Origin of the sequence: Zhongshania sp. (genome assembly GCF_041584495.1) — a bacterium.
Classification (GTDB): domain Bacteria; phylum Pseudomonadota; class Gammaproteobacteria; order Pseudomonadales; family Spongiibacteraceae; genus Spongiibacter.
The window spans coordinates 1-57,471 of record NZ_JBFHDY010000003.1; the positions used below are offsets into that span (position 1 = coordinate 1).

60 protein-coding genes (1 of these 60 only partly in view) are annotated in these 57,471 nt (G+C 50.8%); 36 read left to right on the forward strand and 24 right to left on the reverse strand.

The features are described from left to right. The 12 genes from ABYP33_RS00830 to coq7 all read left to right on the forward strand — a co-directional run. Positions 1-1,112: protein-disulfide reductase DsbD family protein (locus tag ABYP33_RS00830; RefSeq protein ID WP_373087194.1), on the forward strand; the 1,112-nt coding region annotated here is incomplete at its 5' end. Positions 1,113-1,294: 182 nt separating this feature from the next. Beyond that, positions 1,295-1,735, forward strand: coding sequence for a type II 3-dehydroquinate dehydratase (gene aroQ / locus ABYP33_RS00835; RefSeq protein WP_373087197.1), 441 nt, complete (start codon positions 1,295-1,297; stop codon positions 1,733-1,735). A gap of 39 nt (positions 1,736-1,774) precedes the next feature. After that, positions 1,775-2,224, forward strand: a complete 450-nt coding sequence (accB, locus tag ABYP33_RS00840; RefSeq protein WP_373087200.1) for an acetyl-CoA carboxylase biotin carboxyl carrier protein — start codon at positions 1,775-1,777, stop codon at positions 2,222-2,224. Positions 2,225-2,271: 47 nt separating this feature from the next. After that, positions 2,272-3,612 carry an acetyl-CoA carboxylase biotin carboxylase subunit gene (gene accC / locus ABYP33_RS00845; RefSeq protein ID WP_373087204.1) on the forward strand — a complete coding sequence of 447 codons (1,341 nt, stop codon included), beginning with the start codon at positions 2,272-2,274 and terminating at the stop codon, positions 3,610-3,612. Between the two features lie 86 nt (positions 3,613-3,698). After that, positions 3,699-4,583, forward strand: a complete 885-nt coding sequence (prmA, locus tag ABYP33_RS00850; protein WP_373087207.1) for a 50S ribosomal protein L11 methyltransferase — start codon at positions 3,699-3,701, stop codon at positions 4,581-4,583. Positions 4,584-4,605: 22 nt separating this feature from the next. Beyond that, entirely contained in the window at positions 4,606-5,409 is an 804-nt protein-coding gene (locus ABYP33_RS00855) for a zinc-ribbon and DUF3426 domain-containing protein (protein WP_373087210.1), read from the forward strand. A gap of 130 nt (positions 5,410-5,539) precedes the next feature. Continuing rightward, a complete protein-coding gene (gene dusB / locus ABYP33_RS00860) occupies positions 5,540-6,535 on the forward strand; it encodes a tRNA dihydrouridine synthase DusB (RefSeq protein WP_373087212.1) in 996 nt (331 codons plus the stop codon). Next, positions 6,532-6,840: a DNA-binding transcriptional regulator Fis gene (gene fis / locus ABYP33_RS00865; protein WP_373087215.1), complete on the forward strand. Its 309-nt coding sequence runs from the start codon at positions 6,532-6,534 to the stop codon at positions 6,838-6,840. Before dusB ends, fis begins: the two co-directional genes overlap by 4 nt. A 60-nt stretch (positions 6,841-6,900) precedes the next feature. Next, a complete protein-coding gene (gene purH / locus ABYP33_RS00870) occupies positions 6,901-8,481 on the forward strand; it encodes a bifunctional phosphoribosylaminoimidazolecarboxamide formyltransferase/IMP cyclohydrolase (protein ID WP_373087218.1) in 1,581 nt (526 codons plus the stop codon). 168 nt (positions 8,482-8,649) lie between these two features. Next, positions 8,650-9,927: a phosphoribosylamine--glycine ligase gene (gene purD, locus ABYP33_RS00875; protein WP_373087221.1), complete on the forward strand. Its 1,278-nt coding sequence runs from the start codon at positions 8,650-8,652 to the stop codon at positions 9,925-9,927. Further along, positions 9,878-12,715: a response regulator gene (locus tag ABYP33_RS00880; protein ID WP_373087225.1), complete on the forward strand. Its 2,838-nt coding sequence runs from the start codon at positions 9,878-9,880 to the stop codon at positions 12,713-12,715. The genes purD and ABYP33_RS00880 overlap by 50 nt, the downstream gene beginning before the upstream one ends. 35 nt (positions 12,716-12,750) lie before the next feature. After that, entirely contained in the window at positions 12,751-13,392 is a 642-nt protein-coding gene (gene coq7 / locus ABYP33_RS00885; RefSeq protein WP_373087228.1) for a 2-polyprenyl-3-methyl-6-methoxy-1,4-benzoquinone monooxygenase, read from the forward strand. 68 nt (positions 13,393-13,460) lie between these two features. On the opposite strand, the gene ABYP33_RS00890 is transcribed toward coq7, so the two are convergent. Then, a complete protein-coding gene (locus tag ABYP33_RS00890) occupies positions 13,461-13,868 on the reverse strand; it encodes a VOC family protein (protein ID WP_373087231.1) in 408 nt (135 codons plus the stop codon). 2 nt (positions 13,869-13,870) lie between these two features. Next, positions 13,871-14,293 (reverse strand): OsmC family protein, encoded by a 423-nt coding sequence (locus tag ABYP33_RS00895; RefSeq protein ID WP_373087234.1) that lies wholly within the window; start codon positions 14,291-14,293, stop codon positions 13,871-13,873. A 145-nt stretch (positions 14,294-14,438) separates the two neighbouring features. On the opposite strand from ABYP33_RS00895, the gene crp reads away from it, so the two are divergent. Further along, positions 14,439-15,077, forward strand: coding sequence for a cAMP-activated global transcriptional regulator CRP (gene crp / locus ABYP33_RS00900; protein ID WP_373087243.1), 639 nt, complete (start codon positions 14,439-14,441; stop codon positions 15,075-15,077). Positions 15,078-15,206: 129 nt separating this feature from the next. On the opposite strand, the gene trpC is transcribed toward crp, so the two are convergent. From trpC to trpE, 4 genes are read right to left on the reverse strand one after another with little or no spacing between them, the layout of a single operon-like run. Beyond that, positions 15,207-16,013 carry an indole-3-glycerol phosphate synthase TrpC gene (gene trpC, locus ABYP33_RS00905; protein WP_373087246.1) on the reverse strand — a complete coding sequence of 269 codons (807 nt, stop codon included), beginning with the start codon at positions 16,011-16,013 and terminating at the stop codon, positions 15,207-15,209. Then, complete coding sequence (trpD, locus tag ABYP33_RS00910; protein ID WP_373087441.1) at positions 16,010-17,059, reverse strand: anthranilate phosphoribosyltransferase; 1,050 nt, start codon at positions 17,057-17,059, stop codon at positions 16,010-16,012. Before trpD ends, trpC begins: the two co-directional genes overlap by 4 nt. A gap of 5 nt (positions 17,060-17,064) precedes the next feature. Further along, positions 17,065-17,649, reverse strand: a complete 585-nt coding sequence (locus tag ABYP33_RS00915; protein ID WP_373087249.1) for an aminodeoxychorismate/anthranilate synthase component II — start codon at positions 17,647-17,649, stop codon at positions 17,065-17,067. Beyond that, complete coding sequence (gene trpE, locus ABYP33_RS00920; protein ID WP_373087252.1) at positions 17,649-19,145, reverse strand: anthranilate synthase component I; 1,497 nt, start codon at positions 19,143-19,145, stop codon at positions 17,649-17,651. Before trpE ends, ABYP33_RS00915 begins: the two co-directional genes overlap by 1 nt. Before the next feature lie 263 nt (positions 19,146-19,408). Here trpE and arfB point away from each other — a divergent pair, with 263 nt between their 5' ends. Continuing rightward, positions 19,409-19,831: an alternative ribosome rescue aminoacyl-tRNA hydrolase ArfB gene (gene arfB, locus ABYP33_RS00925; protein ID WP_373087255.1), complete on the forward strand. Its 423-nt coding sequence runs from the start codon at positions 19,409-19,411 to the stop codon at positions 19,829-19,831. On the opposite strand, the gene ABYP33_RS00930 is transcribed toward arfB, so the two are convergent. Next, on the reverse strand, positions 19,828-20,607 hold the full coding sequence (locus ABYP33_RS00930; RefSeq protein WP_373087258.1) for a sulfite exporter TauE/SafE family protein: 780 nt from the start codon (positions 20,605-20,607) through the stop codon (positions 19,828-19,830). The genes arfB and ABYP33_RS00930 overlap by 4 nt on opposite strands. Before the next feature lie 226 nt (positions 20,608-20,833). On the opposite strand from ABYP33_RS00930, the gene ABYP33_RS00935 reads away from it, so the two are divergent. The 4 genes from ABYP33_RS00935 (at position 20,834) to ABYP33_RS00950 (ending at position 25,918) form a co-directional block, all read left to right on the forward strand. Further along, positions 20,834-20,992, forward strand: coding sequence for a hypothetical protein (locus ABYP33_RS00935; protein WP_373087261.1), 159 nt, complete (start codon positions 20,834-20,836; stop codon positions 20,990-20,992). 177 nt (positions 20,993-21,169) lie between these two features. Beyond that, entirely contained in the window at positions 21,170-21,505 is a 336-nt protein-coding gene (locus ABYP33_RS00940; RefSeq protein ID WP_373087264.1) for an Hpt domain-containing protein, read from the forward strand. A gap of 6 nt (positions 21,506-21,511) precedes the next feature. After that, entirely contained in the window at positions 21,512-22,402 is an 891-nt protein-coding gene (locus ABYP33_RS00945; RefSeq protein ID WP_373087267.1) for a diguanylate cyclase, read from the forward strand. Positions 22,403-23,383: 981 nt separating this feature from the next. Then, complete coding sequence (locus ABYP33_RS00950) at positions 23,384-25,918, forward strand: TonB-dependent receptor (protein WP_373087270.1); 2,535 nt, start codon at positions 23,384-23,386, stop codon at positions 25,916-25,918. 65 nt (positions 25,919-25,983) lie between these two features. Here ABYP33_RS00950 and ABYP33_RS00955 read toward each other — a convergent pair whose 3' ends face one another. From ABYP33_RS00955 to ABYP33_RS00965, 3 genes are all read right to left on the reverse strand, one after another. Next, entirely contained in the window at positions 25,984-26,670 is a 687-nt protein-coding gene (locus ABYP33_RS00955; protein ID WP_373087273.1) for a ChrR family anti-sigma-E factor, read from the reverse strand. Then, entirely contained in the window at positions 26,667-27,230 is a 564-nt protein-coding gene (locus ABYP33_RS00960; protein ID WP_373087276.1) for a sigma-70 family RNA polymerase sigma factor, read from the reverse strand. Before ABYP33_RS00960 ends, ABYP33_RS00955 begins: the two co-directional genes overlap by 4 nt. A 93-nt stretch (positions 27,231-27,323) precedes the next feature. Beyond that, a complete protein-coding gene (locus ABYP33_RS00965) occupies positions 27,324-27,542 on the reverse strand; it encodes a hypothetical protein (protein WP_373087279.1) in 219 nt (72 codons plus the stop codon). A 130-nt stretch (positions 27,543-27,672) separates the two neighbouring features. On the opposite strand from ABYP33_RS00965, the gene ABYP33_RS00970 reads away from it, so the two are divergent. From ABYP33_RS00970 to ABYP33_RS00990, 5 genes are all read left to right on the forward strand, one after another. After that, positions 27,673-28,683 carry a cysteine synthase A gene (locus ABYP33_RS00970; RefSeq protein ID WP_373087282.1) on the forward strand — a complete coding sequence of 337 codons (1,011 nt, stop codon included), beginning with the start codon at positions 27,673-27,675 and terminating at the stop codon, positions 28,681-28,683. 71 nt (positions 28,684-28,754) lie between these two features. Beyond that, positions 28,755-29,993 carry a cytochrome P450 gene (locus ABYP33_RS00975; protein WP_373087285.1) on the forward strand — a complete coding sequence of 413 codons (1,239 nt, stop codon included), beginning with the start codon at positions 28,755-28,757 and terminating at the stop codon, positions 29,991-29,993. Between the two features lie 39 nt (positions 29,994-30,032). After that, positions 30,033-30,605 (forward strand): LemA family protein, encoded by a 573-nt coding sequence (locus ABYP33_RS00980; protein WP_184464193.1) that lies wholly within the window; start codon positions 30,033-30,035, stop codon positions 30,603-30,605. 1 nt (position 30,606) lies between these two features. Beyond that, entirely contained in the window at positions 30,607-31,479 is an 873-nt protein-coding gene (locus ABYP33_RS00985) for a GIDE domain-containing protein (protein WP_373087289.1), read from the forward strand. A gap of 39 nt (positions 31,480-31,518) precedes the next feature. Further along, positions 31,519-32,124 carry a TetR/AcrR family transcriptional regulator gene (locus ABYP33_RS00990; RefSeq protein ID WP_373087292.1) on the forward strand — a complete coding sequence of 202 codons (606 nt, stop codon included), beginning with the start codon at positions 31,519-31,521 and terminating at the stop codon, positions 32,122-32,124. On the opposite strand, the gene ABYP33_RS00995 is transcribed toward ABYP33_RS00990, so the two are convergent. Then, on the reverse strand, positions 32,117-32,575 hold the full coding sequence (locus ABYP33_RS00995) for a DUF2489 domain-containing protein (RefSeq protein WP_373087295.1): 459 nt from the start codon (positions 32,573-32,575) through the stop codon (positions 32,117-32,119). The genes ABYP33_RS00990 and ABYP33_RS00995 overlap by 8 nt on opposite strands. Positions 32,576-32,682: 107 nt before the next feature. On the opposite strand from ABYP33_RS00995, the gene mtnA reads away from it, so the two are divergent. From mtnA to mtnC, 4 genes are read left to right on the forward strand one after another with little or no spacing between them, the layout of a single operon-like run. Then, complete coding sequence (mtnA, locus tag ABYP33_RS01000) at positions 32,683-33,735, forward strand: S-methyl-5-thioribose-1-phosphate isomerase (RefSeq protein ID WP_373087298.1); 1,053 nt, start codon at positions 32,683-32,685, stop codon at positions 33,733-33,735. A 19-nt stretch (positions 33,736-33,754) separates the two neighbouring features. Further along, positions 33,755-34,378, forward strand: a complete 624-nt coding sequence (locus tag ABYP33_RS01005; RefSeq protein ID WP_373087301.1) for a methylthioribulose 1-phosphate dehydratase — start codon at positions 33,755-33,757, stop codon at positions 34,376-34,378. Between the two features lie 8 nt (positions 34,379-34,386). Continuing rightward, a complete protein-coding gene (locus tag ABYP33_RS01010) occupies positions 34,387-34,938 on the forward strand; it encodes an acireductone dioxygenase (RefSeq protein ID WP_373087304.1) in 552 nt (183 codons plus the stop codon). Between the two features lie 18 nt (positions 34,939-34,956). Further along, a complete protein-coding gene (gene mtnC / locus ABYP33_RS01015) occupies positions 34,957-35,649 on the forward strand; it encodes an acireductone synthase (protein ID WP_373087307.1) in 693 nt (230 codons plus the stop codon). A gap of 370 nt (positions 35,650-36,019) precedes the next feature. Here mtnC and ABYP33_RS01020 read toward each other — a convergent pair whose 3' ends face one another. Further along, entirely contained in the window at positions 36,020-36,409 is a 390-nt protein-coding gene (locus tag ABYP33_RS01020) for a DUF6491 family protein (protein WP_373087309.1), read from the reverse strand. 90 nt (positions 36,410-36,499) lie between these two features. Beyond that, positions 36,500-38,926 (reverse strand): ATP-dependent helicase, encoded by a 2,427-nt coding sequence (locus tag ABYP33_RS01025; protein WP_373087311.1) that lies wholly within the window; start codon positions 38,924-38,926, stop codon positions 36,500-36,502. 226 nt (positions 38,927-39,152) lie between these two features. Between ABYP33_RS01025 and ABYP33_RS01030 the strand changes: the two genes are divergently transcribed. The 4 genes from ABYP33_RS01030 (at position 39,153) to ABYP33_RS01045 (ending at position 42,426) form a co-directional block, all read left to right on the forward strand. Beyond that, a complete protein-coding gene (locus tag ABYP33_RS01030; RefSeq protein ID WP_373087314.1) occupies positions 39,153-39,734 on the forward strand; it encodes a TetR/AcrR family transcriptional regulator in 582 nt (193 codons plus the stop codon). Positions 39,735-39,987: 253 nt separating this feature from the next. Further along, on the forward strand, positions 39,988-40,785 hold the full coding sequence (locus tag ABYP33_RS01035; protein WP_373087317.1) for an enoyl-CoA hydratase-related protein: 798 nt from the start codon (positions 39,988-39,990) through the stop codon (positions 40,783-40,785). Between the two features lie 75 nt (positions 40,786-40,860). After that, the gene (locus ABYP33_RS01040; RefSeq protein WP_373087320.1) at positions 40,861-42,084 is read left to right on the forward strand and encodes an NAD(P)/FAD-dependent oxidoreductase; all 1,224 of its coding nucleotides are present in this window, start codon (positions 40,861-40,863) and stop codon (positions 42,082-42,084) included. A 21-nt stretch (positions 42,085-42,105) separates the two neighbouring features. Further along, complete coding sequence (locus ABYP33_RS01045) at positions 42,106-42,426, forward strand: 2Fe-2S iron-sulfur cluster-binding protein (RefSeq protein ID WP_373087323.1); 321 nt, start codon at positions 42,106-42,108, stop codon at positions 42,424-42,426. Between the two features lie 89 nt (positions 42,427-42,515). On the opposite strand, the gene ABYP33_RS01050 is transcribed toward ABYP33_RS01045, so the two are convergent. The 8 genes from ABYP33_RS01050 to ABYP33_RS01085 form a co-directional block, all read right to left on the reverse strand. Beyond that, positions 42,516-43,286, reverse strand: a complete 771-nt coding sequence (locus ABYP33_RS01050; protein WP_373087325.1) for an acetoacetate decarboxylase family protein — start codon at positions 43,284-43,286, stop codon at positions 42,516-42,518. Positions 43,287-43,325: 39 nt separating this feature from the next. Beyond that, entirely contained in the window at positions 43,326-43,724 is a 399-nt protein-coding gene (locus ABYP33_RS01055; protein WP_373087443.1) for a hypothetical protein, read from the reverse strand. Beyond that, positions 43,637-43,951 carry a hypothetical protein gene (locus ABYP33_RS01060; protein ID WP_373087328.1) on the reverse strand — a complete coding sequence of 105 codons (315 nt, stop codon included), beginning with the start codon at positions 43,949-43,951 and terminating at the stop codon, positions 43,637-43,639. The genes ABYP33_RS01055 and ABYP33_RS01060 overlap by 88 nt, the downstream gene beginning before the upstream one ends. After that, complete coding sequence (locus ABYP33_RS01065; RefSeq protein WP_373087331.1) at positions 43,948-44,184, reverse strand: Rieske 2Fe-2S domain-containing protein; 237 nt, start codon at positions 44,182-44,184, stop codon at positions 43,948-43,950. Before ABYP33_RS01065 ends, ABYP33_RS01060 begins: the two co-directional genes overlap by 4 nt. A gap of 270 nt (positions 44,185-44,454) precedes the next feature. Then, entirely contained in the window at positions 44,455-45,057 is a 603-nt protein-coding gene (locus tag ABYP33_RS01070; protein WP_373087334.1) for a TetR/AcrR family transcriptional regulator, read from the reverse strand. Positions 45,058-45,183: 126 nt separating this feature from the next. Further along, positions 45,184-45,564, reverse strand: coding sequence for a hypothetical protein (locus tag ABYP33_RS01075; protein ID WP_373087337.1), 381 nt, complete (start codon positions 45,562-45,564; stop codon positions 45,184-45,186). Beyond that, positions 45,557-45,952: a response regulator gene (locus ABYP33_RS01080; protein ID WP_373087340.1), complete on the reverse strand. Its 396-nt coding sequence runs from the start codon at positions 45,950-45,952 to the stop codon at positions 45,557-45,559. The genes ABYP33_RS01075 and ABYP33_RS01080 overlap by 8 nt, the downstream gene beginning before the upstream one ends. Further along, positions 45,949-47,475 (reverse strand): PAS domain S-box protein, encoded by a 1,527-nt coding sequence (locus ABYP33_RS01085; RefSeq protein WP_373087343.1) that lies wholly within the window; start codon positions 47,473-47,475, stop codon positions 45,949-45,951. The genes ABYP33_RS01080 and ABYP33_RS01085 overlap by 4 nt, the downstream gene beginning before the upstream one ends. A 314-nt stretch (positions 47,476-47,789) precedes the next feature. Between ABYP33_RS01085 and ABYP33_RS01090 the strand changes: the two genes are divergently transcribed. Both ABYP33_RS01090 and ABYP33_RS01095 read left to right on the forward strand, forming a co-directional pair. Beyond that, complete coding sequence (locus ABYP33_RS01090; RefSeq protein WP_373087346.1) at positions 47,790-48,740, forward strand: cytochrome P450; 951 nt, start codon at positions 47,790-47,792, stop codon at positions 48,738-48,740. Next, on the forward strand, positions 48,737-49,036 hold the full coding sequence (locus ABYP33_RS01095; protein ID WP_373087349.1) for a cytochrome P450: 300 nt from the start codon (positions 48,737-48,739) through the stop codon (positions 49,034-49,036). The genes ABYP33_RS01090 and ABYP33_RS01095 overlap by 4 nt, the downstream gene beginning before the upstream one ends. Before the next feature lie 64 nt (positions 49,037-49,100). Here ABYP33_RS01095 and ABYP33_RS01100 read toward each other — a convergent pair whose 3' ends face one another. Next, positions 49,101-49,640, reverse strand: coding sequence for an outer membrane beta-barrel protein (locus ABYP33_RS01100; protein WP_373087352.1), 540 nt, complete (start codon positions 49,638-49,640; stop codon positions 49,101-49,103). A gap of 348 nt (positions 49,641-49,988) precedes the next feature. Here ABYP33_RS01100 and ABYP33_RS01105 point away from each other — a divergent pair, with 348 nt between their 5' ends. Continuing rightward, positions 49,989-50,600, forward strand: coding sequence for a pseudouridine synthase (locus ABYP33_RS01105; protein ID WP_373087355.1), 612 nt, complete (start codon positions 49,989-49,991; stop codon positions 50,598-50,600). 117 nt (positions 50,601-50,717) lie between these two features. Beyond that, positions 50,718-51,803, forward strand: coding sequence for an EAL domain-containing protein (locus ABYP33_RS01110; protein ID WP_373087357.1), 1,086 nt, complete (start codon positions 50,718-50,720; stop codon positions 51,801-51,803). Positions 51,804-51,810: 7 nt separating this feature from the next. Here the strand turns inward: ABYP33_RS01110 and ABYP33_RS01115 are convergent, their stop codons facing one another. Both ABYP33_RS01115 and ABYP33_RS01120 read right to left on the reverse strand, forming a co-directional pair. Continuing rightward, positions 51,811-52,785 (reverse strand): diguanylate cyclase, encoded by a 975-nt coding sequence (locus tag ABYP33_RS01115; RefSeq protein ID WP_373087360.1) that lies wholly within the window; start codon positions 52,783-52,785, stop codon positions 51,811-51,813. Positions 52,786-52,839: 54 nt separating this feature from the next. After that, positions 52,840-57,000, reverse strand: coding sequence for a response regulator (locus ABYP33_RS01120; protein WP_373087363.1), 4,161 nt, complete (start codon positions 56,998-57,000; stop codon positions 52,840-52,842). Between the two features lie 311 nt (positions 57,001-57,311). Here ABYP33_RS01120 and ABYP33_RS01125 point away from each other — a divergent pair, with 311 nt between their 5' ends. Further along, positions 57,312-57,471 carry the beginning of a hypothetical protein gene (locus ABYP33_RS01125; RefSeq protein WP_373087366.1) on the forward strand. The gene runs 197 nt beyond the window's last position, so the window shows 160 of its 357 coding nt (coding positions 1-160); the start codon lies at positions 57,312-57,314; its stop codon lies beyond the right edge, outside the window.

A 57,471-nucleotide genomic window follows, 5' to 3' on the forward strand; every position in this document is an offset into this window, starting at 1 on the left:
CCTGCGTTTTCCCAGTTTTGGGTCTCAAGGTGCTGAGCTTCGCCAATGCCCGCAGCGGTAGCCCCGCCAGTCACGGTGTCGCGTACAGCGCTGGCGTAGTGTTGAGCTTTGTTGCGGTGGCCGGCGTATTAATCGCGCTGCAACAAGCTGGGCAAGCCATCGGCTGGGGCTTTCAACTGCAAACACCGTGGTTTGTCGCCCTACTCGCCAGCCTATTCTTTGTGCTGTCGTTGAACTTACTCGGCGTGTTTGAGATTGGCGGCAGCTGGATGAATATAGGTGGCGACCTTAGCCGGCAATCGGGTTATAGCGGCAGTTTTTTCACTGGTGTGCTCGCCACCGTGGTCGCCAGCCCCTGCACAGCGCCTTTTATGGGCACGGCCGTGGGCTTTGCCGCCAGCCAAACACCCGCCATTTCACTACTGGTGTTTGGCTTTATCGGTATCGGTATGGCCCTCCCTGTATTGTTGTTAACACTATTCCCCGCTGGCTTGCGTCGCCTTCCCACACCGGGGCAATGGATGATCACACTCCGCCAGCTACTCGCCTTCCCCCTGCTCGCCACCGCCGTGTGGTTAAGCTGGGTGGTTGGTCGGCAAACTGGCGCAAACGGCATGGCACTTATTTTATCGGCCTGGCTGCTAATTGGTTTTGGCCTCTGGCTCTACAATCAAGGCCCGACAACCAAAATACTGGCCATGATCTCTTATGTTGCCGCACTAAGCCTTATGCTGATTGGTCTCAACAAGCCGATTGAGAATAACGCTAATGTGACAGGGTTTGATAGCAGCCAAATTCAACGCCTGCGCCAAAGCGGCCAAAATGTGTTTTTAGATGTTACCGCCGACTGGTGCATAACCTGCGCCGCCAATGAAGCGCTGGTGTTACGCACCGATACGATTCGCGCCGCCTTTATTCTTCACAATGTTCACTATGTCACAGCCGATTGGACGCGCTACGACCCTGCCATCACCCAGCTGCTCGCCGATTATCAGCGCAACGGCATTCCACTCTACATATATTTCCCAGCCGATCTCACTGCCAGCCCCACCGTCTTGCCGCAGGTCTTAAGCAAATCGATGCTCCTTAGCTTGTTAGAGGAGTCAACGTAGGACGATACCGGCTGCCCGCAGTGTTAGCACCGAAAACACTGGGAAGCACAAAATTCCGGTCATCTTCTGCAAACTTGCGGCTAACTGCACGCTATCTTAAAAAATTCACGGGATGCGTTGGACTCATAAAACCAAATAAGGCACAATCTGCGCACAACCTGAATTAAGCAATATAGTGACCTATGGCATCGATACTCGTACTTCACGGTCCCAATCTCAATCTCCTTGGCAGTCGCGAACCAGGCGTTTACGGTAGCGCCACACTTGCCGACATTGACACTAGGTTACAGCTATCCGCCAAGACGGCCGGGCATCATTTGCAATCAATGCAAAGCAATGCCGAATACGAGTTAATTGATCGCATTCACTTGGCGCGCCCTGAAGGCATCAACTTTATTATTATCAATCCCGCAGCCTTTACTCATACCAGTATTGCCCTGCGCGATGCCCTGCTGGCGGTAGACATCCCCTTTATTGAAGTGCACTTGTCCAATGTGCACGCGCGGGACAGTTTTCGTCATCACTCTTATTTTTCAGATATTGCCCAAGGGGTCATCTGCGGCCTGGGCGCTGCGGGTTATGAATACGCCTTGCAAGCAGCTATAAGCCAGTTAAGCGAATAACAAAACCAATCATTTCACTCACATTTAAAGAGAGCTTCTATGGATATTAGAAAAGTAAAAAAGCTAATTGAGTTACTCGAAGAATCGAATATCGACGAGTTAGAGATAAAGGAGGGCGAAGAGTCAGTGCGCATCAGCCGCAATAGCGCCGCCAAAGGCATGGTGGCTCCACAGTATATGCAACAGCCCATGCAATACGCGCCACAGCCAGCAGCCCCGGCACCAGCCGCTCCAGCTGAAGCGCAAGGTCCCAGCGGTCATTTAATCAAGTCGCCCATGGTCGGTACGTTCTACCGCTCACCGTCACCGTCTTCACCCGCCTTTGTTGAAATTGGCCAGCACGTCAAAGCTGGCGATGTCATCTGCATCGTTGAAGCCATGAAAATGATGAACCAAATTGAAGCAGACAAGTCCGGCGTAATCGAGGCCATTTTGGTTGACGACGCTGAACCCGTGGAATTTGACCAGCCCTTGATCACCATTGTGTAACACCGGCATAACTACGATCAAAGCACCAAAAGAGGGATTGATTCCAAATGCTTAAAAAAGTCGTCATTGCCAACCGTGGTGAAATTGCCCTGCGGATTTTGCGCGCCTGCAAAGAATTGGGTATTAAAACGGTAGCAGTACACTCAGCCGCCGACCGCGACCTGATGCATGTCCGTCTAGCCGACGAGGCCGTGTGTATTGGCCCCGCGCCATCGCCCGCGAGCTACCTGAATATTCCAGCTATCATCAGCGCGGCAGAAGTCACCGACGCCGTCGCCATTCACCCCGGCTACGGCTTCCTCGCCGAAAACGCTGACTTCGCTGAACAAGTTGAAAAAAGTGGGTTTATCTTTATTGGTCCCACACCCGACCTTATTCGCATGATGGGCGACAAGGTCTCTGCGATAAAAGCCATGAAAAAAGCTGGCGTACCGACGGTACCTGGCTCCGATGGCCCCATCACCGATGATAATGAACACACATTAAAAGTAGCCAAGCGTATCGGCTACCCCGTCATTATTAAGGCGGCTGCTGGCGGTGGTGGCCGCGGTATGCGAGTAGTTCACAGCGAGGCGGCACTGCTCAACGCCGTTTATGTCACGCAGTCTGAAGCCAGCGCTGCCTTTGGCGACGGCACGGTATATATCGAGAAATTTCTCGAAAACCCCCGCCACGTCGAGATCCAGGTTTTGGCAGACGGCCAAGGAAGCGCTATTCACCTAGGCGACCGCGACTGCTCTTTGCAGCGTCGTCACCAAAAGGTATTGGAAGAAGCGCCAGCACCGGGCATTCCCGACGAGATTCGCGCCCAAGTCGCCAAGTCTTGTGTTGATGCCTGTATTGCCATTAATTACCGTGGCGCTGGCACCTTCGAATTCCTCTACGAAAACGGCGAATTCTTCTTTATTGAGATGAATACCCGTATTCAGGTTGAACACCCTGTCAGTGAAATGGTCACCGGTGTCGACCTTATCCAGCAGCAGCTGTTAATTGCTGGCGGTGAGAAACTGTCCATCACTCAGGACGACATCAAAGTCAAAGGCCACGCCTTTGAGTGCCGGATAAATGCCGAAGACCCTAAAACCTTTATGCCCTGCCCCGGCTTGATTAAGCATTACCATGCGCCGGGCGGCCTAGGCGTACGGGTCGACTCGCACCTTTACAGCGGCTATACCGTTCCCCCTCATTATGACTCGATGATCGCCAAAATCATCACCTGGGGAGACAATCGCGAAATCGCCCTCAACCGCATGCGCAATGCATTGGATGAGCTGGTGGTAGACGGTATTCGCACCAATACCGACTTACATCGGGATCTGGTTCGCGATGCAGCTTTCCGCGAAGGTGGCGTAAGTATTCACTACCTAGAAAAGAAGCTTAAACTGTAAAATAGTTTAAGCTGCATACTTAAAGGGGCTTCGGCCCCTTTTTTACATTCTGCCAACATCATTATATTTCAGAAAGAGTTAGCCCTATGACATGGTTACAACTACGCCTAGACACCAACCCAGCCTCTGCACCCGCGCTAGAAGATGCCCTGCTGGAAATAGGCGCCGCAGCAGTGACCATGGAAGACAACGCCGATCAACCCGTGTACGAGCCGGGCGTGGGTGAAACCCCCATGTGGCAACAAACTCGGGTAACCGGTTTATTCACCGCCGACACCGATATGGATGCCGTTCTCGTCGCCTTAGAAGCCCAATTAGGCGAAGCGCTGCCACCCCACCGCAGTGAAATACTGGAAGACCGCGACTGGGTTCGGGAGTGGATGGACAGCTACCACCCCATTCAATGCGGCGAGCGCCTGTGGATCTGCCCAAGCTGGCGGGAGCCAGTGGACCCCAGCGCGGTGAATCTATTACTCGACCCCGGACTCGCCTTTGGCACCGGCACCCACCCCACCACGTGGCTTTGCATGCAGTGGCTAGATCAGCAAAATCTCGACGGCTTAACCGTTATCGACTACGGCTGCGGCTCAGGCATTTTAGGAATTGCAGCGCTGCTACTCGGCGCAAAAAGAGTCATTGCCATCGATAACGACCCGCAGGCACTGCTCGCAACCCGCGACAATGCTCAGCGCAATAATATCGACCACGACCGTATCGACTGTCTGCTCCCAGAGCAAATACCCAGCGATTTGCATGGCGACGTGATGGTTGCCAATATCCTCGCAGGCCCGCTAATCTCACTAGCCCCCAACTTAGCGGCAGCGCTAAGTCCCGAAGCGCCGATTTGTCTATCGGGTATTCTCAATAGCCAGGCCCAAGAATTGCTGACTTGCTACCGACAGTGGTTTAATGCACTAGAACTGATTGCCAAGGACGAATGGGTCCGCATCAACGGCAAGAAAAAACCCTAAACTACTTAAGCACATTGAACTCATGTCTACCGAACACCATACACCGACTGACGTAGCCGAAAGCGTGTCATGCCCCCAATGCATGACACGCTTTCGGCTCAAGCCCCAGCAACTGAATGCCGCTGGCGGTTTATTGCGTTGCGGCGTGTGCATGAGCATTTTCAATGCGACAACGGCAAACACGCCAAAAGCGCATTTATCCACCGCCGCGCCACAACAAGCCGCGCTCGAGTCTGCCAAGACGAGCCACGCTGAAGGTGACGCGGCCGCCGACTCCCCCCTAGACCTTATTGCCGGTTTAAGCACCCTAAACCATGACTTTGAACACCATCGCCAGCGTCACCAGCCCCGACGCTGGCCTTGGATAATGGCGAATTTCGTCGCCCTACTGGCACTGGCCGGGCAAGTTGCGCTCTGGCAAAAGGACGCTGTATTCGCCAGCCCCGCTGGTGACTATTTACAGCAGCTATGCCCACTGCACCCGCTACTGTGCGAGAACAAAGCGCCCGAAGCACGCCAACTGGGCGACGTAGTGAGTACCCACCTTCTGGTTCGCAAACACCCTAGTGTCGCCAACGCACTTATAGTCGATACTATTTTATTAAATCGCAGTGCCGAACCAGGCCCCTTCCCAGCCCTGAAGCTGCACTTCAGCGACATAAATGGCCAAACCCTTGCCAGCAGAGTGTTTCAACCCCGCGAGTACCTCGCCGGAGAACTTAACGCGCTATCAAATCTTGCCAGCCAGCAGCCGGTGCACATTGCGCTAGAAATCGTTGACCCAGGCTCCAATGCCGTGAACTACCAGTTACAACTGCTGCCGTAAAGCCCCATTTGTGCACTTCTTTCACACTCAGAGTTGGTTATTTTCTGAGCGCAAGTCTTCCGGTAAAGTCCGCAAGCGAGTATCATAGCTGCCCTGTTTTCCCACTGTTAAGCACCCTTTTTTTTCAGGCATGGCGATGATCCAGATTGGTCCTCACAAGCTTCCTGCTCGCGCTGTATTGGCGCCGATGGCGGGGATTACTGACCTGCCATTCCGCAGATTGTGTCGGGAATTTGGCGCAGGTTTAACTGTGTCGGAAATGGTGATTAGCAACACGCAGCTCTGGCATACGCGCAAAAGTCATTTACGCCTAGCTCACGACGACAATACGCCCCGCGCGGTGCAAATTGCCGGTGCAGAGCCTGCGATGATGGCAGAAGCCGCAAGAAGCTGTATGGAAATGGGCGCCGATATCATTGATATCAATATGGGCTGTCCAGCGAAAAAAGTGTGTAAGCGCGCCGCCGGTTCCGCTTTATTAAAGGAACCTGAGCTAGTTGAGCAAATACTCAAAGCAGTCATTGCTGCAGTAGATATTCCAGTGACATTAAAAATTCGCACTGGGTGGTCACCGGACCAACGCAATGGCCTCGCCATTGCGAAACTTGCGCAAGATTGCGGCATTAGCTCACTGGCAGTGCATGGTCGTACTCGACAATGCCGATATCTGGGAATGGCCGAGTACGATACGATTGCCGCGATTAAGCAGGCGGTTAGCATCCCCGTATTCGCCAATGGTGATATCACCAGTGCCGAGCACGCTAAATATGTACTGGATTACACCGGCGCCGACGGCGTAATGATCGGCCGTGGCGCGCAGGGTAAACCATGGTTATTCCGTGAAATAGCCAGCTATTTGAGCACCGGCATTCTGGCTCCGGCCGCGACCACGGCAGAAATACAAGCAATTATGCTGAGTCATCTCAGCGCGCTACACCATTTTTATGGAGAACAGAACGGCCTGCGAATCGCGCGTAAACATTGCGCATGGTATTTGCAGGAGCACGACGCCAACACTGGCTTTCGCAGTGAATTCAATCGCCTTGAATCTGCCAGTGCACAACTAGATGCTGTACATCGCTACTTTGAACAGCACGGCCAAACTCTACAGGACGCAGCAGCATGAACTTAACCAGCACAGACACCGCAGTGATGACTGAGGTCAGCGCCAACCAAACGCCGTCGGCAGACGATATTAGCAAGGCAAAAACCTTGCGTGACAGTGTCGCCATCGCCCTCAACAACTACCTGACCAATCTTGACGGTCAGGACGTTTGCGATGTTTACAATATGGTTTTATCGGAGGTAGAAGCGCCACTACTCGAAGAAGTCATGCGCTACACCCGCAACAACCAAACCCGCGCATCGCAAATGCTGGGATTGAATCGCGGCACCTTGCGCAAAAAGCTCAAACAATATGATCTCTTGTAATTGGCTGCTCTGAACACCAATTTCAGCACACTTTTTAAACCTTAAGGTAACACTCTCTGCATGACTACTGACAATCAGGCCCGTCCCGTAAAGCGCGCACTCATCAGCGTTTCCGACAAATCCGGCATTGTTGAATTCGCTCGCGAACTCAGCAAACTTGGTGTTGAATTACTCTCTACTGGCGGCACGTTTGCCCTGCTTAAGCAGAATGACATCGCAGTGACCGAAGTATCCGATTACACGGGTTTCCCCGAAATGATGGATGGCCGCGTTAAGACCTTGCACCCCAAGGTACACGGCGGCATTCTCGGTCGTCGCGGCATTGATGACGGCATTATGGTCGAGCACGGCATTGAGGCAATCGACATGGTTATTGTCAACCTCTACCCCTTTGAAGCCACCGTTGCCAAACCCGGTTGCACCATGGAAGACGCAGTAGAAAACATTGATATCGGCGGCCCGACCATGGTTCGCGCTGCGGCTAAAAATCACCGTGACGTGGCCATTGTCGTTAATGCAACAGACTATCAAGTTATCTTAGATGAGCTGCAGGCCAATGACGGCTGCACCCACCTCGACACCCGCTTTGACTTAGCCATTAAAGCCTATGAACACACCGCCGCTTACGACGGTATGATCGCCAATTACTTTGGTCGGCTGGCGCCCAGTGGCACTGAAAAATTCCCGCGCACCTTTAATAGCCAGTTTATTAAAGCCCAGGACATGCGCTACGGCGAAAATCCCCATCAGGATTCTGCATTTTACGTTGAACGCCACCCTAGCGAAGCCTCTGTTGCCACCGCAACGCAGCTGCAAGGCAAAGCCCTGTCATACAACAATATTGCTGACACCGACGCCGCGCTGGAATGTGTTAAGTCCTTTGTGAAACCGGCCTGCGTTATTGTTAAACACGCCAACCCCTGCGGTGTCGCGGTCTCGCTAAACGGTATCGGCGAAGCTTATGACCTGGCGTTTGCCACTGATCCCGAGTCGGCCTTTGGCGGTATTATCGCCTTTAATCGCGAACTCGACGCCGCCACTGCCAAGGCCATTTGCGACCGCCAGTTTGTTGAAGTCATTATTGCACCTACCGTTAGCGAAGAAGCTGCGACCATCATCGCAGAGAAGAAAAATCTGCGCCTGCTAAGCTGTGGCCAGTGGGACAAGAGCAACCCCACCTTCGACTACAAGCGCGTTAATGGCGGCCTGCTAGTACAAGACCGCGATCTCGGTATGATTACCGCCGCCGACCTTAAGATTGTGACCAAGCGCCAGCCCGAGCCCAGCGAAATAGACGATATGATCTTCGCTTGGAAGGTTGCTAAGTTCGTGAAATCCAATGCCATAGTCTACGCCAAAAATCGTCAGACCATCGGCGTCGGCGCTGGCCAAATGAGCCGTATCAACTCGGCCCGCATCGCAGCAATCAAAGCCGAGCACGCCGGCTTACAAGTGGCCGGCGCAGTCATGGCCTCCGACGCCTTCTTCCCCTTCCGGGACGGTTTGGATAACGCGGGCGCTGCCGGTATTAAATGCGTGATCCAGCCTGGCGGCTCAATTCGCGACGAAGAAGTGATCGCCGCTGCCGACGAATACGGCATTGCGATGGCGTTTACCGGTATGCGCCACTTCCGGCACTAATCGCGCTAGATGCTCGAACGGAAGATTTTAGACGGGAGACGCCAAAGACGCCCCTGCCCCCATTCAATTTTACAATCAATTATAGAAATAAAGGAGTATGAACGCAGATAGTAGAAGAGAGACCTTTCCTTGCGCCTCCCATCCCCCATCAAGCGTTCACCCAAACATATGAATGTACTCATCATTGGCAACGGCGGCCGCGAACACGCGCTAGCGTGGAAGGTTGCTCAATCAGCACAAGTTGAAACCGTATTTGTGGCCCCCGGCAATGCCGGCACGGCTTTAGACACCAATATTGAAAATGTGGCCATTGCTATTAACGACTTTGCCGCACTAGCCGACTTTGCCGAGAACAATCAGGTCGGCCTCACCATCGTCGGCCCTGAGGCCCCCTTAGTTGAAGGCGTTGTTGATTTTTTCCAAGCTCGCAACCTACCTTGCTTTGGCCCCACCAAGGGCGCCGCGCAACTTGAAGGCTCCAAAGCCTTCACCAAAGACTTTCTCGCTCGTCACCAAATCCCCACCGGCAGCTACCAAAACTTTACCGAACTCGAACCCGCACTGGCGTATTTGCGTGAACAGGGTGCGCCGATTGTGGTTAAAGCCGATGGTCTCGCCGCCGGCAAAGGCGTAATCGTTGCCGCAACCCTCGCCCAGGCTGAAGCTGCAGTGCGCGACATGCTGTCTGGCAATGCCTTTGGCGACGCCGGTTGCCGCGTGGTTATTGAAGAGTTTCTCGAAGGCGAAGAAGCCAGCTTTATCGTGATGGTCGACGGCGAAAACATTCTCGCCATGGCTACCAGCCAAGACCACAAACGGGTTGGCGACGGCGACACCGGCCCCAACACCGGCGGTATGGGCGCTTATTCCCCCGCACCAGTGGTTACGCCGGAAATTCACCAACGAGTAATGAATGAGGTTATCATTCCCACCGTACGCGGTATGGCTAGCGAAGGTAATCGCTACACTGGATTTTTATATGCTGGGCTAATGATTAACGCCCAGGGCGAAGCTAAAGTAATTGAATACAATTGCCGCTTCGGTGACCCCGAAACCCAGCCCATTATGCTTAGGTTAAAATCAGACTTAGCGGCGCTTTGCTTAGCGGCGATTGCTGGCAAACTCGACACCGTAACTGCTGACTGGGACGCGCGCCCCGCCGTCGGCGTGGTCTTGGCTGCGGGCGGCTACCCCAGCGATTACGCTAAGGGCGAGGTCATTACCGGCATTCCCGCAGAAACGGACTGTAGCAAGGTATTTCATGCTGGCACACGCCTAACCAACGGCAAGCTAGTCACCAACGGCGGCCGCGTACTTTGCGCCACTGCCATGGCCAGTAGCGTTGCCGATGCCCAGCAGCTTGCCTACGCAGCAGCGAAACAGATAAAGTGGCGGGATGCCTTCTATCGCAACGACATCGCCTACCGCGCCATCGACCGTAAATAAGTCTCGGTCGTACCGCCGCCTGCGCCGCTGTCTGGGCTTGCTTTTGCTGTGCATTAGCACTCCCAGCTTAGCTGCGCCAGTGCTCGTCCTCGATTCAAGTCAAAACAATACAAATCTCGCGGACTACACCGATGTTCTGATGGACCCCAACGCGCGCTATCGTATCGACGCGATCCAACAACCAGAATTAAACACCCAATTTAGGCCTAGCGGCATTGCTGACTTCCAGCTTTCAAGCGCCACTGGTCGCCTCTGGTTCCGCTTCACGCTGCGCAATACCAGCAACGAAACCCAGCAACAGTTGTTGCAGATTCAACCAAGTGACGCCAACCATATTGAAGTGTATCGCGAGGGGGAAATCGTCGCGCCGGTTCCCACAAGCAAATTAATTCGCAGCGAGGCCCTATTTGCCATCCCCGTTGCGGCAAATAGCCAAAGTACATTTTACCTGCGTATCGAATCCCCGATTGCACGACGCATCGCTATTGAATTACACAGCTATGCGAGCTTCCTTGGCCAGGTAAGTAAACGTGAATTTACTAATGCCGCTTTCTACGGCATGTTAGTTTTACTGCTGCTATTTAATCTTGTCAGTGCATTTTTGTACAAAGACCGGCTTTTTATCTACCAAGCCCTGAATTGCGGACTCATCATTGTCTGTCAATTACTCGCATGGGGTTATATTGGCGAGGCTCAAGGACTAATTCCGCCGTGGCGGGGTGCAAGCTTAATCACTGCCTTACTGGCGATCTGCACCCTAGAACTACTCTACGCGCAAAGCTTTCCGGTATTTCCGGTGAATCGCGCTCAGCACTGGCCAGCGATTATCCGGACAGCGATACTAATAAACACCTTAGCCATCGCCATTGGTTTAATCAGCGACGGGCGCAGCGCCACGATCCTTGTACACACACTCATACCCGCCAATGTTTTACTCTTATTTATCATGTCGCTGCACTGCTACTTAGTGAGTTACAGCCGTTTGATTATTTATTATTTAACTACCCGTGCAGTCGTCATTTTACTTTACTCAGTAGCCCTTCTTAGCTACTTTCTAAACCTCAGCGATATCCCCTTAATCAACACCGCGATGATAGCGCTGGCAACGAGTGCCGCTATTAGTCAAACGTGCCTATTGTTTACTCGCCACCATCTACGCCAACGTAAACAAGCGCAAGACGATCAACACATTGCCGTCCTCGGTGAAGTGAATCGCGCCAAAACCGATATATTAGCCCGCATTACCCACGATATTCGCACCCCGCTAAGCGCCATGATCGGCGTAACAGAATTGCTCCACGACACGCGCTTAACCGCTAGCCAAGAAGACTATATCAGCACGTTACAGCGCTCTAGCCACGAACTGCTGCAGTTGCTTGACGAGGCCAGTCAGGCAGTACGCTTTAGCGAAAGTGACGTTGAACTCAGCAATCAACTGATCAACTTACCCGAAATCATCGACGAGTCCCTTGCCGGATTCCGCAATATTGCCGCTGAACAAGCCATCGAATTAATTTGTGATATTGACAGTGAAGTCAGGGAACAACTGATCGGCGACCCATCCCGAATTCGGCAATTATTATCCCACGTGATGAACAGTGCATTTGAACATTTTGAATCAGGCTATATTTTACTGAAAGTCTACCCGTCAGAGACCAAGGCCGGACTGACATATTTTGACCTAAGCCATCGCGGCAAGGCCTTTAGCACCCAAGAGAAACAAGCCCTAAGCCGCTCAATTAGCAATGATAGCAGTATCACCAATGCACGATTTGCCATCGCCACCCAGCTCATTAGCTTAATGCGAGGCCAAGTCAATGTCCGCACCTCACCAAACGGTGCTCATATTCTGAGCTTTTCCCTGCTGCTTGGCGTTCCTAAAATTTCGGAGCAAGGCAGCACTGCAGGCACCGAGCTTCTCCAAGGTAAACGCCTGCTCGTTGTGGACAGCAACCAAACCTTTTGCAAGGTAGTCAGTAAGCAATGCAGCACTTGGGGTATGCAAGTGCTCACAGCAAACAGTGATAATGCCGCCGTAGCGATAGCGCGCAATCAGCTACTACTCAATGCGCCGATAGACATTCTATTAATCGACCAAGCGCTCCCAGGGGGCGGTTTAAAGCTAGCTCAGCGAATATGCGATGACAGTCAAGCCGAAAATCAACAGCCCATCAGCCTGATGCTCGCCCACGCCAACATCAACTTTGATCGCGACGAATTACAAAACGCCGGTATTCGGCGCGTGCTGAGTAAACCGTTGAGCAGCGTCGCACTGCGCAGCGCGCTATTAGCGGAATGCCATTTCGACGCAAGTATTAATCATCGCTCGCCAGATCAATACAGCACTGACGCACTGAACTTATCATCACTCAAATGCCTTATTGCCGAAGACAATCCAACCAACGCCCAAGTGCTAACGCGCATGCTGAGCAGCTTAGGCATTGACGTACACCACGTTGGAAATGGGCAACAAGCATTGAACTCATTTATTCGTGGTCGTTTCGATTTTGTGATTATGGATATTGAAATGCCAATCATGGACGGCGCTGAAGCAACGCGGCAAATTCGTCTCTTCGAAGGCGAAGAAGGCCGCGAGCGCACCCCAATTTTTGGGCTAACCGCCAATACCCTAGACGAACAGCGCGACAGCTATTTGCGAGCAGGAATGGATTTACACTTAGTCAAACCCATTCGCTTGTGGGAACTCGCCGAAGCAATCAAACGCTGGACTGGCTACCAACACACCAAAACAACCGTGAGCACGCCACAGACACCGGCACCGCAATAGCAAAAGTGGCGTATAATGTCTGACGGAGGATCAAAATGACTCGCGAATATTCCCTACTCGACCGCGCTATAATGAGCGCTGAGCGCAGCTTAAAAACATTGGTGAGAGGCAGCGCGACGGCCAAACGCAGCAATCCCAGCCACGCCCTCAATACTCACCAAGGCGAAGAACAACAGCGCCGCCACGCCTCTGGGCTCATGCGTGTAAACCACACCGGAGAAGTCTGCGCTCAGGCCCTTTACCAAGGCCAGGCGCTCACCGCAAAAAATGCGGCCGTCAAAACCGCCATGGAACAAGCAGCCGATGAAGAAATTGACCACTTAGCATGGTGTGAACAACGCCTGCAAGAACTCGGCAGTCACACCAGCCACCTCAACCCGCTCTTTTATATGGCTTCGTTTGCTATCGGCGCCGGCGCTGGCGCAATCAGCGACCGCATCAGTCTCGGCTTTGTCGCCGCCACGGAAGAGCAAGTCTGCGCACACCTGCGGGAACACCTTAATACCTTACCCGAAGACGACCTAAAATCTCGCGCCATCATCACCCAAATGTTAGAAGACGAAGCAGCCCATGCCACAATGGCAATTGACGCGGGCGGACACGTGTTCCCCGCACCAGTGAAAAAGGCAATGAGTTTAATGGCGAAGGTGATGACGGGGAGTACCTATTACGTTTAAAGGCTGCGCGACGCGTTACGGGAGACGGTAAACGCTTAAAAGTACGCCCACATTTTATGCGTCTCCCGTCACGCATACCTGGCACTTATCGGCGGATGATAAATCATCTGCACCAAATTCCCATCGGGATCGAGGCAGTAAAAACTACGGGCGCCGTCGCGATGAGTGCGAGGCTCGGCCTTGATGGCAACGCCATTCTCGAGCAAAAAAGCATGCCAGGCATCGACGTCGTCTATACGGTCAATGACAAAGCCTAAATGATCTAAGCGCTGCCCCGCGACAGGGCGCTCCCCGCCCTGATAGCGATGCAGTGCGAGGTTGTCGCAGCCAGAGCACAAATAAATATTATCGGGGTCCGGCTGCCACTCAACCGCCATTCCTAATAGCTCGGTATAAAAATGCAGGGTTTCATCAAAGTTCGCTACAAACAGCGCAAGATGACGCAAGCCTGCATGGGCATTAGGCCGATTTAACATAGCTATTCCTCGCCAGCAATCTCGTAACTGTGACTCACATCTACACCCGCCGCTTCCATCATAATTGAAGCTGAGCAGTATTTTTCAGCTGAGAGCTCGACCGCGCGTTTAACATGAGTCTCTTTGAGGCCTTTGCCGCTCACCACAAAATGCAGATGAATTTTGGTAAACACCGCTGGTACAGCGTCGGCACGTTCAGCAGCTAGCTCGCAGCGACAATCCAATACGTCTTGTCGCGACTTTTTAAGCATACTCATTACGTCAAAGGAGGCGCAACCGCCCATACCAAGTAACAGCATCTCCATCGGGCGAACACCCATATTGCGACCGCCGTGATCTTCCGGGCCATCCATGACGACCGAATGGCCACTACCCGATTCAGCCAAAAACATAGCACCATCAACCCACTTCACTGTTGCTTTCATTCCGCCCTCTTTGCGACTTGTATAAATTAGCCTAAGCTTACCACAGCCCCTAGTATTCAGGCTCGCCATCAACACCAAAGCAGGTCATACTTAGACCCGAAACACACGCATTGGACATTCTGTTAGATCAAGAGACCCCACAACCGTGCTGAACCCGCTAAAACCAGAAATCGCAAATATAGAAGGCTTCTTAGCTCACTGCCACCGACGCCGCTACCCCAGTAAAAGTACCCTAATTTACGCTGGCGATGACAGTGACGCCTTGTTTTACATCACCGAAGGCTCTGTCACCGTCATTATAGAAGACGATGAAGGACGCGAAATGATTGTCGCTTATTTAAACAAAGGCGATTTTTTCGGTGAAATGGGCGTGTTTGATGAAGACAGCCCAAGTACACGCAGCGCATTAGTCAAAAGCCGCACCGAGTGTGAAATCGCAGAAATCAGCTACAGTAAATTCCGCGAACTCAGCGAACAATATCCCGATATTTTATTAGCCCTGGGCCGACAAATGGCTAAGCGCTTGCGCTTAACTACCCGCAAAGTCGGCGATCTCGCCTTTTTAGATGTTACCGGCCGAGTCGCCCGCACTTTACTTGACCTGTGCAAGCAACCCGACGCAATGACTCACCCAGACGGTATGCAGATCAAAATTACCCGCCAAGAAATCGGCCGGATTGTCGGTTGCTCAAGAGAAATGGTTGGCCGTGTTTTGAAAACCCTAGAGGAACAGGGCTTAGTTAACGTGAAAGGTAAGACCATGGTCGTGTTTGGTACACGCTAGGTTTCGCCTAATGCTGGACGGGAGATGCAACAGCAAGTGCGGCCTTCCATCTTTCTCACGCGGAACAGGATCGGCGGCAAAGCACCAGTCTTAGCGTTTGCCGTCTCCCATCCAGCGTTAAGCGGCCTCTCAGGTAAATAACTCAGCCAATTTCTCGCCCGGCTCGTCAACGCGCATAAACGCTTCGCCCACCAAAAATGCATTCACACCTTTACGGCGCATTGCCGCCACGTCTGCAGAGGTGTGAATACTGCTCTCGGTCACCACCAAAAATTCGTCGCCGATATCAGCTAACAAATTAAACGTCGTTTCTAGCGTGGTTTCAAAAGTATGCAAATTGCGATTATTAATGCCGATAAGACGATTGCCCAACGGTAAAGTACGCGCCAACTCTTCGGCGTTATGCACCTCTATCAATACATCCAACCCCAATTCAACGGCCAGTGCATTCAAGCTCGCCATGTCGGCGTCGTTCAGTGCCGCAGCAATCAATAGGATGCAATCAGCACCAATTGCTCGCGCCTCATAAACTTGATAAGGATCAACGATAAAGTCCTTACGAATTACCGGAAGCGAACACGCCGCTCGCGCCTGCTGCAGATAAGCTTCTGAGCCCTGAAAAAAGTCGGCATCGGTAAGCACTGATAAACACGCCGCGCCGCCGCGTTCGTAGCTAGCGGCAATCTCAGCAGGATGAAAATCTTCGCGAATAACGCCCTTGGAGGGCGAGGCCTTTTTAATCTCGGCAATCACTGCCGACTGCCCGGCCGCTAACTTCGCCTCCATTGCCCGAACAAAGCCCCGTGGCGCCGAGGCTGTTTTAATTTGCTCTTTAAGCGTGGTAATAGCAACGTTAGCGCTACGCTCAGCAACTTCTTCGCGCTTACGATCAATAATTTTCTTTAAAATTGTTGGCGTATTTAATGACGAATTCATTTTTGCGATCCGCCAATTAAGCCCTGACTAAAGGCAGCGAGTTCACCCATTTTTTCTAAAGCCTGGCCACCATGAATGGTGTCTTCAGCCAGCGCAACGCCTTGTTTTAAAGTACTGGTAACGCCAGCAACATAGAGCGCCGCGCCCGCATTTAAAGCGATCATGTCGGCGGCCTTTTTGCCCGCTTCGGTACTGCGCTTACCTAGGGCATCGCGAATCAGCGCCAAGGAGCCCGCGCTATCTGTTACGTCCAGCCCCACAAGACTTTGACTTTTAATTCCCACGTCTTCGGGTGAGAGTAAATACTCCGTTATTTCGCCGTCTTTTAACTCGGCGACTTCGCTCACGCAGGCCAAGCTAATCTCGTCTAAGCCGTCTTTGGCATGGACCACCATCACATGCTCCGCACCTAAACGCTGCAGTACCTCAGCCAAGGGCCTGCACAGCTCGCTGCTAAACACACCCAAGACCAAGCGCGTCACGCCCGCGGGGTTGGTCAGCGGGCCCAAAATATTAAAAATCGTGCGCTGGGCAATTTCGCGGCGAACGCCAATAGCGTATTTCATTGCGCTGTGGTGATTAACCGCAAACATAAAACCAACACCCACCTCACGAATACAGCGGGCCACTTGCTCTGAGTTTAAATTGAGCTGAATACCCGCCGCTTCTAGTAGATCTGCGCTACCGCTTTTTGAGGACACCGAGCGATTGCCATGCTTTGCCACATGCGCCCCCGCCGCCGCCACCACAAAAGTACTGGCCGAAGAGACATTAAATAAATTAGCGCCGTCACCACCGGTACCAACAATATCAACCACATTCCTTAAGCCGCTAATATTCACTGGCATCGCCAATTTGCGCATCACTCGCGCTGCACCTTCAATCTCATCGAGGCTTTCACTTTTCATCCGCAGTGCAATAAGAAACGCGGCAATTTGGGCGTCGGTGCATTTGCCCGTCATGATGTCGCTCATCACCGCCGTCATCTCATCTGTACTCAGACTTATGTTTTGCACCACCCGCCCGAGGGCAGCGGTTATTGTCATGGCCGTCATACGCCGCGCTCCAAAAAGTTTTTAAACAGGTCATGGCCCTGTTCAGACAAAATGGACTCAGGGTGAAACTGCACCCCCTCAACATCGAGTGTCTTGTGACGCACGCCCATAATTTCATCGACTCTGCCGTCTTCGAGCTGGGTCCATGAAGTTATTTCCAAACAGTCTGGCAGACTGACTTTGTCGATGACCAGCGAGTGGTAGCGGGTTGCGACTAAGGGATTATGCAAACCGCTAAATACGCCACTGTTGTGGTGGTGCATCGGTGAAGTCTTACCATGCATCACCTGCCTAGCCCGCACAATTTTGCCGCCAAACACCTGACCAATACTCTGATGCCCAAGACAAACACCGAGCACCGGAATCTTGCCCGCAAAGGCTTCGATTGCCGCCATGGAAATACCGGCTTCATTAGGTGTGCAGGGGCCAGGGGAAATCACGAGGTGCGTCGGCGCCAATGCCTGAATCTCCTCAATACTGATTTCATCATTGCGAACCACTTTGACGTAGGCGCCCAACTCAGCAAAATACTGCACCACGTTATAAGTAAAGGAGTCGTAATTATCGATCATTAATAACATTATGACGCCTCCACGTTGTTGGCCACACCGCTCTGTACCATTGACGCCGCTTTAAATACCGCCCGCGCCTTATTCATCGTTTCTTTCCATTCCAGTCTAGGCTGAGAATCGGCAACAATGCCGGCGCCAGCTTGAATATGCAGCTGACCATCTTTAATAACAGCTGTGCGGATTGCGATGGCGGTATCCATATTGCCATTCCAGCTTAAATAGCCGACAGCGCCGCCGTAGACTCCGCGCTTAACGGGTTCAAGCTCGTCGATAATTTCCATGGCTCGCACCTTGGGCGCACCGCTCAAGGTACCTGCCGGTAAGGTCGCGCGGAGTACATCCATGGCGGTAATATCATCGCGCACTTGAGCGCGCACGTTCGAGACGATATGCATCACATGGGAATAGCGTTCAACCACCATTTTATCGCTGAGCTCTACCGTACCTGTTTTGGCCACTCGACCCGCGTCATTACGGCCTAAATCGATCAACATTAAATGCTCAGCAATTTCCTTGGGATCAGCGAGTAGCTCGTGTTCAAGCGCTAAATCTTCTGCGTCGTTATGACCCCGGCGGCGGGTACCAGCAATCGGCCGCACGGTGACTTCGCCAAGCTCCAAGCGCGCCAGTATTTCCGGTGAAGAACCAACAATATGGAAGTCTTCCAAGTTGAGGTAATACATATAGGGCGACGGATTCAGATGGCGCAGAGCGCGATAAAAATTCAGCGGTGAGGCATCAAAAGGAATACTCAGGCGCTGAGACAAAACCACCTGCATGGTGTCACCAGCAAGAACGTAGTCGCGCACTTTCTCGACGACTTCTTTAAATTTATCCTCACCAAAACTAGAAACAAAATCCGTTTCAGCGACGCCATCGGCGCCCAGATTCAACTCTGGCAGCATAGGCGACAAGCCTCGCAACATCTGCGCATAGGAATCGAGACGTTCCTGAGCTTTGTCATAGGCCCCAGGATCAGCAGGATCGGCATGGGTAATAATCTTAACAACGCCAGAAAGATTATCAAAAACCAGCAATTCCTCAGACACCATCAACAAAATATCCGGTGTACCCAATACATCAGGTGGCGTTGTCGCCATTAATTTGGGTTCAATATACCGCACGCAATCATAGGCAAAATAACCGACCAAGCCACCATAAAACGCCGGAAGCTCATCTAGATCCGGTACTTGATAACGAGCTTGAAAGGCCTCGACAAAGGCCAGTGGGTCGTCACACTCGTGGGACTCGATTAATTTACCTTCGCGATGGACCGTGACTGTTAAACCTTCAGCACGCAATACGGTACGCGCACCGAGGCCAATAATTGAATAACGGCCCCATTTTTCACCGCCGTGAACGGATTCAAATAGAAAACTGTAGGGCTCGGCAGCGAGCTTTAGGTAGGCACTGAGGGGGGTATCGAGGTCGGCCAACACATCGCGATAAACCGGAATACGGTTATAGCTTTGCTGCGCCAGTTCATTATATCGCTGGGCTTGCATGATAAATCCTTAAAAATGGTGGGTCGGTTTGCCAGTTTGCTTTTGCAATAGCTACCATCGCCATCGACGGCAATCACACAGCAGTGTTATGCGGGCCTTATGCACCATTTTCGTAAACTCATCACACCAAATTAGAATAAGCAACATTGTAACTGAGGCGGGCCTGCGGGGGAACCTCAAAAAAAATAGCGCCCGCCTTGCCCTTTATGCGCGTTTTCCAGTCTCACAAGCAAACTGATAGACTAGCGTCCTTTAGATAGAGAATGTTCACTGTGTTTGAAATATCAGCCGCACTCACCCTGCCCGACGATGAAGTTGAACTAAGCGCCATCCGCGCCCAAGGTGCCGGTGGTCAGAACGTCAACAAAGTGTCCTCTGCCATCCACTTGCGTTTTGATATCAAGGCCTCATCACTGCCCGACTATTACAAGCAACGCCTCCTGAATAGAAATGATCAACGCATCACCAAAGACGGCATTATTGTCATCAAGGCCCAACAATTTCGCACCCAGGAAAAGAATCGAGATGACGCGCTGCAGCGTCTGCGCGAGTTCATTATAGAATCTGTTAAAACTTTACCCCCCCGCCGCCCCACCAAGCCTACCAAGGGCTCGCAACGCCGCCGTATGGACAGTAAAACGCAACGCGGTAAAATCAAATCGCTGCGCGGCCGGATTGACGATTAACTCACCATCGCAAAGCCACTTGCCACCACCGTCATCACAAACAAAAACCATTTCAAGCTGCGCTGACTCGCCTTTAGCGCCAGACGAACACCCACTTTTGCACCCAGTATTGAACCAAGGCCAAGAACCAGCCCCGGCAACCACGCCACGAGATCTTGCCATATAAATACCGCCAACGCCGCCACGGTCAGTGCAGCTGTACACAGCATTTTCAGGGCATGCGTCCTGACAAGGTCATATCGCAGAGTACCTGCCAAGGCCCCTATTAATACAAAACCAACACCCGCCTGCACAAAGCCGCCGTAGACCCCTGCCGCAAACAAGGCCCAAAAGGCCTCGGGGCAATCTTTAACGTGCTTCACTGGCGTTCCCAGCGGTGGCGCTATCACTACGGGCCTCACCAAAATAATGAGCGCCATACTCACCATGGCAAACAGCAAAATCGGCTTTAGATAGTCTACTGGTATATAAGCTGCCGCAATCGCACCGAACACCGAACCCATTAAAGTAGGCCGTAGCACAGACCACAGATCTGCCCGGGGCAATTGGCCATGGCGATCAAAATCACGCACCCCAGTCAGCGACTGCATCAACACACCAACGCGATTAGTGGCATTGGCGACATCTGCAGGCAGCCCCATCACCATTAAGGCGGGCAAAGTCAGGTTTGACCCGCCACCGGCCAAGGTATTGATCACCCCAGCAACCAGGCCAACAGTTAGCAACAGCAAGATAAACCACGGGTTCATTGCCGCCAAAGAATCAATACCAATCACTCGTACAACTCCAAAAAGCCATCCACCATTGAATTATTTGAAAGCTAAGCTAATGGCGACCAAGTCGCTCAATATGGCGACGACATACCAAACTTGGGCGGCAATATATGAAGAATTACCTAAGTATAAGTTCGAATCGCCTATTTTAGCGCCCGCTTTATACTATTTCACATGGACTCGGTTTAGCTTAACACCGAGCTACAACTAACGTGGGCTAGGAGGCCTCATGGCAAACTCAAACAATATTACCCTTAGCATTCCCTTAATTGGCAATATCATTCTCGTTGTGATCAGCGGCGCGTCAGCCCAGATAAGCTTGGGCGCACTGCCAATTATTGCCCTTTGTGTGGCCTTGGTGCTTGCCACAACAGCCCTAAGCCAATAAGCAGTGAGTGGCAACCATCCCTGCGCTCGCCTCAATACTTCGCATACCCGCTCACCACCGCAAGAAAGCAGCCTAAACAAAATCGCCTAAAGTGCTCGTTAGGTAGCTAAAAAGCCGTGAATACCCAAGCAGTATCGGGCATTATGCAGAGATAATCCGCTTTAACCCAAGGACGATATGATACTGGATCCTCAGCGCGTTCAGGACATCACCCGGAACAAAACCGCACTTATTAAGACACTCGCGCAACTGTTTCTTAGCGAACTTCCTGATATGATTGATAGTATTGAGCTTTCTTTTAGCCAAGGCGACAAAAAAGCATTATCTAATGCTGTTCACCGTCTCAAGAGTGCGCTCGGCAATTTCGCCAGTTCAAGCTATTATCAAGAGGTGGGCGCATTAGAAGCGCGGGCACTAGACCTTGATGCAACACAATGGCAAACCGACTGGCTCACTGCAAAAGACAAGCTAGACATGCTAATCATAGAATTAAAGCAAATGGCAGGACTATAACCCTCTATGGATGTGCTGATAGTCGACGATGACGCAGTGACCCGGCTCGCACTAAGCGCTGCACTAGAAGAGTGGGGCTTTGTGCCGATCCTTGCCGAAAACGGCGAACAAGCCCTTAAAAAGCTTGAAATGGATAACGCCCCGCATTTGCTCATCTTTGATTGGTCAATGCCCGGCATGAGCGGCCCAGAACTGTGTAAAACCATCCGCAAACGTGAAGATGGGCAGTTTTTTTATATTCTGATGCTAACCGGCAAAGAGGGCAACGAAGCCATTATTGAAGCCATGGAAGCAGGCGCCGACGATTTTTTAAGTAAGCCCTTCGATCACCGCGTGCTAAAAGTACGCATCGCGGCAGGCAGCCGAATTGTCCGCCTAGAGCAAACCCTAAACCAACTGGCCTCCAGGGACGCCCTCACCCAGTGCTGGAATCGCCGAATGATCGACGAGCTATTTACCAATAGCATCGCCGAGTCGACCCGCAAGCGCAGCGCCTTTTCACTTATGGTATTAGATATTGACCACTTTAAAGTAGTGAATGACACCTACGGTCACGCCGCTGGCGACCTGGCACTCAGACACGTAGTTAGCATTCTAAACACCAATCTTCGTGAATACGACCAGGTAGGTCGCTATGGCGGTGAAGAGTTTGTCATTCTCTTACCTGCAACCGACGAAAACGAGGCCTGGGGTGTGGCAGAACGCGTCAGGTCTGCCATTCAGTTTCAACCCACCGTAATTAATGATGGCGCAAAGATCGACCTCACGGTTAGCATCGGGATAGCGCAATTTGATCGCAGCCGGGATATAAACAAAAACACCTTTTTTGAGCGCGCCGACAAAGCACTGTACACCGCCAAACAATCTGGCCGAAACCGGATTATCTGCGCCGACTAATCAACACTGAAACGAATAATAACAATTTCACCTTAAGCCTGTTCAATACAGTCATACCCAAAAGCATGCCCACACCACCCGAGCTAAGACACTCGCTCAGCGAGCTACCGCCGCGCAGCGATTGAAGGTCACGCACTACTGCGCATTGCTGCCAAAGGCGGCAATCACCCAATCTTGATTATTCCAGGCCTTGGCGGCGACAGCACTTTGTTACTGCGAAATTGGCTAATAAATCAAAATTTGGCCAGCAAAATCTAGGACTGCAGCCGTCACATGACAACTTATCACCTATGCAGCATTACTGATGCATTGACGTTCCGACAATAATTGCTCGCCGAGCTACACTGCAAAGTAGAACAACTTTATGGCGAATACGACCGTAAAATAAGCTTAATCGGCCGACGTCTTAGCAGACTGTACGTAGACCAACTCGCACAAGAATGTCCCGAGCGCATTGGTCAGGTCATCACTCTCGGCACACCGCACGGCGACCCTCGAGGTACAGCAGCCTGGTCGCTAATGCAGCGTGGCTGTCGCCGCCCACATCGCAATCAACGGCAGTCACTGCGGCTTAACAATAAACCCCCGTGTTTATTGATTAATCGCCAACCGGCTTGCGCAAACCGAAGGCCAAGAAAGCGACTTTTGTATGTCTGCCACGCCGTGCTGGCTATAATTTAATTACATCATATACTGATAATTACGGGGGATATACTCGAAAAATATACGCAAAACAGCAATAAAATCCAGCTAAAACCAAATTTATGCAGATATAACAGATAAATAAATCATACAAAAAGGAATAATTACAAAAATTTAATTAACTCCATGTTACCAAAAACCACTACAAACTCGACAACATAGCGCAGCGTCAGAACCAACGCCTCACCATCCCAAAAGAGGCTGATTGTAATCTTCAGGTTAATATGCTTTAACTTAGTAAGCTTAAATAACAATAACGATCCGAAACGGAGCGACTACGTGAATAAAATTTCCCCCTATGCTGCAGGGCTTTGCGCGCTGACAACAGTTTTTAGCTGTCACAGTATCGCCGAAGCAAAAAAATCTGGCTTTGCACTAGAAGAAGTTATCGTTACAGCGCAAAAAAAGGCCGAATCATTGCAAGACACACCAATCTCACTCACTGCCTTTGGTGAGGAGCGCCTCGAAATTGACGGCATTAGTAGCCTGGGGGATATTGGCTCCAAAGTACCCAGCCTGACTATTGAGCCCTTCCCCATCAACAACGCGACGCTGCGCATCTTTATTCGTGGCGTGGGCATTTCTGATGTGCAAGTTACCCAAGACCCGCCGGTTGGCATTTATGTCGACGGCGTTTATATCGCCCGCTCAACCGGCACCGCCTTGGACGTTGCCGAGCTACAACGCATAGAAGTCCTCCGCGGCCCTCAGGGCACACTCTACGGGCGCAATACCACAGGGGGTGCGATCAACTTAATTACCAAACGCCCAAGTGTGGAAGAGTTTGAGTTGAAACAAAAATTTACGGCGGGTAATCGCAATCTCTTCACAGCAAAAACCTCCGCCAACATCCCGCTTGGCGACACCCTTGCCGCCAAGGTCGCGTATTTAAACACCCGCATGGACGGCTTTATTGAGAACACAGGGCCAGGTGGCGATTTCGGCGACAAGCAAGTTGAAGGCTACCGCATTGACCTGCGCTGGGACATCAGCGACAGCCTTACCCTCGATTACGCCTACGACAACTCAGATTACGAATATTATAACTATATGTACCAATCGATCCGCCCTGGGGTACAAAACAAGGGGCAGGCCGAGCCGGTTCGGGAATACGCCGTTACCCAGTCCAAGCACAGTGAAAATCGCTTCAACGACATGGCTACTGCCAGACCACTGGAAACCTCGGCCACCAAAATTGAAGGCCACTCATTAATCATCACCAAAACCCTTGAGAACGCCCAACTTAAATACATTGGCGCCTATCGAGAGCTCTATGACGCCGCTTACGCGGACCTCGGCGGTGGTATTGGCTCCGAAAACTACCGTACCGACTCCCACGCCTATTGTGGCCCCGCAGTCCAGGCGCAAACCGGCGAAGATTGCCTGCCGCTCGTGGTACCGCAAATCAACCAAGAGCAATTTTCCCACGAGTTCCAATTTAGCGGCTCGGCACTCAATGGCAGTATCGACTACATTACGGGAGCGTATTATTTCGAAGAAGAAGCCACCGAAAACAATAGTCCACTCCACCATCAGTTCAGCTCTGAAATCAGTGATGGCGTTATTCCCATTCCGGCACTGGGCGCAGCACTAGGCTCAGTATTATTAGACAGTGGTGACGTGCACCTGGTAAACATGCTCTCCCAGCGCTACGACATTAAGAACACCGCCATCGCCGCTTACGGCCAGTTCACCTGGACACCCCGTATGCTCGACAAGCGCATGCACCTAACCTTTGGCGCACGCTATTCCCAAGACGAGCGCGAGGCCCTAAAAAATCAAACCGATAAAACCTATGTCGAAATCCGCTCTTTAGATATGGCAATCGACATGGAGAACCTTGGCACCTTGGCGCCAATTCTCGAGCAGGGCGGCTTTTTAGTACCGGGTGATCGCGCCTTCAATAACGTTCAAGCCCAAAAAGACTTTGACGACTCGTCCTTTAGCTTTATTGCCGAATTTGATGTTACCGACGACATCAATATCTACGGCAAGTTTGTGCAAGCGTATAAATCAGGCGGTTTCAACACCCGCGACCCACAGCGCGGCGCCACCGGCGAAGCACCCGGCACACCGGGTAAAGGCGACGACACGGCCACACCGGCCCCCGATGGTAATGTCTATGGCTTCGGTTTTGCCGACGGCTTTGATGAAGAGCATGTTGCCTCTATCGAGCTCGGCATAAAAAGCGAGTTACTCGACCGTCGCCTGCGGGTAAACGCCAACGTATTCACTAGTGAGTACACCGAAATGCAGCTTAACTTTATTTTGTCTGGCACCATTGCCGACACCAAGGTAACTAACGCTGGTGAAGCGACCATGCGCGGTTTAGAAGCCGACATCACCTACTTACCCACTGAAAACCTGATGCTAATGTTTAACTACGCGTATCTGGACGCCGAGGTAACCAAGGCCAAAGACGAATTTGGCAATGACCTTTCCGACAGCTTTGTGTTCTACTCAGCACCTAAAAACTCCTACACCGTCGCAGCAGATTGGACTATTGCCAATATAACCTGGGGCACGGTGGCAGTGAACATAAGCTATAACTTCATGGATAACCGCAACGGGGGGTCGCGGGCCTACAACGCCCCCAACACGTTTATCAGTGATTACGGCTTAGTCAATGGTCGCCTAAGCTTGAGTGAAATACCCATGGGCACCTACGGTAAGTTCAATATCGGTATTTGGGGCAAAAACCTAGCCGACGAAGAATTTGAAATTACCGCCATCGACAACCTTCCCCACAGTGACCGCACCGTCATTTGGGGCGACCCTCGCAGCTATGGCGTTGACTTGATTTACGAATATTAATCATCCAAGCGCTCAGTAACAAAAAGGGCAGCCTAGGTTGCCCTTTTTGTTACTGAGCAAGAATATCACATACCGACAATCGGCTGTATTAGCCGTGCTAACCACCCCCGAAACGCCAAGGGCGCATCCATACCAGCAAGGCAAATACAGTCTTCATCACGGTCAGCAACGGGCTGATGCTCAACACTCGCATCCAGATCAGCGACATCACCAGCATTAAACTTACCTACGCTGTCACTGTAGCCACCGCGCAAGATCATGGTCAATTCACTGCCACGATGACTGTGTACAGGCATTCTTTTACCTGCGGCAATCCTCAGTAAGCGCACATCGCCTTCATCACAGCTAAGCATAATCTGCTTTAAACCTGGCGCAATGGTCTGCTTCCAAGGTAATGCATCAAAACTATCTTCCTGCAGAAACCGGTGTAATAACCGAGGAATCGCCTCCGGACCGGCCCCACTCAGCTTAGTCTCGTCCGCGCCCCCACTGACCTTCACAGCATGCTTACTCTCACTTAAATCCGTATCTAACTGCTCGAGAACACGTGCTCTTGCCCTTGCGGAAAGAGCCTTCGGCGTCAACGCCACCATCAAGCCTGCGCCCAGCACTTCGCCGGCATTCACGCTGACCCGACACTCAGGACAATACTGCAGATGGCAGCCAACCACTATGGCCAAGCCAGCAGGCAATGCCCCCGCCGCATAACTAAGCAGGGTTTCTTGATTCGGGTGATGCTCAATACGGCTCATACGCTATCTTCTCCAAAATGCTGACGAAAAGCTTTTATGGCCAGCCGCAAACTTGATTTAACGCTACCTAAAGGCATTCCGGTTTCACCGGCAATCTCACTGTGGCTCTTGCCCTCGTAATAAGACTTGTAAACCACTTGCGCTTGACTCTGCGGCAAGGTGCCTAGTACCGCCTTTAAACGCTCGCCATCAGCATTCAAGCGCGCTTCATCATCCACCGTCTCAGCTAAGTTTTCATCCAACTCATAAGCAATACCGCGCTGCTTACGCAAGCGATCAATCCACAGATTTCTGGCGACACGGAACAACCAGGTACTGACCGCCGCTTTCTCCCGAGAATACAAATGCGCTTTATTCCACAGCGCTAGCAGGGCCTCTTGGCTTAAGTCTTCAGCCACCGCAGGCTCCGCGCCCTGCCCGAGCAAGTAGGCATTCACCCTCGGCGAAAAATAATCGAACAACTGCACGAAACTGTGCTTATCACGCTCTTGCGCAATACGCTCTACACAGTCGGCCCAAAATTCGCCATTGCGCGCTTGCTCGACGGCAAGTTCTGCCATTTATCAACCCCTCGTTATGCAGTTGTACGTCGCCAGTGGGCGCTTAGATCAAGGTTTATGAATTATCATCGGTAGACCACAGAATGGCCGCGATCAAAAGAACTGCAGCGGAATACGCAACCACAATAGCTCCGGTGCCACCGGCCCACCAAAAATAGGAATATCGCTGAGCACTTGATCGATATTGGCAGGCCGTAAACAGCGGCAAGTTGGCGGCACGATACCGGCAAAATCCGCAGCCAGCAGAAAATGGCCTATCCCACCGAAAAAGAACACCAAGCAAACCAGTAGCCGCAAAGTACTTTTCAGCATATGCCTTCCCATACAGCTTATTGTAATTCTAAGTATTGCTCATTAACTCAGCATAGCGCCATTTTATAATTAGCATTGCCGCCTCAGCCCCTCACCTATACCATTAGGACTGTAAATAATGGAGTAAATCATGTCTTTGCCCACTTTTAAGTCAATGCCCGAGCTTATCGGTAATACCCCACTGATCCACCTCAAACAGGTATCAGAACTGACCGGCTGTACCATTTTAGGCAAAGCAGAGTTTCTCAATCCCGGCGGCTCCGTGAAAGATCGCACCGCATTGGGCATAATTCGCGACGCTGAAGCCAAGGGCACGCTGCGCCCGGGTGGCACTATCGTCGAGGGCACTGCTGGCAACACCGGGATTGGCCTAACCCTCATCGCCAACGCCCTAGGCTACCGCAGTGTGGTGGTAATGCCCCAAAGCCAGAGCCGAGAAAAAATCGAATTACTGGATTTATACGGTGCCGACCTGCGCCTAGTCACCGCCACGAGCTACAGCGACCCTAATCATTATATCCACACAGCCCGACGATTGGCCGAAAGTTTAAATGAATCTGAGCCTAGCGGGGCAATTTGGGCTCGGCAATTTGACAATACCGCCAATACCGACATCCATGAACGCACAACTGGCCAGGAAATTTGGCAGCAAACCGGTGGCAACATCGACGGCTTTATTTGTGCTGTAGGAACCGGCGGCACCTTGGCCGGGGTCAGTCGCGCCCTCAAAGCCCACAAGCCCCAGATCACAATTGGTTTAGCCGACCCCAAAGGCTCTTCACTTTATAATTATTTCACCAATGGCGAATTGCGCGGTGAGGGTAGATCAATCACCGAGGGCATTGGCATAAGTTTGGTCACAGATAATTTACGTTTAGCCAGTATCGACCAAGCCTTTGAAATCAGCGATGCCGAAGCCCTGCCCTATATCTTTGACATGCTTCGTCACGAAGGTCTCTGCCTAGGAGGCTCCTCAGCCATTAATATTGCCGGCGCGGTGCAGCTGGCCCGCAAACTCGGCCCCGGCCACACCATTGTGACCATACTGTGCGACTACGGCGATCGCTATAAGAGCAAATTGTTTAACCCCGTATTTTTAGAAAACATGGGCCTACCGGCGCCAGACTGGACACGCAATTAAACGCGCTTAGCCATCACCCCTCAAGCCACTGACGACATACCTGAATAACAAGCTCAATAAGAGAACACACTATGCCGGAATGCCCTTTTGCCAACCTGCTAGACCCTGATACCTATGCGCAAGGTATGCCCTACGAGGCACTCCAAAAACTTCGCCAAGCGGGGCCGGTGGTTAAAATGGACGACCCGCTGACCGGCGTGCCTTACTGGGCGGTAGTGGGCCAGCGAGAACTCGATTATGTCTCTAAAAACCCTGCGCTGTTTTCATCGGCGCTGCGCAGCTCCTTCCCAATGGAGCACCCTCAGGACATGGTGGATTTAATTTTCAGCCACACCATTATCAATATGGACCCACCGCGCCACCAGAAAGTCCGGCGCATTGTGCGCGAGGCGTTTACGCCAAAGCGAGTCGACTCCTATGAGCCGGCCTTTCGCGCCCACGCTAAGCGCATTTTGGATAATGTCGTGGCCCGCGGCGAGTGCGAGTTTGTCGAAGAGGTCGCAGCGGAACTGCCGCTCATAGCCATACTAGAGCTTTTAGGGGTGCCGCTTAGCGACCGCAAGCAGTTTTTCGACTGGACCAACACCATGATCTTCGCTGACGACCCCGACATGGCAACCAGCGAGCTAGACGGCCAGATTGCCGCAGGCGACTGTATTAACTACGCATTGCAGCTGGCCGCAAAACATCGCAGCGAGCCCATGAACAATATAACGGGCGCCTTGCTCGATGGTGAAGTCGACGGCGAGGGCATATCAGAAGAAGACTTTGCCTGGATGTTTATTCTTATCTTGGTCGGCGGCAATGAATCTACCCGCACCGTAATTTCCCACGGTATGCGTCTTTTAATGGAGCATCCCGAGCAGCTCCAGTACTTAGTCGACAATCCCGCAAAAATACCCGCCGCAATCGACGAAATACTGCGGTTCAACACCGCGTTTATACAAATGCGCCGCACCGCGACCCAAGATATTGAGCTCGGTGGCCAAGCGATCAAAGCCGGTGACAAAGTCATTCTGCACTATCACGCCGTCAATCACGATGAAGCGGTATTTGGTGACGACGCCATGCAATTTGATGTTCGCCGTGCCGAGCGCATGCCCAAGCTGGCTCAGCAAGTACGTTCATTTGGCATAGGACAGCACTTTTGCATTGGCTCCCACCTCGCGCGGTTAGAGCTACTCGTTATGTTCGAGGAGATCATCCCCCGATTGCGCAAACCCCGGGCCAATGGCGAGCTGGAGTATATCCGCTCGTATTTTGTAAACGGCATAAAAAAAATGCCCATTCGCTTCGAAGCCGGCCACTAAGGCTCCCAAACTTATATTTATTCACAAAGGAACAAGGACATGGAAATCGGTCTTATTATCAGCCTCGCTGTCGTCCTATTTAGTATTTTTTATTTGGTCATGCTCTATAACGGCCTGGTCAGTTTAAAACACGCCGTGAGCAAGCACCTTGCCAATATTGACGTACTGCTCAAGCAGCGCCACGACGAGCTCCCCAAGCTCATCGAAACCTGCAAACAGTATATGAAGCACGAGCAAGAAACCCTCAGCAAGGTCATTACCGCGCGCCAGCAGGTGTCTGTTGCCCAGTCCAACCACGACATGATTGCCCTGGGGCAGGCTGAAACAAACTTGCGCGCATCAACCGGTCAACTATTTGCACTGGCGGAAAACTACCCCGAGCTAAAAGCCGACAGTAGTTTTGCCGCCTTGCAAAATCGCATTTCAGAATTAGAAAATGCCATTGCCGATCGGCGTGAGGTCTATAACGAAGCGGTGAACAACAACAATGTGCGTATTGAACAGTTTCCCGACGTCATCATCGCCCGCTGGTTTCGCTTTCACGCCTTCGATCTGCTGAAGTTTGCCAAAAGTGAAGTACAGGACGTCGATATAAAATCTTTGTTTAATTAATATGTCGGCGGATTATCTCAGCCTAGGAATCAGCGCCGCCATTGCCCTAGGCTGCGCCTATGGCAGCCTCAGCCGCCTGCACTCCGCCCGCATTATTGAAGATACCCCAACCTCTAAAATTCGCTCTGCGCACCAGGGCTATGTTGAGCTCATCGGCTTTGCCAAAGCCGGCGCCGCAGAATTGCTACTCAGTGGCTTAAGCCAAACGCCCTGCCTGTGGTACCGCTACAACATTGAGCGCTACGAATCCTCAGGCAAAAATAGCCATTGGCGCAGTGTCGAACGCAAAACCAGCGAGCAGCCATTTATACTCAATGACGGTACCGGCGACTGTATTGTTTACCCCGATCGCGCCGAGGTGAGCACCCTGCGCAAAAAGGTATGGAAGGGCAGTGAACGCCACCCCAATAGCACTGTGAGTATGCACAGCCTATTTGGCAGTCGCTATCGTTATACGGAAGAAATACTCTGCGCTGACGATTTACTCTATATCATTGGCCAATTTCAAACTCGGCACCCGCCCAGCGCCAGTGAGCTACAAGAAAAAGCGATGGCAACGATACTCAATGATTGGAAACGGGATTACGACCAGCTCGTCGCCCGCTTTGACCGTAACGGCGACGGTGAAATTGACCTGCAAGAATGGGACTTAGTACGCGCCGAAGCCCTGCGCAAAGCCCAGCGCCAATACCGCAATCAAACGCCGCCGCCCCCAGTACATACCATCAGCTACTCGCCCAGTCGTCGACAACCCTATATGATTGCTAGCTCAGAACCCGATTCGCTGAGTAAACGCTTCCGCTGGCAGGCTTTTTTCTTGCTAGTAGCCAGTTTAGGCAGCGCAGTCGCGTTTATGTGGTTAATCACCCAGTAATAAGCGATACCGATAAAATTGAAGAAGAAGGATTACACAATGGCTACCCGCCGCAATACCAAGGAACGCATACTCAATGTTGCCGAAGGCCTGTTTGCCCAACAGGGCTTTGCTGCGACCTCAGTAAGCGAGATTGCCGCCCAAGTTGGCATTAGCAGCCCAGGTATTTATAAACATTTCAGCAATAAATTTGCGATTTACGAGCAGGTTTGCCACCGGCTATTTACCCCCTTGGCAGAGGCCACAAGAGGCATGGCCGCCAATGCCGATTTTGCTGACACCAGCCAGCAGATCTATCAAGTGCTATCCCTGTTGGCCACAACCCCTAATACCGCGCGTATCGTCCAGCACGCCACCCTCGCCCGCGACGAAACGCTAGACTTACTGAGCGACCGCTGGTACCGCAAATTTTTCTCCTCAATTAGCGACCCAGCCAAAAACCCCGACAAAGACTGGATCAACGTTCCCACCGCCATGGCCTTCCACTGCATGATTTTGGGTTACGTCACCCTAGCGCCACTACACCGCTCTATTTTTGGCGTCGACCCCCTACAACCTGAACAGCTCGAAGCTCAATTAAAATTCCAGCAAAATATGGTTAGTGGCTTAAATCACCTGATGCAGCATCAAAATGTCCTCAAGTAATCTTGCTCAAATGCTCGGCAGCGCGCTGCAGACTATCGAGATAACGGGCCTCCAACAACCCCATTTCAGCACTGTAGGTCGCGCGTTCTTCAGCACTTAAGGCCTTCCAATCTGCATGGGTTGGAATATGTGCCAAGCTAGCCGCCATATCACTAAATACCGCAATATCGGCGCTATAGGCCGAATCCACCGCCGCCGTCTCTGCCAACACGGCCACCCGCAGTGCGCACTCACTTGCGCCCAACTGCCCAGCCAAATAGCTGCGCGTAAGGATCGCAATCCCTTCTCGTGCCGCCACGCCCTGCACCGCCAACTCATTTTGAAAGCCCGAGCACTCAGCCTGTTCGCGCCGACGCTGTTCACGTAATTGCCACAGCAAGCGCCCAGCAATCACCATCAGCACCACAATTATTAAGGTAGCAGCGATCAGCCACACTCCATATTCGCCCATTCACAACTCCGCTAAAAACAGCTATCAAAACACCATTCTGACATCCGCATGGCCAAACACCTAGGAGCAAGCTTATAATTGCCGCCCTGTAAAAACGGAGGCCGCCAGTGACTAGCCCCAGCGCCATTAAATGGTCAACACAGCAATTGCAATTGCTTGACCAACGGATACTTCCCGCTCGAATTGAGTACCTAAGCTACAGCGAGCCCTTTGCGGTGGCTGAGGCCATTCGTAATATGGTGGTGCGCGGCGCCCCCGCAATTGGCATCACCGCTGCCTACGGCATGGTACTGGCTGCGCAGCAACTCACATCTACGCCCGCCAGCGTTGCCGCGTGGTGTCAGGCACTTAGCGCGGCGCGCAGCGCCTTGGCTAATTCCCGCCCCACCGCCGTTAATTTATTTTGGGCGCTGGAACGCTGCGACCGCGTAATAGAAGAACAAGGCAATGGCGGCAATGTACTGGGCGCACTCACCACGCTGGCAGAAAACATTCACGCTGAAGATATTAAACTCAACCAACGCATTGGCGATTTTGGCGCCAGCCTAATTCCCGCCCACAGCGTGGTGTACACCCACTGCAACGCCGGTGCCTTGGCCACTGGCGGCTACGGTACAGCACTGGGGGTGATTCGCTCCGCCTACCGCGACGGCAATATTCGTGGTGTGATTGCCGGAGAAACCCGGCCCTGGCTACAGGGCGCAAGGCTTACCAGCTGGGAGCTAATGCAAGACGGCATTCCAGTAACCTTAGCCATTGAGGGCGCCGCGGCGCACCTTATGCGCGAACAAAAGCCCAGCTGGATTATTGTTGGCGCCGACCGCGTTGCCGCCAATGGCGATGCCGCCAATAAAATCGGCACCTATAACCTCGCCATTATCGCCAAATACCACGGTGTAAAAGTTATGGTTGCCGCGCCGACCAGCACCTTTGACGCCCATATCGACGGTGAGCAAATCCCTATTGAGCAGCGCCCCGGCGAAGAAATAAGCCACAGCTTTGGCCAGCGAATTGCGCCAGAAAATAGCAATATTGCCAATCCGGCCTTTGACGTAACACCCGCCACCTTAATCGACGCCATTGTTACCGAGTACGGCATTATTCATGCCCCCAACCGTGACAAGGTACTGGCCCATTTGCGCGCCGCCGCTGACAGCTAGAGTAAGAAAGGACGCCGCCATGATCGACAGCAAATACTTCTACCAGCAGGCCATTGCGCTAGCCGCCGCTGGTGACGAGCTTTACCGCCGAGGCTGGGTGCCCGCCACCAGTGGTAACTTCTCTTGTCGCCTCAATGCCGAGTCGGCCATTGTTACTGCATCCGGCAATCACAAGGGCCGCCTCAACCCCAGCGACTTCATTGCCGTTGACCTTCGCGCCAAGCCGATCAGCAGCGGTAAGCCCTCGGCAGAAACCGCCCTGCACACTCAACTGTATGCCCGCTTCGCCCACATAGGCGCAGTACTGCACTGCCACTCCCCAGCAGCCACGGTTTTGTCCATGGCATTGGCAAACAGCCCTGAACTGGTGTTAGAAAATTACGAGCTGCTCAAAGCCTTTGATGACGTCGACACCCACGCCACCCGCGTCAGCATCCCCATTTTTGCCAACACCCAAGATATCGACGCCCTCGCGGTAGAGGCCGATCAATACCTAGCCGAGCACCCCCGCTGCCCCGCTTATTTAATTCGCGGCCACGGCGTGTACTGCTGGGGCAAAGATTTAGACGCTTGTATGCGCAATTTAGAAGCCGTCGATTTTCTTTTACACTGCGAACTCGAAAGAATGCGCCTTAGCCGTTAGGAGCCTCCATGAGTACACTGACTATTTTTGCCGATTCCGACAGCAGCCAGTCGTTGGTGCACAGCACTGCGCCACAGGAGATTAGCCGCTTACTCGGCGCCGAGGGCGTTCGTTTTGAGCAATGGCAAACCCGTGACGATATTCGCGCTGGCGATAGCCAAGACACCGTCTTAGCCGCTTATGCTGATGATGTGGAACGCTTGATACGCGAACAAGGCTACCAAACCGTGGACGTGATCAGCATCGCCAGTGACAATCCCCAAAAAGGCGTTTTGCGCCAAAAGTTTTTAGACGAGCATACCCACAGCGAAGATGAAGTGCGCTTTTTTGTTGAGGGCCAAGGCCTGTTTGCCCTGCATATTGGCGACAAAGTATTTGAGATACTCTGCGAAAAAGGCGATTTACTAAGCGTACCCGCCAACACCCAACACTGGTTTGATCTTGGCCCCGAGCCGGACTTAGTCGCCATTCGGTTTTTTAACAACCCCGATGGCTGGGTGGCTAATTACACCGGCAGCACAATCGCCGACGCCTACTCACGCATTGCCGCTACAAACTAAAAGCCAAGGGAATAAACTGTGATCAATACCGTTGTTACCGACATCGAAGGCACCACCAGCTCAATTCACTTTGTGCATGACGTGCTCTTCCCTTATGCGGCAAAGAATTTGCCTGAGTTTGTTCGCAGCAATCACACTAAGTCTAAAGTAAATAGCGCATTACAAGACGTTGCCGCCTTAGCGGGCATTGCCGCCGATGATATTGACGCCCTCATCACCCAACTCTTGCGCTGGATTAGCGATGATAAAAAAGTCACTCCGCTTAAAAGCTTACAGGGCTTAGTCTGGGAACATGGCTACCGCAACGGCGATTACCAAGCCCATATTTACGCGGACGCATTAGCGTCCCTAAAAGCTTGGCATCAGCAAGGCCTGGATCTGTATGTTTACTCCTCAGGTTCGGTTTACGCGCAAAAACTGTTTTTTGAATTTAACGAAGGCGGCGATTTAAGCAGCTTATTCAAAGGCTATTTCGACACCGTTACCGGCGCCAAGCGCGAAGCCGATTCCTACCAAAAAATTCAAAAAGCAATTGACAAACCAGCCAGTGAAATTCTTTTTTTATCGGATATAGTTGAAGAGCTAGACGCCGCAGCGGAAATCGGCATGCACACTGCGTGGCTACAAAGAGACGCGGCCGAAATTGAGCACCACCCCCACCATCGCTGCGTTCGCAGCTTTGCTGATATTGAATTATCGGCGCTCCGATAAAATACCTGTTTTAACAGATCGAATAGAGAAATATGGCAGCTGATTACGTGAGCGCTAACCAATAAACGACGAGAAAATGCGAATTGCGTGGCAAGATCGCTGACGTTATTGCTAGTAAACAATAAAATTCAGTGGCTGAGCGTTAATGCGAAGCAGCCATGCCGGGCTTGATCCGGCATCTAACGGGTGAGCGTGAACGACTTCGGCGGTATTAGGTTCCGAATCAAGTTCAGGGGAGTGACTTAGGGTGGCGGGTGACCAATGATGACTAAGGCCCTTGCCTAACATGAACTACGGGGCCGGTATTAGAGCCTTTTGGGCCAACACATGCCTTACCTGCGTGGCCACCCTGTGGGTGAAGCAGTAGAACTTACTCGCTGGGATACACTATAGAGATTGTCTCGATCGCGCAGCGGCTTAGCGCTTCAGAGTTACTGGCAATCACGTCATCTATCCGCATTAATGCGTTGCTAATCGGTTTAAAGGCAAGCTGCTCTGCACTGCGCAGCGCGGTACAGTTTTTTCTTAAACTCAGCAAATAGTGTTCATCACTGTTGTTGCTAAAAATTAGGTGGCGATCGTCTAGATACTGCCAACCGGTAACCTGATAGGCGTCAACGGCTTCCACACTCTCGCCAGGGCGATAACCGTATTCCGCCAAGCGTTCGTCCAGCGCCGGTTCGTCTTTGACTAGGGCGCAGCCGATAAGCGACACCGCTAAAATTTGAGCAAGCCCTATTTTTATATATTGTAAGTTCATATCCGCCTCGGGGAATGAATGCACACAAGTCTATGTACATTACTCAGACCCCACCACAGCGTCGAGGTTCGATACAGCCAATATGCCAGCTCAAGGGATTTTTTTTGCCTGAAACAAATCGAGACGAAAAGTCTTGCGCCCGGCACTAAAATTAACCGCAATGGTGTGCTTATCTATGGCGAGTACTGCACCTCGGCCAAATTTTTCGTGCGCCAGTATATCGCCAACGCAAAAATCTTTAGCACTGGCCGCGGCACCTACTAGTGCAGCATTCACCGCGGACTTCGGCGCGGGCTGCAATACCCGCGACACTAATAAGCGGGGGAAAAAGCGTTTTGTACTGGCAAAGCTCACCACCAAACCAACTGCGTCAATATCGCTTACGCGCCCAAGGCCATGATGTTTATGCTGCAGGTAGGCGCCCAGCTCAGGGTATCCGACCGAGCTTACTGCGGTATTTGCCTGCCAGTCGGGCACAACCGCATCTAAGTACCGCTGCGCCACGCTGGCAGAAGGGCTACCGCGCGGAGGCAGATCAAATTGACGTGCACCTGTCGCTATCTGCGAACTAAGGCGCTGCGCCAAATCCAGATCCATCTCCGCCAAAAACGGGCTCGGAAGCTGGTGCAACTCCGGGCGCTGGTCAGTCGTCCAGCCATTTGTCGCATCCAGCCCCGGCGCAAATAAATACAAGGCTTTTATCGCCCGTGTCATTGCAACGTACATTAGGCGGCGCTCAGCCTCCAAATGGTCAAGCGCTTGTCGGCGTCGATTACCCGCCTGGTAGGGCATATAGTGGGCGCTCAAATTAGGGAGTAGGACAACAAGCCACTCTAGCCCCTTGCTGCGATGCATGGTGGTGATGGTTACCGCCCCAGCGGTCGTAACCGCGCGGCCACTCTGATCACTCAATTCGGTCAGCATGGCTAAAATGGCGCTCGGCGCTTGGTCTCGCTGCAGCGCGACAAACTCAATAAAGGCGCTTACCGTGGCAGCACGATTCTCGCCATCTTCTCGATTTAGCGCGTTATCTCGCATTAAGCTCAATAGATCGAGATCATTTACAAAGCGGCTTAGCCCCCGCCCCGCTCCGCGCTCCCCAACTAACTGCGCCAGCACCGTGGCAAGGCTTTGCAGGCGTTTTTCTTGATAAAAGGACAAGCTGTCTTCCGAGCGGTGTAAGGCGCTAAAGTCGCTCAGCACTATGCGCTCGGCGTAGCCCCGTAACACCTCGTGACGAATCTTTAGCTCGCAGAATTTTAATATATTAAATAGTTGCTGATGCTGTTCAGCGGGGTCCTGGCTGGTAAATTCCCCCGCCATTAAGCGCAACAGACTCATTAACACCTTAATTTCGCTGCGCTCAAGCACCCGGCTGCCACCCATGACCCGATTGGGAATACCCCGTTTAAGCAAAGCCAATTCGACCGGCGCAGCTTGAGCCCAAGTCCGGCATAAGAACGCCATATCACTGTAAGCCCGCCCCTCCGCCCGCTGTGCTTCGCAGGCCTGAGCGAAAACCGCGCCATCGGGGTTTTGCAAACAAAGTTCAACATGGCTAGGCGCAACGGAGTCTGCGCTGATACAAAGCAGTGGATCACGACGCTGATTATGGCTAATCAACTGAGCAGCCGCCAATGCCAGCTGGTGACCGTAGCGGAAGGTACGCGAAAGTTGATAAGACTGATGGGGATAAGTATCGCCAAAATAACTGAGCATATATTCAGGTTTGGCGCCGCGAAACTCATAAATACACTGATCCGCGTCGCCCACCACCTGCAATTGCGCGCGCTCCCCAGCCAAGGTCTTGAGCATAAAAAACTGGATATCATTAATATCCTGAAATTCATCTACAACAAACAACTCTACGCGGTTAGCCAAAAAGTCAGCCAATGTCGGCTCATTGGCAATCAGCCGACAGGGATCGTAAAGAAAATCGGCAAAGCTCACCCTTGCCGCCGCCTTGCGCCACTGCTCAAAGCGTGCAAAAGCTTCAATGAATAGCTGATACTGCTCAGGGTAGCCACCAAGCGCAAAGCTAACTTCCGGTGCCGCCAAGCTTGATTTGGCGAGGTCGACGAATCCAGCAAAAGTATCCAGCCACTGCTGTTGCTCATCGCGAATCGCCGCACGTAGCGCCGATGTGCCCGCTGCCGCTTGCAAGGCCTTGAGCATCTCTAAGCCCGCTTGCACATCACCGAGGGGGGTGGGATCAAAAGCCGCTAAATGCCCTTCTTTGGCCAGCGACATCGCCAAATTACGTCCCATGGCATGAAAAGTGCGCACCGGCGGCAGCTGAGCATTTGCACCCGCCGCAATACGGAGCTTATGACTAAAATCCTCTTGCGCCGCTTTATTGAACATAACCACTCGAATTAAACGCGGGTCCATACCCTCGCGTAAGCGCGCCAAAACGTAGGCCACCATAGTGCTGGTTTTTCCTGCGCCCGCCACCGCCATAACGCGCGCGTGGCCGCCACGATGACGAGTAATACATTGCTGCTCTTCGGTAAGCATAGAAAACGCAAGACACAAAAAAGGCCTTGCAGGATAGCAAGCTTGGCTCTGCGCTTCACTCCCCATTTCCTTAGATGACGGTAAGACCATGCCAAATGCAACTGCCTAATGGCCTCACAGACTTCGGTATGCGGGTACTCTCTGCTACAATTTAATTCACCCGAATAGCACTGAAATGGCTTTTATAAATAAGTACGCAATGTGGCACAAGCTTAAGGACACTGTAGTGGGCAGACCCTCAAAACCTATTATAACGAAAGAGCTGGCCGCCAAAGCAGCCCTCGCGGTCATCGACAGCCAAGGTATCAGGGGCATGAGCTTACAGCTGGTTGCCCAAAATTTAGGGGTAAAGGCACCATCGCTTTATTACCACTTTAAAAACAAGGCTGAATTACTCACCGAGGTCGCTAGATCGCTGCTAACCGAAGCCCGTATTCCAGAAAAGCAGCATTTCGAGGATTGGCGTGACGCGATAAGCACCCTAGCCCTTGCTACCCGGAAGTCAATCTTACAACACCCTAAAGCAGCACCATTGCTCTTGGAGTTCTTCCCCCGGCACCTCATGCTAAATAGCTATGACTACTGGGTAGGTCAATTCGACCTCCCCATAGAGCAGCGTTTGCTGGTCATTGATGGCGTGGAAAAATTGACCTTTGGGTCGGCTATGCTCGGCGCTAGCGGCAACGAACCAATGCCGTCGTTTTCACCTGAGCTATTCCCGCATTTACACGCGGCTGCCGCCGCCAATGAACTGGACGAAAGCACCATGTTTGTCACCACCCTAAAAGCATTTCTAAACGCCTTTTGATTAATGGTGGACAATAGCGAAAGACTTTGCAATTCGCGCCAGATAAAGTGCACAACACTTAAACTTACCAGAAAAACATTACGATTTGCTAAAACAGCAGAAAAATTGGCGATTATATGGCGATTGCAATGGAACATCTAAGCCAAGCCATGCAGAATACGTGGCTCATTATTTCACGGCAAATGTCAACAGTGATCACATACCAGCAGTGAGCGATCACCAACAGCGCAACAATAAATGTAAGGCACGGTTAATGGACTTTCAGCAAATACAGGTCGAAATACACGGGGCAGTGGGCGTACTAAGCTTAAACGCCCCCGACAAACTGAATGCACTGACGCCCTTAATGGTAAGCGAGATCGGTACCGCCATAGATCATATATCGCAACAATGCCGAGCAATGATAATCACCGGTGCAGGCCGCGCTTTTTGCTCAGGCGCGTCTTTAGACCCCAAGAACCCACTTAGCCCTGTTGACCAAGATGCCCGCGCAAGAGACCTCGGTTTAGTACTCGAACAACAGCTCAACCCCATAATGCTCAAACTCAAAAATTTAGACATTCCGTGGATTAGCGCCGTGCGTGGCGCGGCAGCAGGATTTGGCGCGTCGCTAGCCTTAGCTGCCGACATGGTTTTGGCTAGTGAGACCGCTTATTTCGCCCAAATTTTTTCCAAAATCGGCCTTGTTCCAGACGGCGGTGCTACCCACCTGCTCAGCCGAACCATTGGCCGCGTGCGGACCATGGAATTAATGCTCTTAGGTAACCGACTGAGTGCAGAAAACGCCCTGACGTGGGGGCTGGTTAATCGCGTGGTTGAAGACCAGCAGCTCGAAGAGCAGGCTTTTGCACTAGCGACCACCTTGGCCAACGGCCCCAGCCAAGCTCTGGGCATGACCCGCAAGGCAATATGGGCAGCCACCGACGACAGCTGGGAGTTAACGTTAGAACATGAGCGCGAACAGCAAAAAATTGCGGGCCGTAGCAAAGATTTTGACGAAGGCCTCGCGGCATTCACCGAGAAGCGTCCTGCGGTGTTCAACAGCCAATAACAAGGATTTACCGTAATACCAGTAGTGCGGCAATGCCACACCGAAAATTGAACAAAACCAAGCGAGAATATATTTATGAGTGAACATTGTATAATCATTGGCGCAAGCCACGCAGCAGCCCAATTAGCCACTAGCCTGCGCCAAGAGGGGTGGGAAGGCAAAATTTCTATCGTCGGTGACGAGCCATACATGCCGTACCACCGCCCGCCACTATCAAAAGCGTTCTTTGTCGGCGAGAAGACTGAAGACGAGCTATTGATTCGCGCTGCCAACTTTTACGAAAAAAACAATATCGATCTCCTACTCGGCTGTAGAGTGGACCGCATTGATCGCGATGCCAAGAAAATCATCCTGCAGGACGATGCTGAGATTGCCTACACTAAGCTGGCGATTACAACCGGTGCGCGAGTACGAAAAATTCCCTTTAAAGGTAGCGAGTTAGCGGGCGTATTTTATATGCGCGACCTTAACGACGTTAAGCAAACCCACAAATTTACCGGCAAAGGTAAATCTGCGGTCATTATCGGCGGCGGCTATATTGGCTTAGAAACAGCGGCATCGCTGCGCAAGATTGGTATGTCGGTTACGGTTATCGAGGCCATGAGCCGCGTTCTACAACGTGTTACCGCACCTGAAGTCTCTGCGTTCTACACCCGCGTCCACACCGAAGAAGGTGTCGATATTCGCACCGATGCTGGCGTAGACGCCATTACAGGTGAGCAACATGTGGACGGCGTCCGCCTCAGTGACGGCACCACCATACCCGCCGACCTCGTCATTATTGGCGTTGGCGTAATACCCAATATTGAAATCGCTGAGGCTGCGGGCCTAACAATCGACAATGGTATTGTGGTTGATGAACATGCACGGACCAATGACCACGATATTCTTGCCGCAGGCGATTGCACTAATCACTACAACCCCATTTACCAGCGTAAACTGCGCCTTGAGTCAGTGCAAAATGCCACCGATCAAGCAAAAATTGCCGCTAAAACCATCTGCGGTAAGCTCGAGACCTACAATACACTACCTTGGTTCTGGTCTGATCAATATGATTTGAAACTGCAAATTGCGGGTTTGTCGCAAGGCTTTGACCAAGTCATTATTCGCGGCGACAGTGAAAATAGCCGCAGCTTTGCCGCCTTTTACCTCTGTGAAGGACGCTTAATTGCGGTAGATGCAATCAACCGCCCCAAGGAGTTTATGACCACTAAGCGCGCCTTGAGCACTGGACAAACTGCCGACCCTATAAAACTTGCTGACGATGCAATCGACATCAAAGACGCCTTTACCAATTAATATCAAGTAAGAGAGAAAAGCATGCCTTTAATTATTTTCAAATCTCACGACGGTGAAACCAAAGAAGTTCACGCCGAAGCTGGCACCAGCGTTATGCAGGCTGCGGTTGATAGCGGTATCGACGGTATTCTTGGCGAATGCGGCGGTTCTTGCAGCTGCGCGACCTGCCATTGCTACATTGACCCAGCTTGGGTGGCTAAAGTCAGCCCAGCAGACAGCACTGAAGTCGATATGCTCGAATGCGTCCTCGAACCTAAGGAAACTAGCCGCCTAAGTTGCCAAGTCATCCTCACCGACGAAATGGATGGCATTATCATCGATATGCCTGAGTCTCAGTACTAAAGCCCGTCCGCATTGAGCCCTGAACGCTGTTTACTCCACACACGTAGTGATCAAACAGCGTTCAACAACCTCCCCCTCTGCTAAAGCCTTTAATTGCTTATCGGTCCACCATTTTCCCCCGGCCACCGAGAACCGCCAATAGTGTCGGCAAAGGGGTGAAAACCGTCCTCATCCACCGGGCCTTCCAAGGTAATTTGACGGTCTAAAAACACCGGCGTCCACAAATGGGCTTGCGGTTCGCTACCCGGTGGCAAGCAACTCGCCACCGGGTCCCAAGGGCTGTCATTCAAACGTAAATTACCCTCCAGCTTTTCGACAAAAGCCGTGCCATATTTACTGTAAACGCGAATAACATGAGGCGGAAAATCATAGTCAGCCTTGGTAATATCAACACCGCGTAAACATTTGATCCACCACTCATTGGTTTCAAACTCAGGGGGGATTTCACCCGCGCCACTGACCTTTCCGTGGTATTCCAAGAACGTGTAACCCCGGTGGGTGACGCAGGCAGAAATCGTATCCACAAGGCGGAAACATTTGGTTTCGGCGTAAAATTTCAGCTGGCCCCAGCGCTCATGACTACCAAAGATTGCGGCTTCTTGGTCAATGCCAATGCCGAGGGTGTATTCACCCTCTATACCATTGTATATCGCCTCAACATTGACCATGCAGCCGTATTCGGGCTCGTTCAACACCGGAAAATTGTAGATGGTGATAGTGACTTTTGGATTTTTCCCCGGTGAAATTCCGGGTGGCAACAAAGCCGCGATATTGGCTAGATCCGTTAAATAGCTGACTTTCAACATTGGCCAGCTGAGAATTTCTCCGGGAACCGTAACGGGCGAAACAGGCGTCGTCATAATACGTCCTCGTTATTATTGGTTAGCGTTTGACCGAGCTTAAGCAAGATAAAACTGTTTGGACCACTTGCGGTATTTGGCGATTGGACCATCACCATCGCAAAGTGTCGGCTCTTCGAGATAGACCTTATTTTCCCAAACTGGAATATCCTGATTCACCTGATGCACGATCTCATCGCGGAAGGCGTTGGCATAAAGTGTGTGCGCATCACTCTGCTGATTAGGCAGAGTGAAACAAAAGCGCATATGGATGTTTTGGTCGTCAATTGGGGTGATTGTGCCCATCATAACGACATCAAACAGCCGCGAGAATTTTTGATAGATGAGCCCAGGACCATAGGACCAAGCTTCTAAGCGGCCCTCATCATAGCTCTGACCACTGCGATCAATATTGCCAAATCGTCCATCGCCTCTTGCTTGCTGGCCATTAGGGTGCAGCGAGTGTGACCATTCATCGTCACCACACCCTGAGGCATTTCTGGTGAGTTGTGTACGGTAACAAAGTGCGCGATATCTGCGGCGTTTTCACCGATTTCCTGAATAATCGAATTAATTTCCCACGCGAAGGTGTCGACGTCAGTCCACTCCAGTGAGTGCAATTCGGCAATGGTGTGCACCTCAAAACTCGGCTCGGCACCTTCTGGATGATACCAAGCCCAGATCATTTGATTACCCTCAGTAACGGGTAGTGGCCAATAGCTTGTTTACCATCAACCTTTGGCGGCATATTTTTGGCGTAGGGCACCTTGGTACAATAACCCTCGCCATTAAACTCCCAAGCGTGAAATGGGCAGCTGATACTCTCGCCCTTAACAACACCGCCATGGCCCAGGTGAGCGCCCAAATGCGGGCAATGCGCATTTAACAGAGTGACTTCACCTGATTCTGTGCGAAACATAAACTTTCCAATAAGGACAAACAAAAGGTAACCTAAGTATAAAAAAAGTATATGGCTTCCATTTCAAGGTCAAGTAAGGTTTGTAAAAATTGAATTACGGATCATTAATCCGAGGCGAGACAATGCCTTTCGGCGGAACAGCGGTAGCCGCAAATACTGCACTCGCGGCTTATTTAGAAGGAATTTCAGTAGAACAGAGCAAAATACTAAATCTAAGCGCCATGGCCACCAAACCACGACACGCCTGACACTGTGGGCGAATAACGTTCCTTAAGGGGTGGCGAGCATGCTACTTACAATAAAACCCCGCAACTGAGTGAAGCGCTCTTGGGTGTTGTAATTATCATCGTGCAGCCAATTCAGGGTAATGGCATTCGCCATACCCACCGTCATTTCTGCACAGAACTCCGGGGTGATACCAGGCTTTAACTGAGATTGGCTATTACTGTATAGCCGATAAAAATAGCTATTCATAAACGCCAATTGGCCCGCCCCCTGACTTAAATTAGTCGACAAGGAACCCACTAAATAAGCAATTAACTCGCGCTCTAACTTACTAGCGGTACTATTGCGCGTCGCCAAAACCCCTAGAATATAATCGAGTTGTTCCGCTAAGTCGCCGGATGTCGCAATCGCCTCACTCACCAAGTCATCGGTACGCTGCAACAACTCAGACTGGCATATATCGACCATTAAATCGTGCTTGGATGCGTAATAATTGTAAAACGTCTTCTTGGCAATATCGACACAGTCGCAAATAGCATCAATAGTGATGCCTTCTACGCCGTAGCGCGCGATAAGGCGCAGGGTCTGTTCCGAGATACTCTCCCGAACGGCCTTCTTCTTACGCTCACGGCGTCCAAGCTGTGTCACTGGCAATTACCCACCCCAATATTTTCGTCGAAGCAGAGATAGTAACGTATGCACAGCGCTTAGGCCAAGATCGCCATCAACTTGCGATTTGAGACCCGCCTTATTTGTGCGACTCATGAAGTAAGATCAAGTATTCAAATTAATTGGTGGGGCATTGATATCACCCGACTTCACCACATCTAGGATCTCGTTTAAGATCAGAGCAATCTCTGCGATTAGCATCATCTCAATGTCAGTGGCCTGTAATACAGCTTGAATTTTTATCTGCACTTGATTACTTAAACGATCTATCGGTTTGACATTCAAAATACTTGAGGTTCCCGCTATTGCATGCACTTTCCGGTAAACATCGCGCAACAACTCGGGCGAATAATTGCTAGCAATATAATCCTGCCACAGGCTTAAAACAGGTAACACCCGTTCATATAAATTGGCAATATACTCCGCCTGCAACGTCGCCAGCTGAGTATCGATGCTCGGCTTTTCGTTTAACTCACGGTCACTCATAACACGCAGCCCATATTGCCCGCACATCATCGGCCAAGGTCATCGGATTAAAGGGCTTGCTTATCACGTTTGCTGCACCAAGACGTTTAAATTGTTCCACTTCATCGGCTTGCACTTTTGCAGTAATAAACACCACCGGCGTCGTTTTGAACTCCGGCAGATCTCTAATCTTACAAAGTATTTGCGGGCCATCCATACCGGGCATCATCACATCAAGAATAATTAACTGCGGCATAAAGTCGTGAATTAAACTCAAACCTTCTTCGCCGCCGGCGCAGGTGATGACATTTAAGCCGCCCACTTGACGCAGAGCAATCTCAGCCACCAAACGAATATCTGGCTCATCTTCAATATACAAAACTCGTTCAAGCTCTGGGCATGTCGTCATTGCGGACTACCCTGCCGCTGTAATTGTTGTTTTAGATCAACATGGAATTCCGTGCCTTTGCCAACCACTGTGTCAAAAGAAAGCTCACCATGATGCCGTTCAATAATAGCTTTTGAAATATGTAAGCCCAAGCCGGTGCCGCTCATTTCGCGTTTATCTGAGGTATCTGCCTGGGTGAACTTTTCAAATACTCTGTTCTGAAAATCGAGGGGAATGCCAGGGCCATAATCTCGCACCGTAATCCGGATGCCATCATTCCTGCGCCTAGCTTCAATCTCTATTTGTGAGTTCTGATGAGAAAACTTTGCCGCATTAGACATTAAATTGCTCATCACCTGCATAAGACGATCTGGGTCCACATAAATATGGAGTTTTCTCGGACAATCCATTAACACAAATTTGACGTGATGCTTTTCCGCATAAGCTTGATTATCAGAAATCGCAGTTTCTAAAAACGAATGCAATAGTACTCGTCTAAAATTTAACTTCATTTTTTCCGATTCAATTTTAGAGATATCTAAAATATCATTAATCAATAACAATAAACGATCACTGTTCTTGTGAGCGATGGTAATGAGTATTTTCTCCTGATCGGACCCCTTGGCCACAGCCTTACCTATAATCAGTTCTAACGATGCCTTGATTGACGTTAGCGGCGTTCGCAGCTCATGACTTACCGTGGCAATAAATTCATCTTTAATACGCTGCTCATGTACTCTGCGCATCGCCTCTCGGAGCTTTTCTTCGGTTTCTTTACGTTCTGAAATATCCCGAACAATGCCGGTGAACATACGCTGACCGTTGACTTCCATCTCGCTGATGGCCAATTCCAATGGAAACGTGTTGCCGTCTTTTCGAAGACCAGTAACCTCTCGACCAATACCAATAATTTTCTTTTCGCCGGTATGAAGATAATTCTTTAAGTATTGATCGTGTTCATGCCGATACGGGTCGGGCATCAGCATCGAAACATTCTTACCGCTAAGCTCATCTAAACGGTAGCCAAATATTTTTTCGGCCGCAGGGTTAACCGTCTCAATACAACCGCGATCACTAATGGTGATAACACCATCGACAATGGTGTCGAGAATTGCCTTGGTGCGGGTCAACAATTCACGGAGCTTCTCTTCAGTGGCCTTGCGCAGCGATATATCGCGGACGATGCCAGTAAACATACGCTGGCCATTCACTTCCATTTCACTAATAGCCAACTCTAGAGGGAAGGTACTGCCGTCTTTCCGTCGGCCAGTGACCTCGCGACCAATACCAATAATTTTCTTTTCGCCGGTACTAAGATAATTACTAAGGTAGCTGTCGTGCTCACGTTGATAGGGGTTTGGCATCAACATTGAGACATTTTGACCACTGAGCTCATCTAGACGGTAGCCAAATATTTTTTCTACCGCAGGATTAACGGTTTCAATTAAGCCGTGATCACTAATCGTAATCACGCCATCTACGATTGTCTCTACAATCGCCTTTGTACGTGACAGTAAATCATTGACCGCGTCCTGCCCCTTCATGCATTCCCCTGAATTTTTTAACAAATAGCCCACTGCTACAAAGAGTGTAGCTATGTGAACTATCTCAGTAACTGGGAAATATACTTACGAAACTCGGAGCCTGCCAAAAACGCGCCTCAGACCAAATGCAAGCAATTGATACTTAACACTAAATTATATTTTTTACACATTAGCCTATACCGGCCAAGCCCCATGTTAAAGTTAACTTGTGACTATAATTACACTTCAGCATATTTTTTAGGGCAAAAACATCGCGACTTCCGTTCGCGTATAAGCTCGCCAGTTCCAAAAAATATAATACGAGGATAGCCAGTATGCCCCAAGCGCTGCCAGAATCAGCCCCAATCGAAACCTTATTCGACCCGACATCAATGGCATACAGCGAGAATCCCGGGCCGCAATGCCTCGCCATAGCCGAACGCGGCCCCCTCGTATGGTATGCCCCGTGGCAGGCCTGGATTATGACCCAAATGCCCGACATCATGGACTGCTGGAAGCGGGAATACCTCTCCTCAGACTTCTACGACTGGGAATTTGCACCACCGCGCCCCACTGAAGAAAACTGGAATAATTTCGAAAAAGCCCTGGTTGGCCACAGCCTGCTAGCCGATCAAGGCCATCATCGTTTGGTTCGTCGCATCACCGCACCAGCATTTTCGCGCAACGTCGTTGAGAATATTCAGCGCCGCCTTGAGCCTCATGTTAAAAAGCTATTTGATGAGATTGGCGAGCCTGAGAGTTTTGACTATATCGAGGAAGTCGCGAGACACATTCCCTTTATCTCGATAACCGCCATGATCGGCGTACCAGAAAAATATTGGCCCGCGATGAAGCGGGTAACCATGACGTTTACCGAAACATGGAACCCAACCATTTCTGAAGAGCGCAGGCTACGCGCGCAAGACGACAGCAATAAAGCCATCGATATTCTGCAAGAGATAATAGCCGAGCGCCGCAAGGACCCTGTAGACGGTGACTTTCTCACCACCCTACTTAAAATTGAAGCTGAGAATGAGAAATTTAATGAGTGGGATATTATTACGTTAATTTTGGCGCTAATTGGCGCTGGCGCAGACACCACGCTGGTAGCCCAGCAGTGGTCGGTTTATACCTTGCTAAAAAATCCCGATCAAATCCCCTTAGCACTAGCCTCGGCCGATGCCTTTGCGAATGCCTTTAGCGAAATAATGCCTGGTCAGGCAACGCTAAAATGGGCTTTGCTCGGTATGCCCCAGCAGATATGGCGCTTCTGGGCCAAGAGGTGAAAAAGGGAAAGATGGTTTTGATGATGCCCCACCTCAAAGATCACAACCCCGAGTATTTTGACGAGCCAGAGAAGCTGGATGTTCGCCGCGTATTCGACCCCGATGTGCTCTTTGGCTACGGGCCACGCTTTTGCATTGGCGCAGCACTTGCTAAACGCCAACTGTACTTAACACTAAGTGAACTGTTTAAGCGTTTTCCTAAACTCAGACTTGCTGAGGAGCCAGAAAAAAGCTTAGAAGATCATAATTCTGTGGTGTTTAAGGCATTAAAACTCAACACCAACTGCAGCAATTAAGTATTCACTATCTGCGCACCTAATACAGGCAGTAGCGTGCCTGTATTAGGTTTAAGCTCAAGTCTTACATTGCGAAGTAAAACTTCGCCCCCAAAGACAGCATGTCGACATCAGTGTCGTCGATATCGTAACGGTCAAAGCCAACGGTAAGATGAAGTTCGCGACTCACCTGAAAGGCCGCGCCAATGCCAAAATAGATATCAGTGCCATCGTCACTTTCAGTAGACTTCAAACCACCCAAAGTATTAGTAGTATCAGAGTCCCATGCAATTAGACCAGCCCGCCCTGTTAGCTCAAAACCTGGCTGCAGAGGAATAAACAAACCTAAGCCAGCGAATCCGCCAGTAGTCTCACGAGAAAACAAGTCTCCAGACACTTCGCCTAGATCAACATAGCCCCCCTCAATCGCGACATTCGGTCCCATACGCACACCAATGCCCATGGTATAACCATTGTCTTCGTCATCAACATTAGAACCGCTGTCCAAATCGTAACTGGTTTTACCAAACTGGCCAGTAACATACATTGTCGCCGTCTGCGCCAGTGCCGACACAGGTAATACTGCAGCCATCAATACCGCTGCCAAACCCAAGTTCTTATTCATAACGCTTTCCCCGCATAAATAATAGTAAAGACCAGCAAAAATACTGGTACTTCAACGCGCAGACTAGCCTGAGTGATTTATGACACCCCCCAATACATACCCGTGCGCCGCGTCGATCATAGCAAGAGCGCCTCTACTTCCGCTAGATGCTGTCATGGAAAAGGGCCAGGTAAGCGACAGCCTCAAGCCCCTAAGTATTCGCCGAGTGAATCCCGTATACTGTCAAATTAATTTGGCCAGTGATGGCCAACCATTGCCCCAATTCGCCACCGGTTTATGCCTACATCAACTCCCACTTTAGCAGATAACTTCGTAGCCCCGCCTTGCGCAGAAAAGATCAGTATTCTGATGCAAGATGAGCACATCTTGCTGATAAATAAACCCAGCGGCCTACTTAGCCTGTCGGGCAAAAATCCGCTTAACAAGGATTCGGTTCACTATCGCCTAGTTCAACAATTTCCGACTGCGACACTGGCCCACCGCCTCGATTTAGGCACCTCAGGCCTAATGATTATTGCCCTAAATAAGTTCGCAAACGCCAAGTTGACCACGCAATTTCAGCAGCGTAGCATTGACAAAACTTATATCAGCGTAGTAGCCGGTCTCGTACAAGATGACACTGGCTATATAGAAGCGCCTATTGCCAAAGATCTGGCAAACTTCCCTGTGCAAAAGATTTGCTTTGCCACCGGCAAGCCGGCACAAAGTCATTATCAGGTTTTAGAACGCCTGAATAACCCACCTCGCAGCCGCATCAAGTTTACCCCGCAAACCGGTCGAACCCACCAGCTTCGCATCCACAGCCAGGCACTAGGTCACCCCATATTAGGCTGCGACCTTTATGGTACAGCGCAAACAAGAGCCATGGCCGCGCGCTTACTGCTCCATGCAGACAATATTGTGTTTCGCCACCCAATAAGCGCTGCACCAATTAACGTGCACAGCCCCTGCCCATTTTAACAGCCCCGATAGCCCCGTTTGGCATGACCTAGGCCGTCGCTTCGGTTATATTTATTGCGATTGCTACTTTTGGCGCGCCCGCAGCGGCGGTCCCATACAAAGCGGATAAGTCCTAATATGGATAGTTGTTATTATTTGGAAAGCTTTAGTAGAAGCTCGGATTTCCCCCAGCAAATACCCTTTGCCGCACAAGCTACGTCTATCGGTCGCGGTGCCGACAATGATATTGTCATTCACAATGCAGCGCTCTCTCGCCGTCATGCCCGCCTAGAATTAGTCAATGACAAACCAGCTCTCACCGACCTGGGCAGTACCAACGGCAGTTTTGTCAATCGCCAACGCATTAGCCAAACCACGCCGTTAAAATTGGGCGATGTAGTGCACTTTGCCGGTGTTGAATATTGCCTGAAACAACGGAATTTAGCGGCAAACACGGATTGCGATGACCACACCAAAATTTCACACCGCACACTGCCCCGCCATTTTCCCGTTCTTGGCAGCGAGTTCTTAACGCTATTAACCAAAGCCCAAGTAACAAGCTACCAACAGGCGATAATGGACTGTCACGGAAATATCTTTGGCCACGAGCTACTGGGCCGAGGACGACATCCCACCCTAGACGAAAACCCCTATGCGCTGTTTTTAATCGCAGCGCAAATGGGCAAAGAAATTGAACTCAGCGAGCTTTTTCGCCAGCGCAGTTTCGCTCAAGCCAAAAGTGCCAATATCCGTACCCCACTGTTTTTCAACTGCCACCCACTGGAATGTCAAGAGCCAGACAAACTACTTGCAGGCTTACGCAGGCTGCGACACCAATACCCAGACCTACGTTTAATTTTCGAAGTTCACGAAGCCGCAATAACCGACCTAAACATTATGCGGCGTATTCGTGCTGGCTTAAGGGATTTGGACATCAACTTGGCCTACGATGACTTTGGCGCTGGCCAAGCCCGCCTATTAGAGCTAGCCGAAGTGCCTCCAGACATCCTCAAATTCGACATCAGTTTAGTAAGAGGCGCTGGCGATCAGCACTCTGTACATTACAAGCTACTGTCGTCGCTTAATGCGATGGTGCAGGATATGGGTATATCCACCCTAGCGGAAGGTGTCGAGAGCCAGGCCGTTGCCGATGCCTGCGCCGGAATGGGCATCAACTATTTTCAAGGCTACTACTTTGGCCGACCAACTGAAATAAAACCTTAAGCTACCGCTATACGCCGAACCCTTTAGCTAAAGAGGTACCTGCCACCCGATTACGCCCGGTTTGCTTTGCCTTGTACAATTGTTCGTCCGCTGCTCCCAGCAAAACGTCTTCTGACTCCCGTTCACTCGGCACAATAGTCGCGACACCGACACTAATCGTGACCATATCAGCATTAGCAGACTGCGAATGCGGCATCGCTAAATTTTCTATTTGCAAGCGCAGGCTTTCTGCCTTGTTCATCGCACCGGCCAGATCGGTTTCAGGCATTAGGCAAACAAATTCTTCCCCACCATACCGCGCCGCTAAATCTCGGCCTCGCCAATTGCTCTCCGCCAGTGCGCTCGCCACGCGCTTCAGGCAATTATCTCCTTCCAAATGCCCGTAATGGTCGTTATATTTTTTGAAATGATCGACATCAATCATAATGACTGAAAGCGAATTTCCGCCCCGACGACACGCGCGCCACTCTGCATCTAAGCGCTCGTCAAAGAAACGCCGATTAGGGATACGAGTCAGGCCATCTATCGACGCCAATGCCCGCAACGCATCTGATTGCATTTTTAGCGTTAAATGTGTTTTTACCCGAGCACGCACTACAGCAGGGTTCACTGGCTTGGTAATAAAATCAACCGCGCCCACTTCCAAGCCACGCGTTTCCTCTTCGGGACTGTCTTGCGAGGTAACGAAGATTATGGGTATATTCTGAGTCTCAGCGTCTGCCTTAAGTATTTTACAGACTGCTATTCCGTCCATATCCGGCATCAACACATCAAGCAGAATTAAATCTGGCTGTTTTTGCCGGCACACATCAATTGCTTGTTGACCACTCGTGGCCATAAAGACTTCGCTATCCTCAGCAAAAACCTGATAAAGCGCCTGAATATTGACGGGCTGATCATCAACCACCAACAGCCGAGGGCGCTCTGATACCAACGTGCCGGAGTACAACCCAGGTGTCAGCGCGTGCTTAAGTTCACTCATAACCATAACCTGATATTGTGCATAGCGTGGTGATCAAATACATTACCGTAAAAATCAGTTATCCCTCATCATAGTTAAAGCCTCGAGCGCTGCGGCAAAATCAAGACTCGCCATGGCTTCCCGCACCTTAGTCGCTGGTTCGCTATCGACTGCAAATATAGCACGTAAACTCTCAAAACTGTCTAAAGCACTCATATTACTGTCTTTAAGAAGGCGCCCAAACTCATCAAGCTTGGCACTTATTTTCTCATCGATAACCGGCGGAGGCGTTATATCCCGCCCGGGCATCGCCAGTGCATCAGCAAGGTCAAGCATCACCTTACACGCATCCTCAAGATAAGCCTCGGTAGCATTTAGCAAGGTCTCTATAATCGGCAATTCAACTAGGCCTTTCGCCGCCATTTCAAGTTCAGAGAGTCGGCTCGCTAACGCCTGCGCACCCAATGTTCCCGCCACACCGCGCAACGTGTGTAGCTCTCGAACAGCGCCCGGTCTATTACCCTTTTGAATTAGCAAAAGAACTTTGCCAAGGTCATCACGGTGTCGACTGGCAAACATCCGCGCCTGACTTGCATACAACTCCCGATTATTACCTAAACGCAGCAAGGCTTCTTTAAATGCAAAACCAATGGGGGCTTCCGGTAGGTCTGCCCGCCCTTCACTTTTACTTGCTGCGTCACCCTGCGGATTCGACTTAGCGCGCCCGCAGACGGTTTGCAATACCGTCACAAGCTCAGCCAAATCAAAGGGTTTACCAATATGATCATTCATTCCCGCCGCTAAGCAGGCAGCGCGATCCGCAGGCATCGCATTAGCGGTCATCGCAACAATAGGTAAATAGCTCAATTTTAAGGTTTCGCGAATCTCTCGAGTCGCCGTATACCCGTCCATCACCGGCATCTGAATATCCATTAATACTGCATCAAAGGGCAAATTCGCATGACGAATACTGTCCAAGGCAATTTGACCATTATCAGCCACGACTACCTCAGCACCCTCGATTGCGAGCAGTTCCCGCGCAACCTGCTGATTAGTAATATTATCTTCCACCAAGAGTATACGCATACCAACAAGCCCATCATGAGTCGCATTCGATTGCTGTATACCCGTTTTATGCTCGGCCGATTTATCTGCCAATGCCTCTATAATTGTATTGTATATATCCGAGGCGGTGACCGGTTTCATCAAGAAGCCATCAAGCGCTGTGCTGATGGCTTCGTCCTGCTGTTCAAAAACCTCTTTTGCGTGCCCCGTTACCATCACAAGCCGCGGGCTTAGTGTGTCTGCACAAAGCGTTTGAATAGCACTTGCGGTCTGCCAGCCATCTAAACCCGGCATCATCCAATCAATAAAAACAATATCATAGGGCTTAGCTTCAACGAGACTCTGCTTAATCAGCTCCAAACCAATATTGCCGCTTTCCGCCTCTTCGACTTCCCAACCAAGGTTTTGACAAATTCCAGAAATAATCTCTCGCGCATGCGCATTATCGTCCAGAACGAGTAAACGAAGATTCTCGTATTCAACCGGCAGTGCCCGTTGCGCCAGCTCGCGCTGCGCCCCATCCTCTACCGGTTCAATAATAAGAGAAAACGAAAAAGTACTGCCCTTGCCCTCTTCACTTTCGACTTCTAATTCGCCACCCATCAGTCGAATTAATCGCTGGCATATCACCAGGCCAAGTCCTGTACCGCCAAACCGGCGTGTAGTCGCCGCTTCTGCCTGAGTAAAAGATTCAAAAACACGCTTTTGCTGATCGGCCGACATACCGATTCCAGTGTCGCTGACTTTAAACCCCAGCACCATGCTATTACTGCGCTCATGCTGTACGAAAACCGACAGCATTACCTCACCTTGCTCGGTAAATTTAACTGCATTTCCCGCCAAATTAATTAGAATTTGCTTTATACGCAATGAATCACCCAGCACGGTTTTAGGCACCGCAGGATCGATATTGAAAAGTATTTCAACGTTCTTATCACTAATATTCATGCTCAGAATAACAGCGATATCCTTCAATATTTCATCAATAGAAAACGGTCGTTTTTCAAGCAACAGTTTCCCGGCTTCTATCTTAGAAAAGTCAAGAATGTCATTAATAATTCCCAATAGCGCCTCGGCAGCACCGCTGGCCTTTAAGACATAATCTAACTGCCGATTGGTCATTTCGGTATATTTTAATAAATTCAGCATGCCCAACACGGCATTCATTGGAGTACGAATTTCATGACTCATATTCGCTAAAAATTCGCCCTTAGTCTTACTCGCCTCTTCAGCCAATGCCTTTGCTTTCAACAATTCAGTTTGCTGCTGTTTCTGTAAGGTAAGGTCGCGAGCAATGCCGATATAACCGCTTACCTTATTCTCCCTGTCGTACAATGTGTTGCTTTTAAGTAATACCGGAATTCTCACTCCATCCTTGCGAACAAACGTCCACTCCTTTTCATAATTCACATCTTGCGTAATAAGTTTGCCTTTACTGCCTACCAGCGTTTGATGATCTAACTTCGCTAACCGCTTTAACTCATCCTCTATTTCTTCTTTTACAAACATCACCTGCATGGTCTTTTTATTCACCATCTCACTCGCGCGATAACCAAGCATGGCCTCCGCTGCTGGGTTAAAGAGCGTTATGGTGCCGTCCGGCTTGTTCGCAAAAATCGCGTAGCCTGCGTTTGCTAAAATAGCGTCCTGCAACACCCCAGACGCTTCCAGCTCACTTGTCCGTGTGGCAACTTGCTCTTCTAAACGGTGGTTCATTTCAACTAATTGCGCCTGCGCCGCCTTCATATCGCTAATATCCCGAATAATATTAGCAGCGGCGAATATTATTCCGCTAGCGTCTTTAACGGGAGAAACGGTTATCGACACAAAAATAACTTGACCATTCTGATCACGACGATGCGTCTCAAAATTTGGAATCGTTTCACCATTAAAAACTCGCTTCCGAAGGATGACTGCCTCGTCCTCCAAATCTTCAGGTACAACCAAGCTGTTCATGGTCTTGCCGACAACCTGCTCTGTAGGGTAACCAAACATTCGCTGGGCGGCATCGTTCCAACTATGAATAACACCATCAACAGTCTCACTCACAATAGCATCATTAGACCCCTCAACAATCGCAGCCATTGACGAGTTCTGTCGTGCAGATTCTTCTCGGCGCCGGATATTTATTGCCATGAGGTACAAGAACACCAAGATAATCAACAACAAGCTAATCAATATAATAAGATTGTATGTTCGCGCCGCAGCCACTGTTTGATCTACGACACTTTCGGGCGCTAAAACCGCCACTCCCACGAAGTAATCGCCATCATAATAATTTTCGCGGGCCGCGATATAAAATAGACTGCCATCACTTATTCGATATAGTCTATTTTCTTTGCCACTGAACGTTCTATCAAATTCATCCTGCCAGCGAAATGGTGCACCCAATTCAAAGGCAAAAGCGCGACCAGCCTCCGGGTGCATAAGAAAATCGCCGTCAGAATTCACCAGATAAACATTCTCGCCTGACGAAAAATCTGCACCTATCGTTGCAAAAATATCGAGCAAATTTACATTTATGACGAGCACACCAAAAGCAATGCCCGCTTTATCGAAAACAGGAGTAGCAAGCCTTAAGGTTGGGATATGAGGAATTTCTATTTCGCCGAATTCACGATTAAGATCAATTTTTGATACATAAACCTCGCCAAGCGCCCTGTTAAGTGATTCAAAGAAATAATCTCGGTCAGCCTTTTGTTGTAATTGCGCAGCGTCAATCACTGCTATTTCCTGCCCTTTCCTATCAACACGAACCAGTTCACGCCCTTGATCAGCAACACCAATATAGCGAACTTGCTGAACGCCGGGCTGAATCTCTAAATAGCCAGAGAAAATTTCTTGCAAGCGCTGTTCCCACACTTCAGTAGCATTATTTACCTGAGGATCAATTCCGCCATTATTTTTCGCCCTAATAATACCTTGTATCGGCGGTGTGCCTGCTAGGAATAACGTATCCCTCTTCAACCGCTCAATACTCGCCATAAACGCTTTGCTGCGTTCGTCGACAGCATTGCGCAAATGATTTTCTAATTGGCGCTCTTCCTTTTTTCGAACGTTATGATCAGACACAGGGATCATTAATACGGTAAGTACAATGAAGAGCAACAAGGCAAGAAACAGGAACCTCATCGTAAACGTGGTGATAATTACCTTCAGCGCTTCAACCACTCAATTGCCTCTTTACACTTTATAGAACCAAAGCAGAGTATAGTCGCACGATACCTATACACCGTTCGTTGTCGGAACGAAACCAGCCTTGCCAGTAGATATAATGACTCGCCATGACAATTTTAGTTGCCAAAAATACTGTTACACGAAGTCGCACAGGCAAATAACCGTCATTTAGACTCAACAAAACAAAACAAAATCAGTGGCTTATAATAGCATATACGATTTATAGCACGAAGCATTCTCAATGCCAGCGATTTCTATTATGGTGGGTGAATTACCATCCTGAACGTTCAGAAGGGGGGACGCCCATGAACAGCAAGATAATTTATTCGCTTGCCGCACTTGCGATTGCTGTATATGCCATAGGATTTTTACGTTCGGACGTCCAAGAAAAGGCAGACTACCGTGTGAGTTGGCAACTTGTTGACGGCCAACTCATAGACGGCCCTAAAGCAATCGCGCTAGATC

Excerpts from the sequence above, each read along its gene's own strand:
- aroQ (WP_373087197.1), top strand. The coding sequence starts at position 1,295 with ATGGCATCGATACTCGTACTTCACGGTCCCAATCTCAATCTCCTTGGC.
- accB (WP_373087200.1), top strand. The coding sequence starts at position 1,775 with ATGGATATTAGAAAAGTAAAAAAGCTAATTGAGTTACTCGAAGAATCG.
- accC (WP_373087204.1), top strand. The coding sequence starts at position 2,272 with ATGCTTAAAAAAGTCGTCATTGCCAACCGTGGTGAAATTGCCCTGCGG.
- prmA (WP_373087207.1), top strand. The coding sequence starts at position 3,699 with ATGACATGGTTACAACTACGCCTAGACACCAACCCAGCCTCTGCACCC.
- ABYP33_RS00855 (WP_373087210.1), top strand. The coding sequence starts at position 4,606 with ATGTCTACCGAACACCATACACCGACTGACGTAGCCGAAAGCGTGTCA.
- dusB (WP_373087212.1), top strand. The coding sequence starts at position 5,540 with ATGGCGATGATCCAGATTGGTCCTCACAAGCTTCCTGCTCGCGCTGTA.
- fis (WP_373087215.1), top strand. The coding sequence starts at position 6,532 with ATGAACTTAACCAGCACAGACACCGCAGTGATGACTGAGGTCAGCGCC.
- purH (WP_373087218.1), top strand. The coding sequence starts at position 6,901 with ATGACTACTGACAATCAGGCCCGTCCCGTAAAGCGCGCACTCATCAGC.
- purD (WP_373087221.1), top strand. The coding sequence starts at position 8,650 with ATGAATGTACTCATCATTGGCAACGGCGGCCGCGAACACGCGCTAGCG.
- ABYP33_RS00880 (WP_373087225.1), top strand. The coding sequence starts at position 9,878 with ATGCCTTCTATCGCAACGACATCGCCTACCGCGCCATCGACCGTAAAT.
- coq7 (WP_373087228.1), top strand. The coding sequence starts at position 12,751 with ATGACTCGCGAATATTCCCTACTCGACCGCGCTATAATGAGCGCTGAG.
- ABYP33_RS00890 (WP_373087231.1), bottom strand. The coding sequence starts at position 13,868 with ATGTTAAATCGGCCTAATGCCCATGCAGGCTTGCGTCATCTTGCGCTG.
- ABYP33_RS00895 (WP_373087234.1), bottom strand. The coding sequence starts at position 14,293 with ATGAAAGCAACAGTGAAGTGGGTTGATGGTGCTATGTTTTTGGCTGAA.
- trpC (WP_373087246.1), bottom strand. The coding sequence starts at position 16,013 with ATGAATTCGTCATTAAATACGCCAACAATTTTAAAGAAAATTATTGAT.
- trpD (WP_373087441.1), bottom strand. The coding sequence starts at position 17,059 with ATGACAATAACCGCTGCCCTCGGGCGGGTGGTGCAAAACATAAGTCTG.
- ABYP33_RS00915 (WP_373087249.1), bottom strand. The coding sequence starts at position 17,649 with ATGTTATTAATGATCGATAATTACGACTCCTTTACTTATAACGTGGTG.
- trpE (WP_373087252.1), bottom strand. The coding sequence starts at position 19,145 with ATGCAAGCCCAGCGATATAATGAACTGGCGCAGCAAAGCTATAACCGT.
- arfB (WP_373087255.1), top strand. The coding sequence starts at position 19,409 with ATGTTCACTGTGTTTGAAATATCAGCCGCACTCACCCTGCCCGACGAT.
- ABYP33_RS00935 (WP_373087261.1), top strand. The coding sequence starts at position 20,834 with ATGGCAAACTCAAACAATATTACCCTTAGCATTCCCTTAATTGGCAAT.
- ABYP33_RS00940 (WP_373087264.1), top strand. The coding sequence starts at position 21,170 with ATGATACTGGATCCTCAGCGCGTTCAGGACATCACCCGGAACAAAACC.
- ABYP33_RS00945 (WP_373087267.1), top strand. The coding sequence starts at position 21,512 with ATGGATGTGCTGATAGTCGACGATGACGCAGTGACCCGGCTCGCACTA.
- ABYP33_RS00955 (WP_373087273.1), bottom strand. The coding sequence starts at position 26,670 with ATGAGCCGTATTGAGCATCACCCGAATCAAGAAACCCTGCTTAGTTAT.
- ABYP33_RS00960 (WP_373087276.1), bottom strand. The coding sequence starts at position 27,230 with ATGGCAGAACTTGCCGTCGAGCAAGCGCGCAATGGCGAATTTTGGGCC.
- ABYP33_RS00965 (WP_373087279.1), bottom strand. The coding sequence starts at position 27,542 with ATGCTGAAAAGTACTTTGCGGCTACTGGTTTGCTTGGTGTTCTTTTTC.
- ABYP33_RS00970 (WP_373087282.1), top strand. The coding sequence starts at position 27,673 with ATGTCTTTGCCCACTTTTAAGTCAATGCCCGAGCTTATCGGTAATACC.
- ABYP33_RS00975 (WP_373087285.1), top strand. The coding sequence starts at position 28,755 with ATGCCGGAATGCCCTTTTGCCAACCTGCTAGACCCTGATACCTATGCG.
- ABYP33_RS00980 (WP_184464193.1), top strand. The coding sequence starts at position 30,033 with ATGGAAATCGGTCTTATTATCAGCCTCGCTGTCGTCCTATTTAGTATT.
- ABYP33_RS00985 (WP_373087289.1), top strand. The coding sequence starts at position 30,607 with ATGTCGGCGGATTATCTCAGCCTAGGAATCAGCGCCGCCATTGCCCTA.
- ABYP33_RS00990 (WP_373087292.1), top strand. The coding sequence starts at position 31,519 with ATGGCTACCCGCCGCAATACCAAGGAACGCATACTCAATGTTGCCGAA.
- ABYP33_RS00995 (WP_373087295.1), bottom strand. The coding sequence starts at position 32,575 with ATGGGCGAATATGGAGTGTGGCTGATCGCTGCTACCTTAATAATTGTG.
- ABYP33_RS01005 (WP_373087301.1), top strand. The coding sequence starts at position 33,755 with ATGATCGACAGCAAATACTTCTACCAGCAGGCCATTGCGCTAGCCGCC.
- ABYP33_RS01010 (WP_373087304.1), top strand. The coding sequence starts at position 34,387 with ATGAGTACACTGACTATTTTTGCCGATTCCGACAGCAGCCAGTCGTTG.
- ABYP33_RS01020 (WP_373087309.1), bottom strand. The coding sequence starts at position 36,409 with ATGAACTTACAATATATAAAAATAGGGCTTGCTCAAATTTTAGCGGTG.
- ABYP33_RS01025 (WP_373087311.1), bottom strand. The coding sequence starts at position 38,926 with ATGCTTACCGAAGAGCAGCAATGTATTACTCGTCATCGTGGCGGCCAC.
- ABYP33_RS01035 (WP_373087317.1), top strand. The coding sequence starts at position 39,988 with ATGGACTTTCAGCAAATACAGGTCGAAATACACGGGGCAGTGGGCGTA.
- ABYP33_RS01040 (WP_373087320.1), top strand. The coding sequence starts at position 40,861 with ATGAGTGAACATTGTATAATCATTGGCGCAAGCCACGCAGCAGCCCAA.
- ABYP33_RS01045 (WP_373087323.1), top strand. The coding sequence starts at position 42,106 with ATGCCTTTAATTATTTTCAAATCTCACGACGGTGAAACCAAAGAAGTT.
- ABYP33_RS01050 (WP_373087325.1), bottom strand. The coding sequence starts at position 43,286 with ATGACGACGCCTGTTTCGCCCGTTACGGTTCCCGGAGAAATTCTCAGC.
- ABYP33_RS01060 (WP_373087328.1), bottom strand. The coding sequence starts at position 43,951 with ATGATCTGGGCTTGGTATCATCCAGAAGGTGCCGAGCCGAGTTTTGAG.
- ABYP33_RS01065 (WP_373087331.1), bottom strand. The coding sequence starts at position 44,184 with ATGTTTCGCACAGAATCAGGTGAAGTCACTCTGTTAAATGCGCATTGC.
- ABYP33_RS01075 (WP_373087337.1), bottom strand. The coding sequence starts at position 45,564 with ATGAGTGACCGTGAGTTAAACGAAAAGCCGAGCATCGATACTCAGCTG.
- ABYP33_RS01080 (WP_373087340.1), bottom strand. The coding sequence starts at position 45,952 with ATGACGACATGCCCAGAGCTTGAACGAGTTTTGTATATTGAAGATGAG.
- ABYP33_RS01085 (WP_373087343.1), bottom strand. The coding sequence starts at position 47,475 with ATGAAGGGGCAGGACGCGGTCAATGATTTACTGTCACGTACAAAGGCG.
- ABYP33_RS01090 (WP_373087346.1), top strand. The coding sequence starts at position 47,790 with ATGCCCCAAGCGCTGCCAGAATCAGCCCCAATCGAAACCTTATTCGAC.
- ABYP33_RS01100 (WP_373087352.1), bottom strand. The coding sequence starts at position 49,640 with ATGAATAAGAACTTGGGTTTGGCAGCGGTATTGATGGCTGCAGTATTA.
- ABYP33_RS01105 (WP_373087355.1), top strand. The coding sequence starts at position 49,989 with ATGCAAGATGAGCACATCTTGCTGATAAATAAACCCAGCGGCCTACTT.
- ABYP33_RS01110 (WP_373087357.1), top strand. The coding sequence starts at position 50,718 with ATGGATAGTTGTTATTATTTGGAAAGCTTTAGTAGAAGCTCGGATTTC.
- ABYP33_RS01115 (WP_373087360.1), bottom strand. The coding sequence starts at position 52,785 with ATGAGTGAACTTAAGCACGCGCTGACACCTGGGTTGTACTCCGGCACG.